A 57,671-nucleotide genomic window follows, 5' to 3' on the forward strand; every position below is an offset into this window, starting at 1 on the left:
AGAACGCCTTCACGCCGGACATGATGCGGCAGTTGGCGGGTCACCTCACCACCTTCGACGACGACGATTCGCTGTGGGGGGCGGTCCTGTGCGCGGCGGGGGAGCACACCACCGCGGGCCTGGACATGCCCAAGTTCTTCGGTCCCGGCGCCGACGCCGACCTCGACCCGGCACTGGTCGATCCCTTCGGCCTCGGCCGCCGGACCACCAAACCGGTCGTCTCGGTGGTGCAGGGCCTGACCTTCACCGTCGGGGTCGAGATGATGCTCGCCGCCGATATCGCGGTAGCCGCCGACACGGCGGTCTTCCAGCAGCTCGAGGTCGCGCGCGGCATCGCTCCGCTGGGCGGAGCCCATTTCCGGTACCTGACCCGCACCGGCTGGGGGAATGCCATGTATCACCTGCTTCGCGCCGACAGATTCGACGCCCAACGAGCTCTCGCGCTCGGGTTCGTCCAGGAAGTCGTACCGTTCGGCGAACACATCGACCGCGGAATCGAACTGGCACGCGAGATCTGCGCCAACGCACCGCTCGGCACGCGCGCGACCAAAATCGCCGCGCTGGCGTATCTGCGCGATGGCGAACAAGCGGCGATCGACGCCGTCGACGAGGTCAAAGCCACGGTGTTCGGCAGCGCCGATGCGATGGAAGGCATCGCATCCTTCGTCGAACGGCGTCCCGCGGTGTTCCAGGGCCGCTGACGGCTCAGTCACCACCGGGCGGTAGACCTTGGTGGATCCACGTACTCAACAACTCCAAGTCAGGACAATCGATATGACGGATCTCGATCTCTTCTCGGTGGCGGGCAAGACGGCTCTGGTAACCGGCGGCACCCGGGGGATCGGCTACATGATCGCCGAGGGGCTGCTCAAAGCCGGTGCGCGGGTGTTCATCGCATCCCGTAAACCCGAGGCGTGTGCGGCGGCCGAGCAAACGCTGTCGGAGTTCGGTGCGGTGACGGCATTTCCCGCCGATCTGAGCAGTCCCGACGAATCCGCCGACCTGGCCCGACGCGTCGCCGCGCAGACCTCCGAGCTCCACGTACTCGTCAACAACGCCGGCGCCACCTGGGGCGCATCGTTCGACGAATTCCCGGTGTCGGGGTGGGACAAAGTTCTGAACCTGAACCTGCGCGCGCCGTTCGTGCTGACTCAGCAGCTGCGACCATTGCTCGACGCCGCGAGCCGACACGATGACCCTGCGCGCGTACTCAACGTCGGGTCGATCGACGGGCTCGCCGTGCCCAACTTCGACAACTTCTCCTACGGGGCGGCCAAGGCCGGACTGCATCACCTGACCAGGCACATGGCCTCAACGCTGGCGCCGAAGATCCTCGTCAATGCGATCGCTCCCGGTCCCTTCCCGACGAAGATGCTCACCGGCGCACTCGACGACGACGGCGAACAACTCCGAGCGTCGAATCCGCTGGGCCGCATCGGTGTCCCCGACGACGCCGCAGCACTGGCGATCTTCCTATCGGCCCGCGGATCGTCGTTCATCACCGGAGCAACGATTCCGCTCGACGGTGGGCTGGCCGCGACCGCGAAGGTCGGCTGAGCCGCCGGCGTCCCGGAGCAGGCGGCGAACGCGGGCTCTCCGCCGCCGCGGCAAGCGGCACAATCTGGCCGCAACCTGCGGGTTTCTTACCTTGATCAGTCAATGTAATAGCGATCAGTCTACCTTGATTGACCAAGGTAAGCTACACCCGTGGCTACGACCCGAGTACGACGAAGTCCAGACGAAGCGAGAGCGTTGATCCTGGCCGCCGCCGAAGAACTCCTCATCGAAGGCGGCCCCGCCGCGGTTCAGGTGCGGGCCGTGGCCAGCCGGGTCGGCATGACCGATGCAGGTGTCACCCATCACTTCACCAGCAGGGACGGACTGCTCGTCGCACTGCTGCGCCATGGTGGCGGCAAGATCCGGACTGCAGTCATCGACGCCACGTCCGGGTGGATCAACGACGGTGCGCGGGTCGCCGACCTGGTTGAAAGGATCGCTGCGGTGTACAGCAGCGGTTACGGGCAGCTCGTGGTCGCGTTGAGTGCAGCAGGTTGGAGCGACGACGACGTCGGGCTGCTCAACCCCGTCGTCGACGCCCTCCACGCGGCCCGGAGGCGTCGCGCGGGGCGGCGGATCTCGCAGACGGACACACGTCTCGCGGTCGCCGCGCTGCACCAGGCACTGGCCACCGAATCCGCCTACGGGGCGGCCTTTCGTCGCAGTGCCGGCCTCTACGAGAACGCACGTCAGACCGAACAGCAGCGACGATGGTGGGTGCATACCTTGGTCACAACACTCGACATCGACGAATCACCGAGGAGCGACGCGCGGTGACCAGGCAGGTCACGGGTTGGCGGCCACGATCGCGTTGACGTTCGCCACTGAGTTAGCAGGGTTAGCTGAATTCGACGTCGGTGTTAGCGCGCGGTTAGCTACGAGATCTGTTCGTGAACGCCGCGGCGCGCGTCCGAGAATCCTCCGAGGTCACCGCGTCGCACATCGCGGCAGCCTCGGCGTCGAGCTGTGTTTGCAGGAGCGACGGATCCGTGCGCATCAACCGTTTGGTCGCGGCGATCGCCGCGGTGGGACCTGCTTCGACGCGTCGTCCGTAAGCGGCCACCGCGTCGACGAACCCGTCGTCGGGAAAGACGTGCGCGACGATCCCCAGTTCACGAGCCTGTTCGGCGGAGAGCGGAGTGTTCTCCAGATAGAGCCGAAATGCGGTGGACGAGCCGAGCAGCCGCGGGACGACACTCGTGAAACCGGTGTCGGGTGTGACGCCGATCGCGGCGAAGGTCGGTATGAATCGCGCCGACTCGGCGGCAAGCACCACGTCTGCGGTCAACGCGAGGCTCATCGCGCCGCCCGCCGCCACACCGTTGACTGCCGCGATGACCGGCTTGGCCATCGTCGTCATAGTCATCACCGCGCGATGCAGCGGCGTGATGATCGCCCGCACCGAAGCCGCGGGATCCCCGTCGCCGATCGAGGTCAGGTCGCCGCCGAGGCTGAACGTCGAGCCGCTGCCGGTGAGCACGACGCATCGGATCGTCGGGTCGGCAGCGTACCGCTCGAGCGTGGTTTGCAGGCTCTGTGCGGTGTCGGCGTCGATCGCTCGCCTGGTCATCGTCAGTGTCGCAGTCGCGCCGATCGTCGACGCGTGAACGGCGTCGAGGTCAGGCATCGATGTTGTTGAGCAGTGTGGTTCGGAGGTCCTTCTTGAGGAGTTTGCCGCTGGAGTTGCGCGGGAGGTGGGTGGTGAAGGTGACGGTGCGGGGGCATTTGTAGGGGGCGAGGTGGCGGCGGCAGTGGGTGATGATGTCGGTTTCGGTGGTGGGGTGGGCGAGGACAACGATGGCGGCGACGGTTTCGACCCAGTGGGGGTGGGGGATGCCGATGACGGCGGCGTCGGTGATGGCGGGGTGGTCGAGGAGGACGCGTTCGACTTCGGGGCTGTAGACGTTTTCTCCGCCGGTGATGATCATGTCTTTGAGGCGGTCGTCGCAGTAGAGGTAGCCGTCGTGGTCGAGGTGGCCGATGTCGCCGGTGTGAATCCAGCCGTCGGTGAGGGTGTCGGCGGTGTCGTGGGGGCGGTTGAGGTAGCCGGTCATGGTTTGGGGGCTGCGGAAGCAGAGTTCGCCTTGGGTGCCGGTGGGGACTTCGGCGCCGGTGGTGATGTCGATGATTTTGACCTCGGCGTCGGGGACGGGGGTGCCGGCGGCGGTGAGGAGGTGGGGGCGGTGCGGGTCGCGGTGGTCGTCGGGGTTGAGGGTGGCGATGACGCCGGAGAGTTCGGTTTGTCCGTAGACCTGGACGAATCCGACGGTGGGCCAGGCGGCGAGGGCGTCGCGGAGCAGGCCGAGGGGTGTGGGTGAGGCGCCGTAACCCAGGATTTTCAGGTTGCCGACGGCTGCGCGGGTGGTGGGTTCGGCGGTGAGGAGTCCTTTGATGACTGGAGGCACGAGGAAGGCGTGGGTGGCGCCGGTGGTCAGGGCGTGGGTGAGGGCGGTGGCGTCGCGGGTGCGGAGCAGGATGCTGCGGACGCCGGCGCGGATGCCGAAGAAGGCGTAGCAGACGCCGCCGACGTGGAAGAAGGGCATGGCGACGAGGTTGGCGTCGCCGGGGGTGAAGGGGAAGCGGGTGCCGACGTTGCGGGTGTGGGCGACGAGTGCGCGCTGACTCAACACGACGCCTTTGGGACGGCCGGTGGTGCCGGAGCTGTAGATGATCAAGGCCGCGGCCTCCGGATCCACCACCGGCGTCGCCGTTGCCGGGGCGGTGGCGTGCAGGAGTGTGTCGTAGTCGCCGGTGGGGTCGTCGTCGATGCTGATCAGGTGCCGCACACTTGACCGTTCGATGGCGGCGGGGTGGAATTCTGCGCCGACGAACAGGACGGTGGCGCCGCTGTCGGTGAGGGCGTAATCGAGTTCGTCGGGGGCCAGTCGCCAATTGAGCACGACGGTCGCGGCGCCGAGTGCGGCGGTGGCGAAGACGAGGTCGAGGCAGGCGGGATGGTTTTTGTCGAGGACGGCGACCCGGTCACCGGCGGTGACGCCGATACCGGTGAGGTACCCGGCGAGGCGGTCGATCCGCTCACGCCACTGCCGCCACGACCAGACCCGATCCTGGTAGTCGATCGCGGTGGCGTCGGGGGTCTCCGCGACCCAGCGGTCGATGAAATCGTTCAGCAACTCCGCCGACGTATCCCGCCGGTCATCGCACAGTGTCATCTCAACTCTCCATCTCATCGGTTGGTGTGACCACTATCTCACTGACCGTACGTACAGTCAATAGTCACACCTCACCGTCGCCGATCCGGCACGCGACATCCACCTTGCCAATGGCAGGCAACTCTGCCATTCTCGGATCGTGGCCAACCTGCCACTGGCAAGGAATGAGGTAGACATGACATTTTCCATGGCGTTCTCCGAGGAGCAGCGCGACCTGATCGACTGGTCCCACCGATTCGCCACCGAGGTCATGCGGCCCGCGGCGGTCGACGCCGATGAACGTGAGGCGTTGCCGTGGGATGTGGTCGAAGAGGCCGCGAAGATCGGCATGTACAGCTGGGAGACGATGGCAAGTCTGCTCGGCGATCCGTCGGGGCTGTCGTTGTCGTTGCTGGCCGAAGAGTTGTTCTGGGGCGATGCCGGCACAGCGATGGTGATGTTCGGCACCAATCTCGCCGTCGGTGGGCTGGTATCGGCGGGCACGGGCGAACAGATCGCGGAATGGGCGCCGCAGATGTACGGCGACGTCGCGCAGCCGCAGGTGGCGGCCTTCTGTGTCTCCGAACCCGACGCCGGATCGGATGTATCGAATCTGCGGACCCGCGCCCGGTACGACGAGGCTACCGACGAGTGGGTGATCAACGGCCAGAAGGCGTGGATCACCAACGGCGGAATCGCGGCGACGCACGTCGTCGTCGCTTCGGTGGAGCCAGAGTTGAAGGCACGCGGCCAGGCCACATTCGTCGTTCCGGAGGGCACCACCGGAGTTCAGGCCACTCGCAAGATCAAGAAGCTCGGCCTCAAGGCTTCGCATACCGCCGATGTCTTCTTCGACGACGTTCGGGTGCCCGCCCGATGCCTCCTCGGTGGTCGCGACAAGCTCGACGAGCGGCTCGCGCGGGCCCGCGAAGGCGGCCGGACCAGCACACAGAACGCGATGCAGACTTTCGAGTTGACCCGGCCCGTCGTCGGCGCGCAGGCCCTGGGTATCGCGCGAGCGTCGTACGAATACGCGCTCGACTACGCCAAAGACCGCGTCGCATTCGGCAGGCCGATCATCGAGAACCAGGCGATCGCCTTCACTCTGGCCGACATGGCCACCGAGATCGACGCCGCGCGATTGCTCGTGCACCGGGCGGCGTGGATGGGCCGTACCGGCCAGACCTTCGGCACGGGCGAGGGGTCGATGTCCAAGCTCAAGGCCAGCGAGGTCGCGGTGTGGGCTGCCGAACGCGCGGTCCAGATCCTCGGCGGCGCGGGCTACAGCCGTGACCATCCGGTCGAGCGCTTCTACCGCGACGCGAAGATCTACACGATCTTCGAAGGCACGTCCGAGATTCAGCGGCTGGTCATCGCACGAGCGCTGTCCGGAAAGCACATCCGATGATCGCCGCAGAGTTGTCGCTGCCCGACTGTCCGCAGCGCGCGACGCCGTTCACCGTCACGCGGCGAGTTCGGATCGGCGATTGCGGTGTGGATCGCAAGCTCCGTCTCGACGGGGTCGCCTGCTACCTGCAGGACGTCGGATTCGACCACCTCGACGTCATGCCCGACGGGCACGCCCATCAGGCCTGGATCGTTCGCCGGATGGTGATCGACGTCGTCCGGCCGATCTCGTTCGGCGAGTACGTCACGGTGCGACGGTGGGCCTCGTCGACGTCGACCCGCTGGTGCAATATGCGCGTGCAGATCGACGGCGCCGACGGCGGGCTCGTCGAAACCGAGAGTTTCCTCATCCACTTCGCCGCGGACAAGGGCATACCGGCCCGCATGAGCGAGGCCTTCCTGGAACCCATCCTCGCCGCGACCGACGAGCATCGGCTTCGTTGGCGACCGACTCTGACGGAGCCGGTATCACCCGCGGACGCAGCCGTCGAAAGCACCGAGTTCGAGGTGCGCGTCGCAGACCTGGACTTCCTCGAACACGTGAACAACGCCGCATACCTGCAGATCGTCGAGAACGTACTCGACAGGTATACCCGGCTGATCACGTCTGCGCATCGGACGACCGTCGAATACGTGAAGCCGATCGTCGCGGGCGACGTCGTCACCGTCTGTTGGCGTTACCGCGATGAGGTCCTCGACATCGGGGTGGCGGTGGCCGGCGAGAATCGGGCGGCGATGAGGGTCGAGCCTGCACCGACCGCATGACGATCCGGGCGGCCCACCATAATGCGGTTATGGCAGACGACGACGTCCAGCAGCAGGCAGAGGCACCTCGATCAAGCGCGCGTGATCGCGTCCTGCTGGCCACCATCGAGGAGTTGACCGAGGTCGGGGCCGAGCGAGCGAGTCTGCGGTCGATCGCCCGGCGGGTTGGAATCACGCATCAAGCCGTCGGGCACTATTTCCCCGACCGGACCGCCCTGTTCACTCATGTCGCGGTGGCTGGATTCGCCGAACTCGTGCGCCGTTCCCGCGTGGCCTTGGAGTCGACGGATCCGCAAGCGTCGGCGGGCGCCCCCGTCGCCGCACTCGGCCAGACTTATGTGCAATTCGCCCGGGCCAATCCCGCGCAGTTCAGGCTCATGTTCGCGTCCAGCCTCGTCGACCGGCGAGCCGACGACCTCGCCGTCGCGCGCCGCTCGATGTGGACGCTGCTGCTCGACGTCGTATCTACGGCATGCGAGCACGGTTGGGGCAGCGGCAACGAACCGCGGGTTCTCGCCGTCGCGTGTTGGTCCGCCGCGCACGGCCTGGCGGCGTTGGAACAGGTGGAAGGGGAGGCGCTGCCCGCGTGGACGTCGTCGGAGGACGTCCTGCAGATGATCACGCGCGCGGTGGGGTCACACCAATGAGCGTGACTCACGCCGCGCGCACGAGCTGGATCAGTTCGTGCCGCGAGGCGGTGTTCGTCTTCGCGTACGCGTTGGACAGGTGAAAGGCGACCGTACTTCGGGTGACGTACAACTCCTTGGCGATCTGGGCGTAGGAGAGACCTTCCAGCAGCAGTGCGACCACCTCGCGCTCGCGCTCGGACAGCGCTGCCAGTGGATCGTCGGATTCGTGCGGTGCGTCGCCGTCGTCGTGGATCATCGTCGACGCGTAGCCCTCCGCGCCCAACGCCGTCAACGCGTCGTAGGCGTGCTGCCGCACGACCATTCGGTCTCGATGATGTTCGGCCGCAGCCGCATTCGCGGCATCCGCCCAGAGGATCGCACCGACCGACGCGATCTCCGACATTCCCTTCTCAGCACAGTGGATCAACCGATCAGCGACCGGAATGCCGCGGCACCGGTCTGCCAACACCCGCAGCCAGGCGACGCCCGCGACTCGCCAGGGACCACCGTCGAGGGGCTCCAGGCGATCCGCCCAATTCTCGACGGCGTCGGGGTCGCCCGCCCAGGCCGATGCGATGCCCATGGCGAGCAACCACAGATACGGCACGACGGTCGCCGGTTGGGTGCGCGGATCGCCGAAGTCCCCGGTCCGCAGACCCAACCATGCCCGCCGCTGATCGTAGGTCCCCGCATAGGCGAGAGCGATGACGTCGGTGATATCGCCCGCGTGTACCGACGACCGCAGCGGCGCTGCGATACGTGCGCGTCGACTCGTTTCGAGGGCGCCCGCAACCTCATCGCCCGACGTCAGGGCGCTCAGCGGCCCGATGGCTGCGACCAGCGGGTGCGGACTGCGTCGGACCGCCGAGTCTTGCTGCGCAACATTGATGTTCGACGCCCCGCGCCGCCAGTGGCCGCCGATCCACTGGGCGTAGCCGAGAAGCGCGTGAAAGACACCGTCGGTGAAGTCCACCGTCGCGTCGTTGACCGCATCGACGACGACCGAGAGGTCAGCCACCGCCTTCGACGGTGTGCCGCTCAGCGAATGGATGGCGCCGCGCCAGGCGAGCCGCATCAGACCGTCCTTGGACGCCGCGAGTTCGGCCCGGTCGACGTCGAGGGTGGACTCGAATCCCCAGATGTCCTCGTTGCCGACGGTTTTGGCCTGGACGGCCTGGCCGTAGGCGAAGATGAACTGGGCCCGCAGGGCCGGATCGACCGAATCGGTCGCGAGCGCCGCGTCGAGATACGGCAGCGCGTCGAGCGGATCGCGCCCGGCCGCGATGATCGTCCAGCCGCGCAACACCAGCGCTCGGCCGCGATGTTTCGCATCCCACGTCTCGAGGCGATCGGGTGACACGGGGTCGAGGATCTCGGCCGCACGCGCCCAGCGCTTTTCCGCTACCGCCTGCACGGCGTGCACGACGCGGAGCAGATCGCTCGAGTCGTCGGCGAGGTCGTCGAGCCGGACCTCCTCGAGGTCGTGGGCGATGATCGAATCGAAGGCCGCATCAAGCGTGCGGCGTTCACGATCTGTGTCCGAACCCGAGGTCGCGGCGGCCAACCGGTAGAACCGCGCCGCATCACGAAACCGCTCGTGCGCGTGGCGATCGTCCGCATGGCGTTCCAGGTCGAGCGCGAGCGCGTCGTCGACGCCGAATGTCGCCGCGTACCGGTGCGTGAGGCGCCGGGCGGTATCGGTCAATCGCGTGGCGGCCGCGGTGTGCAGCCGACGTCGGACCTCCGGCGGGATGGTCGCGTACGCGGCCGCTCGAACCACCGCGTGCGAGATCCGGACATGGGTCGCGACATTGCCCACCCGCACCGACACCAGCCCGCCGTCGCGCAGAATGCGCACCGCCGTGCTCGGTTCGGTGAGGTTCCCGATCGCCGACACCGAAGCGACGTCGTGCCAGTCGTCGCCGAGGACGGCGAGCACCCGCATCATCGTGGCCGCCTGAGGGTCGAGTGCGGAAATCCGCGCGTCGATGACCATCGCGAGTTCGGACGGAGCCGGCAAGTCACCGCGCGCGGCCAAGACCGCCAACTCGGCGGCCGGATACTCCCGCAACAGAGCCCGCATGTGCAGCGGACTCCCGCCGGTGTGCGCGATCAGGTGCGCCGCGAGTTCGGGCGGGGCCTCCGGGGCGATCGACGACACCAGCGCGGTGGCCGCCTCCAGGTCGAGCCCGGCCAATTCGACGGCTCGGACCATGCCCGACGGTGCGTCGTCGACCATGCGTCGCCATGCTCGGTGTCGCGTGCCCAGCGGGCGATAGGCGGCCACGTCCAGGATGCGGTCGCCCGCCGCTCGCTCGACGAGCGCGGCCACCGACGACATCGACTCGGGGTCGATCCATTGCGCGTCGTCGATGACGAGCGCTACCGGCCCCGTCAGGGCGAGGCGGTCCACCAGGTCCGCGAGTCGGCGATATCCCTGCACCAGGTGCGTCGGCGCAGCGTCGTCGGGCACGGCCGCCCACTCGTCGAGGAGTTGCCACGACACCGTCTGCGAGCTCTCCTCGCCGAAGGCCCGCCGCACGTGAAACCCGGCCAATCGGCCGACGACGAACGACAGCAGGGTGCTCTTGCCGTAGCCGGCGACTCCCTCGACGGTGAGGACAGTCGGGGTTCCGTCTCGCGCGGCGGCGACGGCATCGTCGACCGTCGAGGTCACGCCAGGGCTCCAGTACATCGCGACCCGCCTTCTCCGCCTGTCCGCGAACCTGTTCGTTTCGACCAGTCGTCTGGCCTCGGTTGCCGCGCAGACTCAGTGTATGAGCGGCCGACCGGCCGCGGAGAGCCTGGAGAGGTGCGACATGAACCCCGTCAAGATTGTCCTCGGATTCGTCCCGTTCGTGCTGTTCGGAGTGTCCGCCCACTGGCTGGGCGTCGGATGGTCGGCGGTCGTCGCCCTAGTCGCCGCGCTGGTGCTGGTTGCCGCCACGTCGCGCGGTGGCATCAAGACTCTGCCGGTGGTCCAGGCGGCGATCATGGGTGCGATCGCGCTGGTCGCGTTCGTCGGCGGTTCGGGTGTCGACGAGTTCCTCGATCTCAACGCGCGGGGCGGTGCGTCGGTGCTGCTCGGCGCGTTCATCGTCGCCACCGCGTCGGTCGCTCCATTCACCGCCGACTTCGCCAAGCAGGAAGTGCCCCGCGAGTACTGGAACAGCCCCGCGTTCCGTTCGATCAATCGGAAGCTGAGCACCGTCTGGGGCGTCACCGTGCTCGTTATCGGCGTGTGCCATATCGCGTCGGAACACCTCACTGGCGCCGGTGCCGGACCGATCGTCGTCCTCGCCCTCGACTGGGGCCTTCCGATCCTGGCACTGCTCCAGGCGATCAAGACGACCCGTGACGTCGCCGCGCGACGTCCCGCCACCGTCTCCTGACACCAGAGTCCCATCAACCCCCAGAGGAGAATTTCATGTCGATTCCCACCGTGAGCAGAGCACTGACCCCCGAGCAACTCGACCGACGAGGTGTTGCGTCGCACGAGGTCTACACCGCCGGGTTCTACGCCGACCCGGACCGTGACTTCCAGGTCCGCACCATCCTCGGGAAGTCGACCCGCTGCGGGTCCGATGTCGGCGAAGTCCTCGCGCTCATCGCCGGTATCGGCGTCGACGACGGCGAGGGCTGGTTCACCGCATGGCGCGACCTCGGCCGTCGAATCACGCAAATCGGCGATGCCGCGTCCGCCGCAGGGCATCGGGTCAGCGCCGCACGCGCCTATCTGCGGGCCGCGAACTATTTGGGTGTTGCCTACAACTCGATCGACGGGCGCGCCGACACCGACGCTCTGCTGCCGACCTTCCGTGAGCACCGTGTCGCCTGGGACGGCTTCGTCGCCGATACGAGGTGGCCCGTCGAGCGCGTCGACATTCCCTACGAGGGCGGCAGCATGCCCGGCTGGTTCTTCCGCCCGGACGCCTCCGACGCGCCGCGCCGGACCCTCGTGGTCAACGGCGGCAGCGACGGCTCGATCAGCGGAGTGTGGTGCGAGGCCGGTGAGGCGGCGCTCGAACGCGGTTACAACGCGTTGCTGTTCGACGGACCCGGGCAGCAGTCGATGCTCTTCGAGCGCGACATCCCGTTCCGCGCCGACTGGGAGAAGGTCATCACGCCGGTGGTGGATTTCCTGACGCGACGCGGTGATGTCGACGTCGCCAAGCTCGGGCTGTACGGCGTGAGCCAGGGCGGGTACTGGGTGTCGCGGGCCATCTGCTTCGAGCATCGATTCGCCGGCGCCATCGCCGACGGCGGCGTGGTCGACGTCGGGCGCACGTGGTCGGCGAAGATTCCCGCTGAGCTGATGGCGCTGTACAACAGCGGCGACAAGAAGCAGTTCGACGAGATCATGTCGGCGGCGATGGCGGCTCCGACGGCTGGTGCCGCGCGAGGGACCTGGGCGTTCCGCTCCCGCCCCTATGGCGCACAAGGCTACTCAGCGGTGCTCGACGAGGTGATGAAGTTCGACTTGACGTCGTACGCGCACCGGATCAGCACACCGCTGTACGTCATCGACCCCGACGGTGAGCAGTTCTTCACCGACCAGCCTGCCGACCTAGCGGCGATGGCAGCGGGCGCCACACGCGTCCGGTTCACCCAAGAAGAGGGCGCGAGTTGGCACTGTCAGCCACTTGCCCGGGAACTCACCGAGCAACGGATGTTCGACTGGCTTGACGAGCGGATGGGGGAGTAGTCGAGTGAGTGCCTACTGGCGTGCTATCGGCCATCGAGGGCAGATTAGTTAGTCGAGTTCACTGTGCTTGACTGCGGTTTCGTGCAGGTGAACACTCTGAGTGTCAGCTTTGTCCACTTTGCGACGTCATCCCCGGATCCCGCTGTAGCCACCACGTTGCTGTGCGCCGCAGGTGTTTTCGTCATCCTTGTCGTCCGGTCTACCCAGGATTTAGGCAAGAAAGGGTAACGCTATGAACCGAATGAATCTGATGGTCAGGCGGTTCGTTGTCGGCGTCCTGGTTATCGTCGGTCTCGCGGCCGGGTCAGTGGTGGCGACTTCACCGGCACAGGCAGCAGCGAACGGATGGGTAACGGCGTGCTTCAAGTTTGCGCCTGCCTATGGAGGAAAAGTGTGGACTGGGGCGCAGACTGCGATGACCTACCACGGCAACCTCCCGCATTACTCTCAGCCTCAATACAGTGCCAACGGCTGCACAATGTGGACGGTGCCCGGCAACCTGTGGACTGCGGTCAATGCCGCTTACACACCGGGCAATGGGTATCGGAAGTGGTATGCGCAGACTGCACCGACGTACATCCCTGCCGGTCGGCACTATCATCTCGGCTGGACTTTGGTGTATCCCAAGTACCCATAACCATTGCGGCCGATTATCGGTGGCCGAACCTCAGCGGGTTGGTCTCGGTACGTGAATGTCTTTCCTCTACATCGAGGGTGGTGATCCGGTTGACAGTGCGGACAATGGTTTCGTGCCCGCATCGCCGTGCCGGTGAACAACCCGCCACTGGCCGTCCTCGCGCCGATATACCTGGGTCGCGCGCAGCGTGTACGTGCGCGGTGTGCCGTCGACGATGACCGATGTGTGCTCCAGGCCGACGGTGTAGGCCATGTCGCCCACCACGTCGCATACCTGCAGATCGAACTCGTAGGAGGTGCAGTCGGAGAGGGTGAGCGCTAGATCGGCGAACAACTCTTCGACTTCTCGGCGGCCGATGGCGTTGCGCCACGCCCCGAGCACACTTACCGGCTCGCTCTGAGACCAGACCGCCTGGCGTGGGCCGGCATCCCCGTTGTGTAACGCGACCTCTGCGTCGCGCAGCGTCGTGCGAATCCAGGTCAGGAATTCGTCGCGGTCGGACACGTGTCAAGAATGCGCCGGCGCGGGAAGCGAGGTCAAGAGGTGGTCGGGCTGTTCGGGACATGGCTGGGTGGTTCTGTCGGACCGCGATCTCGAATGATGTGAGTGTCGGATAGACGCGTTGCTGTCGGCCGTGCCTATCATGTCCGAATGGTGAACTTGCCGGCGCAGGTGAGCGCGGTCGTCTTTGACTGCGATGGCCTTCTGCTGGACACCGAGACGTGTTGGTCGCGAGCTGAAGCGTCGTTGTTCGCTGACTACGGTTTCAGCTTCGGCCCTACCGAGAAGGACTTGCTGATCGGACGCACTCTCGAAGCGGCGTGCGCCAACATGGCCGAATACATCGGACGGCCTGGGACCGGCCCCGAACTCGAAGCGACTCTGTTGCCGCGGGTGCACGCCGAGCTCGCCGCCGGCGCAGAGCCAATGCAAGGGGCAGTTGAGTTGCTGAAAATGCTGGCCGGACGCATCCCGATGGGGGTCGCAACCAATAGCCAACGGGGCATGCTCGACACCGCGCTCGGTTCGGCGTCCATCGCGGAGTTCTTCGACGCGTCGGTAGCCGCGGATGAGGTCATCGAGCCCAAGCCGAGCCCGGAGTTGTACCTACGCGCATTCGAGCTGCTATCAGCCTCGCCGCTAACCGGCGTCGCGCTGGAGGATTCGTCCACTGGCGTCGCCGCCGCCCGAAGCGCGGGCGCTTACCTAATCACCGTCCCGTCACAGGTCGGAAAGGCCCTCGACGGCGACCTTGTCGCTGGGTCACTCAACGACCCCCGGATCGTTGAGTGGGCTCAGACCGTCGCTGTAATCTGACCGTGCAGATACAGTCCACAGATTGAGTTCTGATCGGGTCACTGCCTGCGGTATCGCCGGAGCAGAGTCCGTAGTGGCGACTGCCTGGGAGACGCCTCCACGCTGCACGGCCCGCCTTGCGGACTTCGAACGTACCCGACACCCGTGGCAGCCAACTCGTTGTATGTGCGGTGGCAATCATCGGCGTCGCGCCTAGGCCTCGTCTTTCGCCCAGCGTTCTAGTGCGACAATCGCCTCCCGCAAAGCGAGTCCGCGGTCGGTCAGCGCATAGGCCCGTGTGTTGTGTCGGAGCGGCAGCCGGGCCAGCACGCCCGCCGCCTCGAGCTCGCGCAGTCGGGTCGCGAGTATGTTCGTCGGCACTCCGAGGTCGCGCTGTAGATCGCCGTATCGCTGCGGTCCGTCGAGCAGCCTTCCCACGATGAGCAACGCCCACCGCGCTCCGACGATGTTCAATGCTGCGGCGAGGTCGCTCACGCTGTCGGGTCGGTCTCCGGCTTCATCCAAAACGGCGAGTAATGGTAGCCGTCAGGATCGTCAAACTGGCGCTGATACATGAACGGGTAATCGTCAACATCGCCAATCCGTCCACCTGCGGCGCCAGCGCGCTCGACGAGATCGTCGACTGCCTCTCGGCTGTCGAGATCGAACGAGACGGTGACCTTTGACGGGGTATCGGGACCTCCGACCAGTTCTTCCACGCCGCCGACGCTGGCGTACATCTCGCGACTGCCGAGCATCACGTACTGGTTGGGCGCGATCACGAAGCATGACACGTTGTGGTCAGACATATCAGTGTTGAGGGTCCAGCCGAGGGCCGAGTAAAAGGCGGTTGAACGCTCGACGTTCTCGACCGGGCAGGTTATGAAGAGGCTCATGAGATCCATACTTGCAAAAAGCAAGTGCGCCGTCAAGGTGGGTGTGGTTGGTTTGACGTGTTCGAGCCAGTCGACCACGTTGCGGTCGACCACGATGTCGTCGAATCCGCCTGCGACAGATCGTGATCCAGTCTGGGTTCCGGGCGACTGGGGCAGGGGACATAGACCGCCGTCCACATCCAGGACGAGTGCTCCTCTTGGGCGCCGCGCCGGGGTTGTTGACGGCGTTTGGAAATCAGGGACGGCGGGGCGTCGGGGTCAGAGCCGGTCCGTACGATCAACGTCAGCCGCCCACCTTGGACCGACACTCCCATCCAATGCCGCGGTGCGAAAAATCTCGGCATTGCGGTCAAGTCGATCGCTTCGGACGTAAGGCGGCGGCCCATGGCATTCGGAATGCTCAACGGTGCAGAACTCGCGGGACGAGCAGGAGCAGCCTTCCCCATCCGGCTCGCACGGGCCAGCCCGACAAACGGCGCGCGATCGGTACATCTAGACGGCTGGACCACCACAATTAGCGACGCCGGCGACCTGGTGACAACGTGCACAGAGGCGCTGGTCGCGGTTGATCGCGTGGAAGCGGTTGCCCGCCGCCGCGCGAATGAGGGGTTGGACTATCTCTGTGCCGTTGAGTTCATCGACGTGGTCCTGTCCAAGGCACTCGACGACTTCGTAACCTGGGGTACGGACCCGGACACAGAATCGGAGGCACTGCGCGTGACTGCGATTCTGAGCATGAAATTCGAGTTGACGTTCAATACAAAAGTCATTAATGCGAACGGCGTAGAGGTTCCGCCGCCGCCTCGCGACCCCAAGCCGCACGAGGCTATGCGATTCATGCGTATGGCGCGCACCGCAACCTCGCGCCACGACGCCTACGTCAACCTGAGTCTCACACTGGAGTCACTGCTACACGAACTGCACCCTCATGTCCGAAAGGGCAAGGGCCGCAAGGGGGAGAGTGAGTGGTTCAAAGAAGCACTCGCGGTAGCTGATCAGAAGGTGCCGATCGCTCAGCTTGCGCCCCCAAGTACACCCAATCCAATTCAATGGATATACGACCACATATATGGCGAATTCCGGTCCGGTCTGATGCACGCGAAGGACGATTTCCAGCTCCCAGGCGACGAACACCGCGCTGCTGAATTCGAAGCTCTGTTCGCGCAGCTTTGGCGATACGTCGCCGCGCTCATGCAGGCCACGCTCGATACGCCAGGACGCGGGTCAACGACATCCGATGCGATGTGGACTGGACTCGGCAAGCACCACTTTTCGGGGATGTATGCGGCAGTCACCAACGATGCGAACGCTACAGGGATCACGGAATCATTCGCTCCAAGCGGTGGAGGAATCCAGCAACTGCCACTTGGCGAGGTCGCATATCCGAGCCACGGCCTCCTCCTATGCTTGGCGACGTGCTCTGCCGGCGCAGTTCGCCCGCTGGGTCCCCTCACCCGTATCGGAAGCGTCAGTACAGATGGGAGAGCTTGGACTGCGTCCGAACTTCCGATGCCTCTGATCGTGGGTGACGCCGTTGACGAGTTCCAAGTCCTCGTTGGCGTCCGACACGCCAACGAGGGTGGAATTGTGACTCAATTCGACAATTGATTGGCAGCAGCCGAACGTGATTCGGTGCCCGCGGCCGATCGCCAGAGCCGCCGGCGAATGAGAGATCGACTTCGGACTAATCGCTTGTTTGGGACGTACGTGCGATCCTCTCGGAACTTCCTGGATGTCGAGGGGAATGTTTGAAGCCGGACTGTCCAGCAGCGATCGAGCCTGAAACGTCGTGGCACCTACCATTTGTCCGAAACCTCTGCGACAGGCGACGTCCTCGGGCTAGGTTCAGGCTGTCATTACCACTGGGGGGGAGACAACCATGAAATCTGCACAGCTGGAACAGATCCGCACGGACCTGTCGGCGGGATACGGCAGGATCCAACACACCTTATGCGGTGCGCGCACCGAGGGGGAGCGCCAGATGCGTTCGATCGTCGGACATGTGAAACGCGCCGTCGACACCTCATCACCGACTTGGCTGCCGCGTGACATTGCTGACGGCGTGCGCGAACAGTTGCAGATCCCGGCGTGTGCGTCGGATCTATTAGCGGCGGGCGCCCACGGGATGGTGGTGTTCGAGGGGCCTGCGACGCGCACGTCGCTGGGCGCGGCGAGGTCGACCGCCGGGGCACCGGTCAACGGGCTGGCCTGGTGGCCCGCCAGGCTCGAGGAGTCCAGTCTGGACTACGACGGCGACGAGCCCGAACTGATCGTGGTCCATGTCCTGTCGACCGAGATCGGCGACGGCTCGCCGTGGCTGGCATCGTTGTGGGGATCGGCGACGCTGAAGGACATCGGCATGTTCGCCCTGCCGCTGAACCAGGAGATCATCCCGCCGTCGGCCGAGGAAGACGACCTGGCACCGGCGATCGCGACGCTGCTCGGCTTCGGTTCGGCAGTCCGCGAAGCACGCCTTATCTTCGACGTCGTGGGAGGTGACGCGTCGGCGTCGCGCACGGTCGGTTGCCGACCACGGACCGCCGCGGTGCTCGCCGCCTGAGGCGTCGCTGCGGCCGCGCTCTCGGTGCGGTGATCCGAGATTGCCACTGCATCTGTGGTGAAACGCCCACTGGTCGCGATCACAAGAGTCCGAACGACAGGAGGCTCCCAAAGGTGCAGAGCCGCAAGGGTGTTTGTGACATCGGAAGGGGCGACAGAGTTCGACGTCCAGTGCTTGGCCTGCGCGATTACTCGTTCGATTCGCGTGGTCCCGCCGTCATCGCTGATGGCGCGCTCGGCAGACAGATCACGCCCCCGATCGGGTGCGCGGGTCTTCATCAACCACTCGACGTTCTCGTAGCTTGGAACCGGTCAGTCACAACGACTTTCGACGATCGGTGCTTGCGTCGGCGATGTCACCCGGCGGGTGTCGCTTGCGCACCCAACAGGTGCACAAGCCTCGATGTTCGATTCCATCGCAATTCGAATTGTGCCGCCCTCAAATGCATTGTGGTACAGAGGTTTCGACACACTCGCCAGCGCTCCTCGCGTCTCGACCAGCAGATGAGTACACGACCGGTGGATCCAGGTCGAGTAGGGACCAACCGCGCAGCGGTGGTCCCGTATCGAGACGGAGTAGTTTCATGAAACCCCTTGCGGCACTGTCAATCTCATCCCGCCCGGTCGCGTGACGTGGCTACTTCGGCAGCGCCGCTGAAAGACTCGCGAAGATGGCTTGCGCGGCAGGCGTCGGCTTACCGTCGATGGTAGTGCTGTTGTCGGTGTTGGTCAGCACGATCACCGTAGTGTCGGTGGGATAGTTGTGGAACAGCACGCTGTTGTAGCCGGGGATGTCGCCGTCGTGGCCCCACCAGCCGCCGCGGTCACCGATGCCGATGCCGTAGCCTGCGGTGGGGCTGTTCGGCGGCGGGCTGTGCAGAATCGAATCTCGGCGCAGCTGTTGGGTTTTGGCGTCGAGCACGCCGGTGCCGGTGAACAATGCGGCAGCCCATTTCTGGAGGTCGTCGAGCGTGGAGATCACCGCGCCCGCGGTGAACGCCATCGATGGATTCCAGTGTGTGGAGTCGGCATTGCGGCCCGCCGGCTGGCCCTGGTTGGTCAGCCCGGACAAGTACGGCGATGCGATCTGGGTCGACTCGCCGGGAAAGCTGGTGTCGGCCATACCCAGTGGGCCGAAAAGCCGTTCGCTGAGGACTTTGTCGATCGGCTGGTCGAGGACCTTCTCGATGACCATGCCCAACAGCACGTAGTTGGTGTTGGAGTACTGCCATCCCTTGCCGGGCGCGAAGACCGGGGGCATGGACTTGGCGACGTCGACGAGTTGTTGGGGCTGCCAGGCTTGCTCGGGATGTGCGAAGTACTTGTCGGTGAAGGCGTTCGATGCGGTGTAGGACGGGATGCCGCTGGTCATGTCCGCGACTTGGCGCAGTGTGGCGGTCGCGTTCGGCGCACTCGGCAGGTACTTTCCGAGAGGGTCGTCGAGGGCGACTTTGCCCTCCTGGACCAGTTGTAAGAGCACGGTTGCCGTCATCGTCTTGGTGAGCGATCCGACGCGGGTGTGATCGGTCGGTTGCGGTTTCGTCGTGCCGCCCGCGGCGGTTGTTCCGGAAACGCCGGTCCAGGTGCCGTGCGGCGAGATGATCCGGGCCAGTGCGCCGGGCGCCCCCGAGCGGGCCCGCGCATCGTCGAGCACCGTTTGCAGTGCCGCGGTGGTCGTGGCGTTCATGGTCGTCGAGGTGGCTACGGTTGCCGAGGACGTCGGCGTCGGCGTGCTCGACGACGAGGAACAACCCGCGATGGCGACTGCACTGACAAGGACACTGACCGCCAGTCGCGATCGCGATACAACACTCATGTCGGCAGCCTGTCTGTACGGACGATGTGTCGGTCGATCTGATAGTGCCGGACCGGCGCCGCGCAGGGGTGCGGAACGCGCTAACCGGCGGCCTGTCCGTGGACGATAGATCTGGTTGCCGGACCGACGGCACGACGCAGTGCGGTACCCGCGAAGTCAGTCGTTCGGGGAGATCGGGACCAGGCAGGTCGGTCCGCATGCAGACGGGTTGCAACCCCTTGCAACTCTGTGGCCCCAACAGGTGTCTTCGTAGATTGGCGAGGGAATTGAATCGACGAAGGAGACACCATGACCGTCGCCCATGTGACCGGAGCCGCCCGCGGAATCGGCAAAGCGATAGCTCTGCGACTCGCGCGTGACGGTCACGACGTGGCCGTGTCGGACTTGCCGTCGATGGCCGGCGAACTGGCCCAAACCAAGACAGAAGTCGAGGCCGCAGGTGTGCGCGGCCTAGACCTGATCGGCGATGTCTCAGATCCAGACTCGGTTCGGCGTCTCGTCGAGGACACCGCATCCGCGCTGGGATCGCTCGATGTCATGGTCGCCAACGCCGGCATCCAGCACACCAAGCCACTGCTCGACGTCGCGCCGGAAGAGTATGACAAGATCCACGCCGTGAACGGCAGGGGAGCGTTCCTTTGCTACACCGAGGCAGCACGCCAGATGATCAAGCAGGGCAACGGCGGAAAGATCATCGGCGCGGGATCGATTGCCGCACATAAGGGTTTTGCGCTCCTGGGTGTTTACTGCTCAACCAAATTCGCTGTCCGAGCACTCACCCAGGCGGCCGCGCAGGAATGGGCCGAGCACGGCATCACCGTCAATGCGTACTGTCCGGGCATCGTCGACACCGTGATGTGGGAAGAGATCGACCACGAGTTGGGTGAGATCAACAAGGTCGGCAAGGGTGAGTCGATGAAGGCGATGGCTGCCGGCATCACCCTGGGACGCGTGTCAACCGGCGACGACGTCGCCAAACTGGTGTCATTTCTTTCCGGGCCGGATTCGGATTACATTACGGGACAGGCGATCTTGGTTGACGGCGGCATCCTATTCGTGTAGTCGACAGCTCAGAGAGGCAGTGGATCGATCGCCGAGATCGCCGAATCTACGAGATCTGCACGACACTTACCGATGCCGCTGACTTGCTCGTACCATTCTGCACTCAGAACGTGGCGATGGGGTTGAGGGGTGAGCCTGTTCCGCAGGTGAGCGCGAGAGGAGCCGCCGTCAACAGAAACGCGCTGCGATCGAGTCGCTCGACAGTCCTGAGCACATCGTCGAGGCGCAGCCACTCCAGGAACGTGAGACCCATTCGGGCGAGCCCGAGTTGGTGGAGCGGGAGTGCGAGGTCGGGGTCGGCGGATGGGAGTCGCTCTATGCAGTCCCCGCCGAAGATGGCGACGTCTCGTTCGCTCAGCCACAGAACTGCCGAAATATCAAGGCCGGCCCTAACGTTCGGGTCTGCGTCGGTATTCGCCGCCAGCCGCGCATCGAGTCCGACATGGACGATGACGGCGTCCCCTGATTCGACGGTCAACCCAGTGGCTGCCTCCGCACGGTCGAGATCAGCGGCGGTCACATACTCGTCGGGAGCCAGCCAGGAGACACCGCGTGCGCGCGCTACGTCGAGTAACACACCTCTGGTGAAGATGCCGTCGCGCATGGCGGTCACCGCATTTCGCGTGAGGCCCTGTGGTGCGAGGATGTCGTCGACCTTGCGATTGTTATAGGTCGTACCGTTCAGATGGAAATGCCCGAGCGCGTCGATATGGGTTCCCCATCCGTGAACGTTCAATATGACCTTGTCGACGATCGCGTCCGGCACCGCCGGTTCTGAATCGATGGAATGCGACACGAGGAGGTCGCTGTATTGCGTCGCCGGAAGTTGGAGGTTCGACGCGAGCGATACCGAAATGCCTTCAGAAACCAGACTCGCGGCGCGGATGCGCACTGCAGGAGTAATCAGGTTCAGCGTGCCCAGATCGTCGTGGGCACCCCAGCGTCCAGCGTTGCTGCAGCGGGATTCCAGGGTGCGGAGCCGTTCGGAGGGTACTTGGCTGTCCATCGACAACTCCCGTCGCACTGCGAAACTTCATCCGCCCGCCAGGGTAACGATACGGGGTCCCGGCAGACAGCATTTCAAAGTACGCCGGTGACCCCGCATCGGCGTTCGGGAGCTGGCGGGCGGCGTCCGGTGCGGCGAGGCAGACATCGACTTCGCCGGCCACCGACCCGACGCACCGCAGTGCCAGATCTCGCGCCCGGGTAGATTTGGCTCGACGACGGGAGCGCGCATGACCGAAACCAGTAGGCCCGCACCTCGCAAGGTATCGGTGGTGCTGTTCGCCGGCTTCGAGCTTCTCGACGTCTTCGGACCAGTCGAGATCCTGGGTGTTCTCCCAGACCAGTTCCACATCTCGATGGTTGCCCCCGAGGCCGGTCTGGTGGCCAGCTCACAGGGAACCAGGGTAGAGGCGACCGAAAGTCTGTCCGATTCCGCCGACGTCGATATCGTCCTCGTGCCCGGAGGCATCGGCTGGCTGAAGATGGTGCACGACAACGACTTCCTCCGACAGTTACGGTCCTACGTCGGGAACGCCAACCTGGTCACCTCAGTCTGCACCGGCTCGGCCATCCTCGCCGCGGCCGGACTCTTGGAGGGGTACCGCGCGACGTCGAACAAGCGCTCCTTCGATCGTGTGATCGTTCACGGTGATTCGGTGCGTTGGGAACGTCGCGCCCGATGGGTGCAGGACCGCGACAGGTGGACATCGTCGGGTGTTGCCGCGGGCATTGACATGACCTCGGCACTCATCGCCGACCTGTTTGGGCCCGACGTCGCTCGCCACGCGGGCGACGTCATCGAGTATGACCCCCAGACCGATTCCGATTACGACATCTTCGCCGATCGATAGGGGAGGTACGGCCCTGGGCCGTCGACTCCGCAAGGAATGTCACGAGGCGGGTTGGTCGTTCTCGCGCCGGTATACCTGGGTCGCGCGCAGCGTGTACGTGCGCGGTGTGCCCTCGACGATGACCGATGTGTGCTCCAGGCCGACGGTGTAGGCCATGTCGCCCACCACGTCGCATACCTGCAGATCGAACTCGTAGGAGGTGCAGTCGGAGAGGGTGAGTGCCAGATCGGCGAACAACTCTTCGACTTCTCGGCGGCCGATGGCGTTGCGCCACGCCCCGAGCACACTTACCGGCTCGCTCTGAAACCAGACCGCCTGGCGTGGGCCGGCATCCCCGTTGTGCAACGCGACCTCTGCATCGCACCGCTGACACGTCTTGCCGGATTGCCGTCAACAAGTTCCGAATCGGACACAATGATGTGAACGCGCAGGGGAGTGGCGAATGTCAGGTGATCTGACCAGAGGCTCGCCATTGATGCTGACGGGTTCACGGAGCGGTCGGAACTTCATGCGTCGTCAAGGCCTCTTTTGGAAGGTCACCTTCAGATAGGCATGTGACTCGGGTGAGGGATCGATAGGCATCCGCGTAACAGTGCACGGATCGATCCACATCCTAACTTCCGATCTGGACGCGTCGCTTGATGCTGAGGCTGCTCGTGACTCGACCCCGTACTCACCGTGGACGGCGGAAAATGGATGGAGGACGTAGTAGTCGCGGACGAGTCTCGGCCACAACGAGGTACCTACAGGTCGTTTATGGTCGAAGTCCCAGGTGCCGCACCCGAGGACCATGGTGCCGCGTTCTCGGGCCATGGCTCGGATGCTCCGTAGTTCGCGGTACTGGGGACCGCTGACACGCGAGATGTTGGATAGCATCTCGAGGGCGTCAATGCTGTCCAAGATCACAAACCCTTCGCTCGTGCGTTCCACAACCTCAGCGAGGTCCCGAAAGCCGTGGTCGATAGTGGACCAACGAACGTCCGGGTCACTGCCGAATTGATCTCGGAGTTCGGCGTCATCGTAGTCGCTCGCGGCCACATGTACATCTGACTGCCAGGTGACGGCGCGGGCGAGCTGTCGAGCGATGTGGAACCCGACTTTGGCAGAGATCCCTCTAGGCGCGTAGAGCGCGGCAAGTCCGGCGATTTTGCCTCCGAAAATTAGATCGATTGCTTCAACGTTTGTCTGGGTAGAGGACATCTAAATCTCCCTGGGGCGGACGGTACTCTCGGTGACTCCGGTAGACCGACGTTGTCGAACGTGACCAATAGCCAGCTTCATCGACGCAGTACGGCTGCGGCGTGTGGTGTCGCGGAAGCGAAAGGGCTCTATTCGTTTGCCTCGGCGTAGTGTCTCGGCGACGGCCAGCAGAACTCACGGGGCAGACGCACTAGCTTCAGCGTACGACTCGGAATCGTCCCAGGACAGAGCGGGAGGATCGACCTCCACCGCGGGAGTGCGGTGACAGTCGCAAGCCACGCCAGGACCACTCGGTACGTTTGAATTAGATCGACTTCCAATCGGTGTGCGGACGGGGTTGCTTTGACTGACGAACACGATGCGGACGCCGGAACCGCTGACGGTCCGGGACCAGACCTATTGGGCGACGTCTTCGCTCGACGTCCAGAGCCGGAAGCGATGCCGACACCGACTCCGGGGGCTCCGTTGCTGCCGTTCACAGCGATGGACCCGCTTGTGTTCGAACGGCTCGTAGCTGATGTTGCTCAGTCGGTTTATCAACTGGACGAGGTCCACGCATACGGCCGGTCAGGTCAGTGGCAGGGCGGTCTGGACATAGTCGGGTGGAAAGGCGCTCGGCAGATCGTGTACCAAGTCCGGCGGATCGACGAATTGACTGCTGAAGCGCTAGAGACCGCCGTTCGAGAATATGCAAGTCCCACACGAGGCAAGGCCGGCAAACGGATTCCGGTTGCTCGACCGTTCCCGGATGCCGAAGAGTTCGTCCTCGTCACGTCCTGGCCCAACGACGACACCGCAATCGCCAATAAGCTCGAAGCGCTCAAGGGCGAGTTCGACGGCACTCTACAGGTCCGCCTTATCGATTCTCACGCATTATCGCGCGACCTGCGCTTCTTCGGCGCCATCGTGGCGGGCTACTTTGGGCCGTACTGGGCCGAAACGTTCTGTCACTATACGCTGGCGCCTCACGCCGGGATCGGGGATGCCGCGGGACTGCTTGATGACCCACTCGCAGTAATCGGCGAACGTGAGGCGTTTGACCGCGCGACACTAATACTGACCTCGGCCCCGGACGACGCCGCTGCTGCTGCAGCAAGCGCCGCAGAGACCTACATTCGCATTGCGAACACGCTACGTGAACGTGCACTACCCCTGGCAGAGGCCATCGCATTCCAGGCCATCAGCGCTTACGAGACTGCTGGCGACTACAGTCACGCGTTCAATCTGGCGCTCGAAGCCGCCGTCGATGAGATTGAATCTTGTTCGCCTGTCGTGGAATCGCTACGCGAAACTGACCGGCTCGCCGGTAAGCTCGACGCCGAGCAAACGGGAGGCGCCCAGTCGGCTGTTTCACTGGTACGCGCGTGCGCCAACTGGTTCGAGCGCGGCTACGAGGTCACGGAAGCTATCGAGACCCTGACCAAGCTCATCGAGCACTCTTCGCCGCATTGCGCTCGCGTCGGGCTCCTCGTCGCTGAGCAAATCCTCACCGATGAAGATGACCGGGACGACCACGCAACCTTGCTCGCGACGCTTCGGAAGCTTCCAGATCAGCTCATCGGTGCCGAACGAGTTCGGCTGCGATGCGCGGTCGCCGACTTAGCGATAATGGTCGGGGCCTCCCCGCGCGATGCGTACGAATCACTGCGCGACGAATCCTTCACCAACGACGGGGTCCGTGCATTGGTTGAACGCCGTTTCGGACGCGCGTGCGCATATGTGGGCGACGACACCTCGGCGATCAACGCCTATCGACGAGCGGTGATGCATGGGTGGCACGCGGGCTATGGGGGAGACGTCCGCAAAGCGCTGCGCAGCATCGCTTCTGTAACTCAAGTGAATCCGCTGTTCGGCCCGAACACTCTCGCCACTCGGGCGATGGCCGGGGCCCGAGCAACAACGAATCGCGACCAACTCATCAGCGGAGCGAGCGAGGCGAACATCAATACTCTCGACAACATCGCCAATAACGACGTACCCAATGCCGTGCGCTGGGCCCACCACTGGTTGCGACTCGAACGTATCAACGGAGCCGAACGCGACGAGGGCTACGCTCGACGCAACTATGCCCGTGCTCTCCAGTCAGCAGATCGCCACGTCTCCGCAGTCCGCCAGTACATCAACCTGGGCAGTCGGAAGCTGGCTGGTCAAGCCGCGGACTCACTGGACGAGTTTCTCGATGTGACTGAGCAGTTCTCATCGCCGTCTGAATCGCGCCGCGCAGCCGCAGCGGAAGTCATTGCCGCGACCACTGATCTACTGCCCGATATAGAGGTTGTCACCGTCGCGACCGCACTCACTGAGCTGTTTCTTAGAGCCACTGACCCAACAAGTTCGATCGATGCCGACGACGCTATCGCGGCGCTCAAGGCGATGAGCTCACTCGGGCAACGACTGCCCGAAACCGCCGCTCTCGACATATTCGACGCCGCGACCAAACTCGTACCCCGAGAAATCAATCACTACCGCTATATCGACGATGAACTACTCAACTACTTCATCGTAGTCACCCAGCATCACCCAACGCTCAGGAATGACGCCATAACGCAACTTCTTGAAATGCTCAGGCAGGACGTAGGACATACAGAGTCCCGCATCACAACATTTCTCGGCGATGTCGCTGACATACGCGAGCGTATCGAACGCATTGCACGCGAAGAAGACAATGCCACCGCAGGACGTATACTCGCACGCTGGCAGGTGGCGACACCTCCTGCCGCGGCCTACGCGCGCGAACGCATCGAGAAGTTGATGGAGGAGCCACTCAACATACCCAAGAACACATACTTCGGTGGACGGCAATGTACTGAAGCAAGTGTCGCGCTCATAGCCAACGTCACCGCGGGAGATGGTGCAGACATAGCCTCGTTCCTGCAACCATGGCTCAATCACTTAATCAGTCGAATCCGGAATACATACATGTCAGCGGAAGAACGCATCGATGCCGCCATCGCGGCCGGATGCTTGATCTCCCATCTCGAATCTCCAGAAAGGGAGCTCATTTTCAACGCGTGCATCGAACAGTTCGACTCCCCACAGTTCAGCGCCTTCGACCTCATCGAACGAGCCAACTATCAAGATCCTCTCGCGCGCTTCAAATTTGGCGATGGTGGCACAACCTTCCAAGCCATGATGTTACTAACGGCCGCTGAAGCAAGCAGCAACGCCAATGAAGCGGCCGCCGTACTTCACCGTCTCCGGGGCCAGATACGGATCACGGCAACAGAGCCGCGGATCGCTGACCTCACCGCCCATACGGCGATGACGGCCGAGGCATACGACCTCGTCAATGAACTCGCGCTTAACGCTCAACCATCTGTCCGCATGGCCGCCGCAAGGCTGTGGGCGCAATCGCCCTCGCGTAACGATGCCATCGGTGAATTCCTCAGCTCAGATCCCATCACCGCTGTACGACGCGAACTCGCCGCCGCGGTCACAGCCCAACAATCAAATCCAGTATTTGAGCCAATCATCGCCACACTCAAGGCGGACCGATACGCCTCGGTACGCAATGCTGTCACCCGAGGTGAGTAGCGGGACAAGCTATGTTCGGAGGACAACGATCCTGCACCTAAAGAGACACCAAGGACGCCGCGACGGATACCGTCGCCGACGACCAGACACTCGGGACCAACTCATCGGACTGGCGAGCAACGAACGAGAAGTCGACAACGAACATAGTCGCCTCGTCCACCGGTCTGACTTAGACTTGCTGTTGGGGTGGAGGCCCACTCACGTTGAGGAGCTTTGAAATTCCGCAGACGATATGGCGCCCTCCGCGGAAGGCTTTGGCGATCACAATACATCAATGCGACATAATTGGAGGTCGGCCGCCAGCGAGAGGTAACCGCTAATAGCTCGATCGACTGAACGCAATATCGGCCAAAGCCCTCATAGACAATGACTTAAAATTCCTGTAGCTCAATTCTGGGAAGTGTTGCGCCTCCACCACGTATGCCAATGAGAAGCTTCATGTTGTCAAGCCTCGCCACGTTAGCAGCGGACTTCGCCAGAAAGATGTAGACTCGCCAATCTCGGTGATCATTCACAACAATTCCTGACCATCTGTTTGGACTTGTCCTTGCAAGACTGGTAACGAGACGAGTTGAAATGAGCCGAGTAGCGGGAGACCCGTTCTAGACAGAGTCGATTCCCGAGTGAGGTTTGAGGAGGACTACTCCAATGCCGCGTTGTACGCGGATCGCGCTTCGGTCAATTCCGCCCAGTGGGCTTCGAGTCCGACGAGTGTGGGGCTGACCCCGAGGCTAGGCAAGGGCTGTGAGTGGCCGTCAATGTACCGACATGCTTCCTCGAAGATGCGGTTCACACTGTTGATTGCGGATGGGAGTGCTTTGGACCTGATCTTGGGCAAGTTGGTCATGCGCACGTTGGGTTGGTAGCGCTGGGTGACGCCCTGAAGCAACTCAGTCTCAGTGAAGACCTCGCACCACGCACGCACCCAGTCGTAGCCTGTGCGGACCAGGGCCGCCCGGGCATCGCCGTCCTGTGACTTCGCCGCCTGGATGGTCTCGTTGATGTTCTTCTTAATGTTGTTCAAGCTATCCCAGCGGGGACCCGTCGCTCGGGCGACCTTCCCTTTGCCGTCTTCATCGGTGATCTGGAAGTAGGAGCAGCGCTTGCTCGCCTCCATGAGCAATAGCAGCGTGCTCGCGAAAAAGATGTCGTGGGTGAAGACGATGACCTGTGTCGTGTCGGCGAGCGACGCGACGCGCTGCGCGACTTCGTTGATGCGGCGATGATCGAGGCTTGAGACAGGATCATCGAAAATGACCGGCGCGGAGATTCCGGCGAGGCGCGCTTCAGCGAGGAAGTCCGCTATTGCGAGGACCTTCTGCTCTCCTTCAGATAGCACCTTGGACGGTTTGTGTTTCCCGCCGAGGATCTTGCGGCGTTGTGCGCGCCCTTGACGGCCGACGAACTCCACGTGCAGCGCGGGCGCGCGGAGTGCCGCGCACTCTTCGTTGAAGAGCGCGTCGAAGCTCTCGTTGATCATCTGGTCACTTGCGGTCTTGGCCAGTCCGGTTACAGCGCGTAGGAGCCCAGGCATAGGTTTGGCGAGCAGCGTGAGCCGGTCAGCTTGCTTGGCGTCGCTGACGTGTGACTCGATGAGGGTCCACGACTTCGTCAGTTCCGCCGCTGCTTCTAGCTCGACAAGCTCCTTCTTCTTCTCGGCCAATGTGTCAGCCCGCGTAGCTGCCTGTGCCCTCAGTTCGCCGAGGGTTCTCTTGGTGGTCTCCAATGCCGAACCGAGCGCTATCGCATCTGTACCGGCGTGTTCGGTCAGCGTTGTGTTCACAGCGGAAGCGGAGAGAAGCTGCTTGGTCAGCTCTGCGATGACCCTCAGGGTCCGGTCGAGTTCAACATGGAAATGGGGCTTGTCCTCGCTGTCTGCGTACTCGTCGGCGAAGGTAGAAACGTCGTTGACCTGGATCGACGTGACCGATTCTATAATTGCGAGAAGCCGCGCCTTTGAAGCCGCGATGTCAGTGGTGATCTTGTCTTCGAGGTATTCGGAGTACTTGCCGATCAGGGATCGCGCCGCTTCATTCAGTGGCTGCCGGCAATACAGACACCGATCGGCGTCGTGTGCTCCGACCGCGATGAGATGTGCTTGGTATGCCTCGCCGGCCTCGATGAACGTGCTCCAGGTGTCATCTTGCGCGGCCGGTAGGTCGGCTGCCTCGAACAGGGCGGTTCGGAAGGCGCGGTAGTCCCCATGAAGTCCGTGAAGGATGTCGCGTTCGTGGCCGTATGCCTCCACGTTGAAGTCAGCCATCACGGTGGCCGCATTGGAAGCTTGCGTGAAGACGCGTTCGACTCGCTGTTGCAGTTTGATCTCAGCGCTGATGGTGTCAGCCTCCAGCGCGGCGACTGTGCGGCGCAAGTCGCCGATACGCGTGTCGACGTCTGGATCGGAGTCGGCGAGCGACCTCAGGTATTCCAGATCAGTGGATGCCCCCAGCGTCTCGATGAGCGGGTAAACCACGGCGGTGCGCGGGAAGTGAGACAGAAGCCCTGTGGACCCAGATCGTAGGCTTTCGACGGCCTGGTCGATGTGGGCTTGTACCGACTTGATGCCTGCGATGACGTGATTGAACAGTGCCAGGGCTGCTGGCACGTAGACGTACTCAAGGTCGTCATCGACGTGGAAGCTGACAGAAGGGCTGTCGAAGATGGACATCCTGGTGAAGGGCGCGACGCCCTGTTGTCCGGTCCAGGTGTAGGTCTTCGGCGCAGTGCCGAGCGTGTAGCCGACAAGCGCTGATTGGGACTGCGGCGATGCCGCTTCGATGTCTCCGAGGATCACATCGGCAGTGCGGCTCGCCGCGAGGGCTTTGAAGATGCGGGAGTACCCCGTCTTGCCTGTGCCGTTCTCTCCGAACAGAATCGTCAGGCCAGCATGTGGCTCGATGACTCCGCCCTCTACCAAGGCGTTAACACCAACGACATCGGAGAGCGAGGTAAGGGTCAGCGGCTCGATCACCTCATCCTCTCGTTCGAGGGTGACGAGCGGCTCCTCCGTGGGGAGTTCGCGAGTATCGAAGGCCTTCTCCTGACGAAACAGGGCGTACGCTCCGGATTGGTCCTCACTTCCGAGCGGCCCGCCGCCATTGAGGACGTACCTTACGATGTAGCGCACCCACTCGTCGGATGTGTTCGCCCACTCGCTGAGCAGACCGCGCGGGTCCACCCGTTTAGGCGGCGCCATGCGATCTGTCATAGTCGTCCTCTCGCCATGAGTGCGAGATCCGCTACTCCCGTTGATAGTAGGTCGAACTGTTCCGACCAGCGTCTGGCGGTCTTCGTTCTATGCCGATAACATACATTATGTTAAGTAAACCACTGCATATTGCAATAGATGAATCATGGCTCGACTGCGACACGTCCCTACCATCAATCCCTCAAAACCCCTGTCCATCAACGGGTTCCCGTCGCGATCAGCTGTCTCGCGGCCCACGCGCGACGCCCGAAACGCCGCTGGCGGGCGCTGCGCGCGACTCGCTGACCTGGAGCCTTGACTTGATGATGCATCCGATGAATCATTGGCGTACGCTTCGAAGATTGGCAATCCACCATTCGTGGTGATCAGGAAGTGCGCGAGGCGCTGCGAAAGACACTTTACGTACAGTTCAAGATCCGCGATAACGATGTCTTCGAGAAGGCACTCGGATATGTGCGTGAGTACTACTGACATCACGGCCGCGTTTTACATTCGACGGAAACACTGAGGAGGACAATATGAAGCTTACTCGGGTTGATATCCGGTTCTTTCGTTCGTTCAACTTTGATTTCGAAAGAAGTGCTCGCGACTCGTGCAAGCCCGAGAGTTGGGAAGAAGAAGACCCCTGGTATCCGTTCGTACGGATCCCCCTTGAGCCGGATATCACTGCGGTCGTCGGTGCTAATGAATCAGGAAAGAGTCAGTTATTAGCCGCAATTAAGGCAGGACTGACAGGAAACAATATTCATCGCGAGGACTTCTGTAGATACAGTAGTGAATACTCGGTGCAGGCGGATCAGATTCGCCTTCCTGAGTTTGGAGTAACGTTCAAACTCGATGAATCGGAACAGATCGCTGGCGTATCACCACTTGCCGATGCACGCGAGTTTACACTGTACCGCCCTGGATCTGGGGACGCTTTTGTTGTTGTTGATGGTACGCGCATGAAGTTGTCGACCAGCCAGATTAATAAGCTGGCAGCGACACTCCCAGATACCTTCTCCCTACAGACGGGAGTCGCAATCCCGGACAGTGTGTCGATCGCAGAACTCATCGGCAAGAAACGAACGCGCCTGCACGATCGTCGACAGCGCGTGGGTATCCTCGACAAGCTCTTTGGCTTGAATGACCCAACCGAAGCGGAAGTTGCGGAGCTAATCGCGCCGAGCCTCGCAACTGTGCAGGACGAGGCCACAGAAGAAGCTGAACGTCGTCGCCGCGCGGAGTTTGAACTGGCTCGGATGCTTCTGATCGACGCGGCGCGCATCGATCCGCGTGCATTCACCGAGCTAAATGAAGCACTGGCATCGGGTCGCGAGGGTCAAGTCGAGGCAGTTGTTGGTGCCATGAACACTGCGATCCGCGACAATCTCAATGTTCAACGGTGGTGGACTCAAGACCGTGAGTTCGACCTAATTCTTGAGGCACGAGAGCACGAACTGGCCTTCACGATTAGAGATCGGACCGGATCGACTTATTCCTTCGGTGAGCGGAGCCAGGGACTGCGCTATTTTCTAAGCTATTTCGTCCAACTCGCGGCACACCGATTGACCCAGACTAGCCCAGACATTCTGCTGCTTGATGAACCCGACGCGTTCCTATCCAGCGTTGGCCAGCAAGATCTCCTCCGAGTTCTGCAAGAATATGCAGAACCGGAGGACGGAAAACCCGGTAGCCAGGTTGTCTACGTCACTCACTCACCATTCCTAATCGACAAGAATTCTCCTCAAAGAATTCGCGTTCTCGACAAAGGAGCGGAGGACGAAGGGACGCGAGTTGTGAACGACGCCGCGAACAACAGGTACGAGCCACTACGTTCCTCGCTCGGTACGCATGTAGCCGAGACGGCATTCATCGGAGGACAGAACCTATTTGTCGAAGGGCTCGCGGATCAGGTTCTGATAGCCGGTCTCTCTTCCCACTTGTCGGAACGAAGCGGTACCGGAGTTGGCGTTCTCAACCTAAACGAAGTAACCATCGTGGCCGCTGGCGGGGCCGACGGAATTCCGTACTTGGTGTATTTGGCACGCGGACGAGACACAATCAAGCCCCCATGCGTTGCACTCCTCGATGGAGATGAATCAGGTAGGGATGCCGAAAAGGTTCTTAAGCGAGGAGAAGCACGAAAGAAGCGAGTCCTACGGGAAGAGTACATCGTGCGACTGGACCAATGGGCAACGGCCTCTGGCCTTGAATTTGATCCGGGTGTCAATGTATTGGAGATCGAGGATCTGATTCCTTTGGAGCTCGCGCATAGAGCAGCTCTCTCGCATCTCACCCGCTTCGTTGGGATCGCCGATATAGATCGGACTGCATTTCCCCTATCATCGATCGAAACCGCTGTATCAGAAGGCAAATCAGTATGGGATGCGCTCGACTCAGCGTACCGAGAGTCGTTTCCGGGTGAACATATCGAGAAGGTCGGATTGGCTCGAGAGCTACTTCTTCTACTCGACACCGCACCGACTGTTCCTGGAGCTGATGCCCTCCGTCACCGGTTCGAGAAACTGCTTTCGCATCTCTCCTCGGTGCTGGATCGCGCTGCAGTTGAAGAGAATCAAAGCCGCAGCGACGACAAGGTCAAACGTGCCGTCAAAAACTTTCTAAGAAATCACAAGAAGGGTATTTCCAAACGCGAAGCGACCCGCTTGTTACGTGAACTCACAGATGCTTTCGCCTCCAGTGACTGGATTGATGAGGCTACACGTCAAATTGGTGAGATCAGAAGAGTTTACGAGCTGAACGACTCTTCCTCGCCAGCAGTACATGACTTCTCGGAATTTCGCAAAGCGATTCAAGCCCTAGGCGAAAAGGAACGCCTCGAGTATCAAGACGACGCATCCAAGGACCCAGCTGCTCAGATCCTGGAGGCTGCGCACGAGGACGAGGACGGTTGACGTGGGAGCCGAACACCCGCTACCTGAACGTAGCTTGCATTCCACTCCACGAGACTCTGACGGTCGATCCCGAAACTGTGATAACGAGCGAGTGTGCCGCATCGCCGTGACCGCCAAGTGCGAGCTGGGCTCAGCCTGACGCTGCGATCGTGGCTGCGACGCCGGTAAGTACCGACGAGAGCACGCGCGCAGTCGAGGTGGACACCTTCCCAGCCACATTACGAGCCATACTGATCACCGTCCTTCCTGTGTTGCAGACCCACCCAAAGGCAGAGCCTTCCGTACAGAGTTCAAACAGCGTCGCTAGCACGATCAGCGCTAAGAGCGTCAGACCCTCGGGCACATGGGGCGCCGTCGGGCTCAACCCAGCCCACTGGACATTACCGGACTGCATGCGAACCGCAAGACGATTCGGACGTATTGGCCGGGACAGACAGCTGCGCCTACAGGCGTCTCGCTGGCGCAGTCCATGGCGGAACTACACATGCCACCCCAAGCCCCCCGGACGGGATGTGCACTGGTTGTGAATATGCAGCAATCGAATATGCAGGGTTACCAGTAAACCACTGCATATTGCGTTGCGCAGCAACGAAATTTGTCTGTCGGATGACGCCCCCACCACTCCAACCCATGCCGTACGCGACTGCGCATCACGTCATCGCGCGAGTCCTAGAAACGCCATCAAGGAGCGTTCGACTTCAATGAGCTGTTCAGATGTCAGACGGCCGACACGTGTCTGAACGTTCGACCGTCGTACCGCGGTTAGCTTGTCAACCATCACGTCACTGTCGATGTCGGCACGTCCGTGCCCGATGTCGCGCAGCCACAATCCGATCTGGCCGAGGTCCCTCGGTCGGCGATCGCGAATGAATAGCCCTCGCCCGCAAGAACTCTGCGACGCTGCCTGGCGATGAACGCGAGCGCGTCATCGTGGCGGCCCGTGCTCGGGACCGTCGTTATCAGCGGAATCAGCTGATCCGAAGCCACCGACTGCACCAGTGACGTGTCGTTCCTAACGGTATTGATATTTTACGCGCACCCTGCTTCGCCGCATCCTGGTGGTTGAGCCAGGCGAAGCCGAGTCGAAACCACTGTGAAGCTGCGGGTTTCGTCATCGCCCGGCCGGCAGGGTTTCGACTCGCTCCGCTCGCTCAACCGGCAGAAGAACGCAACATCATACAACTCTTTAAAGCGCGACACCGGACCAGCAGCACGTCGCCGGCGTCCAGTAGCGGAAGGTGGGTCCGCAGCATCGGCCCAGTTCAACGCGTACGGCGAACGTCAATCGGTTTTCGTCGTCACATGAAGGCGGCTGACTACACGCCAGCGGGAACTTCCTTGCCATTGACCATGACGGTGACCTTGCCGGTGTTGGTATTGAAAGTCACCTTGCCGTGCGTAAACGTGGTCACTTTCCTATCGCCGACCGTCATTTCGTCACTGGTCGGAATACCGAGTGGCCCGGCGGAACCATTCTTACCGGTACCGTCCGATATCGGCTTTCCGTCCGCAGCGCGCTCGACATTCCATGCGTCGCGAATCTTGCCCCAGGTGATGTAGGCCGGGGTACCCGCCTTGTTGTTCTCAGCGACGATGACCCCGCCTTTGAATTGTTGAAACACCACGCCGCTATCGCGCGTACCGGCGTTGTGATCGCCGTCGAGCGGCTTGCCCAGATCCTTCTTCTGTGCGGCAGTCGCTGCGGAATACTTCACCGCAATCGGCCCGGTCAATGTCACTTGATGACCGTTGACGCCGGTGAGCGTCACGCTGTCGGCCGCAGCGACGTTCGACGATGGCGAAGCCGTCGCCGACGTCGACATCGAGGAGGTCTCCGTGACGACGCTGCTCGTGACCGACTGGGCCGACGTCGCGGCCGAAGACGTTGCAGCTGACGACGTCGCATCGCCGGTCTTGTCGCTGCTACAACCGGCTGCGACGACGGTGATGGCGGCCAATCCGACGACGACGCCGGCAGCGCGACTCCGATAGCTCTCACTCATGCAATTCCTTTGTGGGACGTGACAGTGGGACGTGACAGTGGGACGTGACAGTGGTTACACCGTAGCGGCCGGACCGTCGCAAGCCGGTGATTTGCGCCCGATCGCGCTCGAACCGGTCGCAGTGTCGACGCCGGGCAGAGCCTTATTCAACAGGTCGACTTCAATCGGCGTCGGACATCGATCACCGATGCGGCGTCAACTTGATCGACCCGATCACCACGCCGTTCAAATACGCCGGGCCCGCATAGCCGCCGTGTCCGTCGCTGATCATGAAGACGCGGTGGCCCGGAAAGAGATCCACCCATCCCCCATTCGGCGTCGAATGAATCGGATATCGCCCGATCAGGACGAGATCGTGCCCCTCGACATGCCCGTCACGCTGCAACAAGACGGTCCCGCCCACCAGCGTCGTCGACGTGTACGTGCCTGGTTTGACGTCGGCCGAGGCGTGGCCAGCCGCTCCGAACAGAACTCCGGCTCCGACCGCGATTGCGACGGCTGCGGCTCGAACCGTGGCCGGACTGGTGCACAACGGCATCGTCGCTTCCTCTCACTCGGGACTGCCAATCTACCGTGCTCGACTGCGACGTCGACGGATATCCGCGAGCAAGCCGTGACCTAAGTTGATAGTTAGTAACTAGTAACTTAAGCTCGATGCATGGCGGTACGCATGAGCGGCGTCGAGCGACGCGCGCAAGTCTTGAAGTTCGCCGCGGACGAGTTCGCCGCGCACGGACTGCATGGGGCGTCGACGGAGACGATCGCTCGCTCGGCAGGGATCACCCAGGCGTACATCTTTCGGATGTTCGGCACCAAGAAGGCACTGTTCCTCGAACTGGTGGGCGCCGCGTTCGCACGCCTCACCGACGCGATGGTGACCGCCGCCGACGATCAGACGGGTCTGCACGCGCTCGCACTGATGGGCGGCCAATACTACGACCTGCTCACCGACCGAACGCAGCTTCTCCTTCAGCTGCAGGGGCTCGCCGCATGCGGCGACGTCGAGGTTCGCGATGCCGTGCGAGCCAGTTTCGCCGCGATGTGGGACGCCGTCGCCCAGGCCACCGGGCTCGACCCGGTGACCGTCAAGTCATTCCTCGCATTCGGCATGTTGCTCAACGCGGGAGCCGCGCTCGACGTCGAAGACCTCGCCGACGACTGGGCCCGCGGGGTTCGCACCCGAATCAACACCGGGTTGTTCGAACACATCACCACCGACACGAACCGATGAGGACGAACCGATGAGGACCGGCCCGACGGTCGGCTCCCCTACCCGGCACCTCGGCCCAGCGCTCGTGACAGTGGCGTTTCTGGGTGCGGTGATCGGCGGTGTCGGCGCGCCGCTCATCACATCGGTAGCGCTCGACCTGCACATACGGCTCGACGCCGCGCAATGGACGCTCACCGCGACGCTGTTCGCGGGCGCCGTCTCCGCGCCCGTTCTGGGCCGACTCGGGAGCGGCTCACACCGGCGTTCGACGGTCCTGGTCACCCTGGCACTCGTCGCGCTCGGCGGACTCCTCACCGCGATCCCACTGCCGTTCGGGGTGCTGCTGTTCGGCCGGGCGCTCCAAGGGCTGGGACTCGGCGTCATTGCGCTGCTGATGAGCATCGCGCGCGACTATCTGCCGACTGAACGCGCACAGTCGGTCATCGCCACGATTTCGGTGGCCGGCACCGTTGGAATCGGCGTGGCCTATCCGCTGATGGGGTTGCTCGACCAGGTCGCCGGACTCCGCGTCGCCTATTCCGTCGGATTTCTGCTGTCGCTGACCGCCGTTGCGATCGCATGGCGGACCGTGCCCGCCGACACTCCCCGACCGACGCCCAGACTCGACGTCCCCGGAGCGCTTCTGCTCGGGCTCGGCATACTGGGCATCCTGCTCGCCGTCGCCCAGCCGGCGGTCTGGCAGACGCCCTACCTGGGAATTTCGGTGGTCGTTCTCACAGCTGCGACATTGACGTTCTGGGTCATCGTCGAGCGTCGCGCCACGGCTCCCCTCGTTGATCTCCGTCTGTTCATGCGTGGCGGTGTGCTTCGCGCGAACGCCGCGATGCTCACCGCCGGCGCGGGAATGTACCTGCTGTTCTCGCTTCTTACCCGTTATGTGCAGACCCCGGTCGACGCGGGCTACGGATTCGGGCTCTCGGGAGTGGTCGCAGGTGCGGCACTCATCCCCTTCTCCGTGCTGGGCTTCGTCGGCGGGCGACTCACTCCGCAGCTCGCCGCCCGGACCACCGCGCAAGCGACGTTCACCGTCTACGCCGGCTTCGTCATCGTCGCCGCTACCGTCTTCGCCATCGCACCCGTATCACTCGCCGCGACGCTGGCCGCCATGGCAGTCCTCGGGTTCGGGGTCGGCGGTGCGTCGGCGATCATGCCCAGACTGGTGCTCGACGCCGTGCCTCGCGCGGAGACCGCCAGCGTCTTAGCCATCAACCAGATCGTCCGAACCGTCGGTTTCAGCATCGGCAGCGCACTGGCCGGGCAACTGCTCGCCGCCGCCACTCCGACCGCGGCGATCTTTCCCGGCCAGCACGGCTACACGATCGCCGCATGGTGCGTCCTGCCCCTGCTCGCGCTGAGTGCGGCGATCATTCTCACCGGCACGTCGATAAGCGAATCGGTGCCCTAGCCCGACCGCACCATTCCGCGACTGAGCCAATGCCCGTGTGGCACAGTCGAAGTCGACGCCAACGCCGCCGAGAACAGGATCACACCATGACCGAGCTCCCCATCAGCCGCTTCTCCATCCCCGACCTCGCCGACGTTCCCGACGATGTCCGCGCCCGCATCCTGGAAGTGCAGGAGAAGTCCGGCTTCATTCCGAATGTCTTCCTGGTGCTGGCTCGACGCCCGGATGAATTCCGGGCATTCCTCGCCTACCACGACGCTTTGATGGACAAGCCGGGCAACTTGACCAAAGCCGAGCGCGAGATGATCGTCGTAGCTACTTCGAGTCCCAATCAATGCCAGTATTGCGTGGTGGCGCACGGCGCCATCCTGCGAATTCGTGCCAAGAATCCACTCATCGCCGACCAGATATCGTCCAATTACCGCAAAGCCGACATAACCCCACGACAACGCGCAATGCTCGACTTCGCCGTGAAAGTCTCCCAAGCCGCCTACGACGTCAACGACGCCGATTACGCCATTCTTCAACAGCACGGCTTCACCGAGGAGGATGCCTGGGACATCGCGTCGATATCCGGATTCTTCGGATTCTCCAATCGCATCGCCAATGCCGCCGACATCCGGCCGAATGCCGAGTTCTATGGGATGGGCCGCGGCTGAAACGCAGTCCCGACAGCGTCGGAAACACTCCCACCGACACCGCACCCGACGGACAGCGAATGCCAAGGTCGGCGCCGGAGACTGTCTATATCACCGACACCGGCAGCGAGGACAGCCCATGATCGAAGTCGACCATCTCTGCAAACGTTACGGAAAGTCGCTCGCCGTCGACGACGTCACCTTCACCGTGCGACCAGGCATGATCACCGGATTCCTCGGCCCCAACGGCGCCGGAAAATCGACGACGATGCGGATGATCCTCGGCCTCGACCAGCCGACGTCGGGCACGGTCCTCATCAACGGCCGCCGCCTTCGTGACTCGCCCGCGCCCATGGCCGAAATCGGCGCACTGCTCGACGCCAGGGCCGTCGACAAGGGCCGCAGCGCGCGAAATCATCTGCGGCAATTGGGCGCACTCATCGGCGTCGACGACCGACGGGTCGACGACGTGCTAGCGACGGTGGGACTGTCCGATGTCGCCGACCAAGCCGCCGGCTCCTTCTCACTCGGCATGGGTCAGCGACTCGGCATCGCGGCGGCGCTGCTCGCCGACCCCGCCGTGGTCCTCCTCGACGAACCCGTCAACGGCCTCGACCCCGACGGAATCCGTTGGCTCCGAACATTTCTGCGGACACTTGCCGACGACGGGCGGGCGGTGTTCCTGTCGTCGCATCTGATGAGCGAGATGGAACTCACCGCAGACCACCTGATCATCATCGGCCGCGGCCGTCTCCTCGCCGACGTCGCCATGACCGACTTCATCGATCAGGCCTCCACCGGTCACGTCGAGGTGAGCACACCGCGTGCGAACCTGCTCGCCGAGGTCCTCGCCGCCGACGACGTCACGATCACGAAGATCGACGACGTGACGCTCGGCGTCGTGGGGCGTCCCGCCGCGGCCATCGGCGCGATCTCGTTGGCGCACAACATCGTTCTGCACAGTCTGACCGCCAGACAACCGTCGCTGGAGGAGGCGTACATGGCGCTCACCGGCGACGCCGCCGAGCATCGGGCCCGCCCAACTGTCTTGGAGAACGCGGCATGACCACGATTACCCGACGCAGGCCGACGACCGTGCACGAGACCACACCCACACCCGCTCCGACGAATCGCTCGACGACGTTCCGCCGCGTCCTGCGCTCCGAGCGACTCAAACTGACCACGCTGACCTCGACCTGGGTCACGCTCGCGTCGGTGTTCGCCTCGCTGGTCGGCATCGCGGTAATCAGTGCCGCCGCCACATCAACCAGTGCCCAGTCGACGGACACCGTGGCCGTCGTCCTGAACGGGTCGATGCTGGCCATGCTGATCGTCGGGGTGTTCGGTGTCGTGACGGGGTCGCGTGAGTTCAGCACGTCGATGATCCGCACGACGCTGGCCGCGGTGCCGACGCGTCTGCCGGTGCTGTGGGCGAAGTTCGCCGCGTTCATCGCCTTCGTCCTGCCGACGTCGGCCGCCGCCACGGTGATCGCCTACCTCGCGGGCAGTGTCGTGCTGCAGTCCAAAGCCGTCGACATCGCCTCGCTCACCGACCCGTCGGCCATCCGCGCAGTCCTCGGCACCGCCCTCTACATCACGGGAGTCGGCGTCATCGGCATCGCACTCGGCGTTCTTCTGCGCTCGTTGGGCGCCGCGATCGGCATGCTGACCGCAACGCTGATCGTGGTACCGGTCATCGCGAAAGTCCTTCTGCCGCATAGCTGGTCGTCGGCGCTGAACTACCTGCCGTCCAACGCGGCAGCGTCGTTCACGACATTCGCGCCGACGTCGAGCCAACTCTCGCCCACCACCGGCGCGGTTGTGTTCGCCTCCTGGACCGCGATCGGCGTCATCGGTGCGGCCGTGGCGTTGCGGGTGCGCGACGTCTGAGATCGGGCCAACTATGCTTCAACCGTGCCGACCGTCGCCGAGCGTATGGAACGACGTCAAGTCCCCCTCTACCTCGTCGCGATCGGTGCGGGCGGCATCGTCGGAATCACATTGCCCGACGCCGCGCCGACGCTGGCCCACGCGATCAATCCGACTCTCGCCGCGCTGCTGTATGTCACCTTCCTGCAGGTGCCGGCCGCGGCGCTGCTGACGGCGATCAAGAACGGGCGCTTCATCGCGATTCTGCTCGCGCTCAACTTCCTCATCGTTCCCCTCGTCGTAGCGGTACTGGCCGAATTCCTCCCCAGCGACCAGTCTGTGCGCATCGGCGCCCTCCTCGTTCTCCTGTGTCCCTGCATCGACTACGTGGTCGTGTTCAGTGGACTGGCCGGCGCCGACAGTCGCCGCCTCCTGGCGGCCACACCGGTTCTGCTCATCGCGCAGACGGCGCTGCTCCCCCTATACCTGTACTTCTTCCTCGGCTCCGACCTCGCCGCCATCGTCGACGTCGGGCCGTTCGTCGAGGCCTTCGCGGTTCTGATCGTCCTTCCACTCGTACTCGCCTGGGCGACGCAGTGGTGGTCGGCGGCGCACCGCAGCGGCACGCATTTCGTCGGCGCGGCGGGCACGTCGATGGTTCCGCTGATGATGGTGGTGCTCGCGGTGGTCGTCGCCTGCCAACTGCCCCGCATCGGCTCGTCGTGGTCGACGGTCCTTGCGGTCGCCCCGGTGTACGTCTGCTTCCTCGTCGTCATGCCGGTGCTGGGCGATCTGATCTCGCGGCGCGCGGGCTTCGACGCCGCCGCTCGCCGCGCCGTCGTCTTCTCCGGCGCGACTCGCAACTCGCTCGTCGTCCTCCCCCTTGCGCTGTCCCTTCCACCGGGCTTCGATCTAGCCGGTGCGGTCGTCGTGACGCAGACTCTGGTCGAGGTGATCGGGATGGTCGTGTACGTACGTGTCATTCCCAAAGTCATAGTGTGATAACGCGAATAGATTCGTGCGACGAAGCAATTAGCCGTTCTATTCAAGAGTCGGAATAGCAGATCGCAGATAGCCAATTCAGGCTGCGAATAGAACACGAAAACGGGAGACGATTGGTCACGTCTTGGTGACATCGTCACTCCCGTCACAGTGGTTTCGCTACTGTTGCACCACCCAAATCGGGAAAACTACGTCCGAAAGGCGCGGGTATGAACCGTCGCTCGGTCCTTGTCCTGTTCTCCGTCGTGGTCGCATTCTTCGGCGGCAGTTCGATAGCTTCAGCCGCACCACCGTCACTCGACTTCGGCAGCCTCGGTGGAATCATCAGTCCCCTGCAACATGGCTGCTCGACGGACTTGTACAAGGCCGGTGACTGGCGAATGGGTGCGAAGATACTGGCCACCGCAGCTCCGGTCGGCCCGCAGGTCGCCGGCTACGACCGACTCGGCGGGTCCAAAGATGCCGACACCTTTCTCGAAACCTGGTGGAATCCGAACGAGAAACCAGAGACGTGGAAATGGCCCGCTCAGGACGGATTCAAGATCGTCAACGGTCACGCGGTAAAGCGGATTTCGACTCTGAAAGTCGGCACTCGAATCGACCGATACGGCGGCGAAACGGGCAATTTCTTCGCGCCCGAAGGTGCAAGTTACACTTCGCGCGCATTGCCGCCCGCCAATCTCAGCAATGTCGAATCGTGCAACTATCACATCTATGAAGTCATCAAACCGATGAAGGTGTACCGCGGTCCCATCGCCCCGTGGTTCGGCCAACGGGGCGGCGCCACACAATTCCAGGCATCGCCGGTGCTCATCGATCCGGCTTCGGCGGACTGCGGCACGAAACTGAACGTAGAGTGGCTGAGTTGCGCCAAGTATCTGAAGGCCGTGTATCCGTAGGAGGTCACTTATGGGTGAAGACGTGTTCGACGCCGCGCTGCGAGCCGCCATCGACGACGTCGCCGCTCGCCTGGGCGCCACGCCGGACGACGTTCCGACGCTGGGGTTTTCACGCGACGACGGCTCAGCGGCCTGTTGGCACGCGGCGGACGGGTGGCACGTCGGAACCCGCGAACGGGGGGCGGTGCTCGACGATCGACACACCACCGACCGGGATGTGTTCACGTCCTGGGTCGCGGCGTCGATCGCCGAGCGCGTCGCCGCTCGTCATCACTCGCCCGAGGACGACGACTATCGCCGCGCCGCATGGCGCGAGCAATACCGACTGCTCGCCGGACTGAATCACCAGTGGGCCGAGACGTGGCTCGCCGACACCCGCGCGACACTCATCGAATCCGGTGCGACACAATCGACCTTGGACAAGCTCCCGCACTCCGCCAGTTGAGCCGGGCCTCCCCGGTGGTTGAGCCGGGCCGCCTCTGCTGGTTGAGCCGGGCCCGACGAGCCTCCCCCCATCCGCTGGTTGAGCCGGGCCCGACGCGCCGTGCTGAGCGAGCGCAGCGAGCCGCTCCTCCGCTGGTTGAGCCGGGCCCGACGAGCGCAGCGAGACGCGCCCGTGTCGAAACCATCGTGAGACGAGATGCCAACTGCTGCAAGGTGTTTGGTGCGCTGACATCGTCGGCGTGCGTGGTTTCGACACGGGCCTTCGCTAACGCTCCGGCCCGGCTCAACCAGCGGAGCCGCCCGGCTCAACGAGCGGGAGTCGCCAGGCTCAATCAGCGCAGTGGCCCAGGCCCACCCAGCGGTGTAGGCGCCCGAAGAGTATTCGGCGAGCCTAGACTGACGGTGCCCGCGCTCATTCATCGTCGAGGAAGATTAGTGCACTTTTCGCTCACGCAGCTGTTGGAAGCGTTTCCCGAGGACATGCTCGATCACACCCGCGCCTACTACGACACCAAGCAACCCGGCGCCGGACCGGCATCGCTGGACGAACTGCGCGAAGTCCGCGCAGCTAGGCAAGCATACAAGCGTGATGCGCGGGCGGTCACCGAGACCGCCGAGTACGACGGCCGAACTGTTCCGGTACGGATCTTCACTCCGGACCTCCCGCCACTGGGCGTGGTCCTCGACATCCCCGGCGGCGGTTTCTATCTGAGTTCCGACGGCCGACATGACTCGGTGAATCGGGAACTGGCAGGCACCGCGGGTGTCGCAGTCGTGAGCGTTGACTACCGGCTCGCACCCGAATCACCGTGGCCCGCGGCACCCGAGGACTGTGAGACAGCGGCGCTCTGGCTGATCGACTCGGCCGCCGAACGGTTCGGCACCGATCGACTCGTCGTCGGCGGCACCTCGGCAGGGGCCACACTCGCGCTGACGACCCTTCTTCGCCTGCGCGATCGCGGCCTCGTCGACGAATTCGCCGGTGCCGTCCTGCGATTCGGCACCTACGACCTCAGCGGCAGCACTCCCGCGGGCCGGCGCATCGCCGACGAGTACTTCCTCAGCGCGTACCTAGCCGACGCCGAAGACCGGACACTTCCTGACATCTCTCCCGTCTTCGCCGACCTGACCGGCCTGCCGCCGACGCTGCTCGTCGTCGGTGCCGACGACGTCCTCCTCGAGGACAATATGGCGATGGCGTCGCGCCTGTCCGCGGCGCACAACGACGTGGACCTGCGCATCTATCCGCTGGCGCCGCATGGGTTCACCAGCCATCCCACATCGGTGGCCTACCAAGCGCGCGAGGATGTGGCGCAGTGGATCTCCGCCGCCGTCGCCGAGCCCGCGGGCGAGCCCTGGGACGACGAGTCGTTCACCGAAATGCGCGTCGCGGCCCGCACCGATCCGGCGAGACTCGTCGAATTGCTGTCCGACCGGTCACTTCATGACATCGCCCAACTCATCGGCGAGGCGGTGCTTCGCGCGCTGGACGCGAATATCCCGGCGGCGCATGAGTTGGCGACCCGCCTGGTGAAGACTCTCAACGCCCGACGCTGGGCAGGTGACGACGAGTTGTCCACCGCAGTCAACTCGGCGCTCGGCGTCGGACCGGCCCCGACGTTGCCGACAGCCAGGGTTGATCTCGAAGAATTGTCCGCCGCGCTTGAAGACGGGCGCGGTGAGGGCGGGCGCCTCAATGTGACCAACGGACTGCTGTGGCACGGCGACCCGAGCTACTACTCCGACGACGAGCTGCCAGATTTCGAGAGCGATGACTGGCTGTTCGTCGGCTCACTCGGATCCCGGGAGAGCTACCGCGACATGGAGATCTTCATCTCGTCGCTCACCGACGCCGACCTCGCCGCACAACTCGATCGCGCGATAACCGGCAGGGGCGCATTCCGCCGCTTCAAGGACGTGCTCTTCGATCGCCCGGACGAACGCTTCGCCTATTACCTGCTGACCAACGAGCGCAAACGCGGCCGGGCACGCGAATGGCTCGCGTTCGTAGGTTACCGCGTCGCCCTCGAGCCCCCTGAGTGAGCCGAGACGTGCCTCACCCGCTGGTTGAGCCGGGCCCGACGCGACCTAATCCGCTGGTTGAGCCGGGCTCGACGAGCCTCCCCCGCTGGTTGAGCCGGGTTTCACCGGTCGGGGCCACTCCATCTGCTGGTTGAGCCGGGCCAGGGCGCTAGCGACGAGCGTGTCGAAACCCCTGTACCACAATGCATTTGATGGTAGCGCACGTGTCGAGCTGTGATGGAATCGAACATTGAGGCGCGTGCATCCGAAGGGTGCACACGCCTCACTTGCCGGGTGTCATCGCCGACATTGGCGCGACCGTCGAAAGTCGTTGTGGCTGAGAGGTTTCGACACGGGCCTTCGCTAACGCTCTGGCCCGGCTCAACCAGCGGGTGGGGCTGCTCCGGCCCGCCTCAACCAGCAGACTGCGAAACCCGACTATGCCCGACGCAGCGCGAGCACGGGAATCACCCGGATGCCTTCGGTCTTCGTCTCGTATTCGGCGAAACCGGGGTAGCGACTCGCCTGAATCGCATAGATGCGGTCCCGGTCGGCACCGGTCACCTCGGTGACCGTGACGTCGTAGGTCTCGGTGCCGACCTCCACCGTTGCCTTGCCCGCGGCGGTGAGGTTGTAGTACCAGGCGGGGTTGGTCGGCGCGCCGGCCTTCGATGCGAACACGTAGATGAGGGCCGGATCGTCGGCATCGAGCAGGTACATCATCGGCGAAACCGTCTGCTTGCCCGACTTTCGCCCGACATGGTGTACCAGCACCATCGGGGCACCTTCGAAGGGGCCGCCGACCCGCCCCTCATGCTCCCGAAACTCGTTGATTATCTGGGCATTCCAGTCATTCGGTGCGCTCATGTGCGATCAACTCCCTGGGGTCGTCGACGCCGCGGCGTCGAGCTTCGGTTCTACACGTGAAGACGTGTGCACCGACCATCCAAGCACGATCGGCCCTTGCGTTGTCCCCGTTCGCGTGCCATCCTCGTTCACTATGTTCACCGTTTTCAATGATCGAAAGGCGGACTCCGCCTCCCGCGCATGAGCGCCCGTCGCGTGCCTGCTCGCAGGACCACGCCGTCACCGAATTTCGAACTCACCCCTTCTCTCGTCGCAATCCGCGACGATTGGTTGGCGCACGGGCTACGCGTTGAACCCTCAGATCGCCACGCCGCCGAGTCGGCCGTGGCCGAACTGTTCACGCTCGCCGATCTGCCAACGCCCCGGTTCCACTGGGTACCGTCCCCTGCAGCTGGAGCAAAATACCTTGCCGCAGAAGGGCTTTCCTTCGACGCGACGCACGACTACCAGAACGCGGCGTCGACGATCGCGGCGCTCATCACCGGATCCCGGCGGGAAATCATCGAGCGGACCAAGCAACGCCGGGTCGCCGCTCCGTCGGTGCAGTCACGGCTCGACTCGGCGGCTGCCACCATTGCACAACCGCTGCGCACCAGCCTCGTCGACGGGGTGGCCGTCGCCATTCGGCAGCTCGTCGGACCCATGCCCGGACTCGTCACCTGGTACGGCCAGCAGGAAGCTCACCACCTAGCGTATTTCGCTGCGCTGCAACAGCTTCGGCTTGTCACCTGCACCGAGCGGGAGAATCGAATCCTGGATCTACAAGGTGAGCTCGCGCGTTCCACCGGTTGGTGGTGGGTGACCGACGACGTCTGCGTCATGTCCGAACGCCCGACCACACTGCACACCGAGCCGACTCCGAACGCTGCCAACGGCGAACTCCGGATGCACCACTCAACCGAACCCGCAGTCCAATTCTCCGACGGCACAGGCACTTTCGTTCTCCACGGCACGGCTGTCCCAGACTGGGTCATCTGTGATCCTTCGGTCGGCCGCATCAGCACCGAACGCAACGCGGAGATCCGGCGCTGCGCCATCGAACGGATCGGCTGGGACACCTTCGTCCGCTCAGCCCGACTGCGTCTCGTCGATCGCGCCGACGATCCCGGCAACGTCGGACAGTCCCTGGAGCTCTATGCGACGCCTCGCGGCTGGACCGGTCGCGGACGAATCCTGCTGACCGCCAACGGATCACTCGAACGCGACGGCACTCGACGCCGCTACGGGCTGGCGGTGCCGAGTCACTTCACGTCGGCACTCGACGCCGCCGGCTGGACCTACGGCGTGGCCGGCCGGGACTATACGCGACTCGCGCGGCGCACGTAACTCGTTACTCACCAAGGAGATTCACATGAATGCCAACGCTCTCACCCTCGACGCACTGATCACCCGAACCGGCATCGAGATATTCGACTACCTCGAACGCAGCATCACCATCCCGGTCACCGACCAACCGCAGGCCCAAGGCGACCTGATCGTCGTGCCGAGCGAGATGCTCGCGCGCGAGGTGACCGAACGGCACCCCGAACCAGGCTCGATGGGCTACGCCCCTCCCGGGTGGTTTTCGACCACCCGCGATGTCGGCCCGACCGGTATCGAAGTCCTGCGCAGCGCTGCCGGCGGCAACCCGCACACGCTCGTCGCCGATCCAGGTACCTGCACCTGGACGACCGGGGTCGTCGACCTACGCGGCCTCGCCCTGGGCATTGTGGCGAACAGCGCCGCGGCCTATCTGATCCATCCCGAACACGGTGCAAGCGGGATCGCCCCGGGGCGCTACGTGATTCGACGCCAACGCGAGTTGGGATTCGCGGGAGGCGGAGTCATGCTCGTCGCAGACTGACCGACGCCTGGAGTCACCGATGTCGGCCATCTCGCTGATTGAGCCTGGATTCATCGCTCGATACGGCGTCGGCAGCGGTTCGGCGGTCAAACACACATTTTCCTGCCTTCGGCTCGGCCCCGTCAGCCTGCGTCGTCCCTACGCCACGCGTCGTCGCCGCACCTGGGGCCGGTAGATGATTCCGCCGAACAGCAACGTCTGCACGATCTCGTCGGCGAGATAGCTGTCGATGTCCAGCGGCGACGGTGTCGCGCCCGCGCCGAAGTGGGTGGCCGCCGCCGACGCGACATCGTCGAGAGACAGGGTGAACTGTTCACCGCCGAGATCGGTGATCGTCGTCGACGACGATCCGTCCCAAGATTCGACGGTGCACCAATGCGTGATGCCGCAGCCCTCGACGGCCTCGATCAGAATTCGCTCCGCGTGGTGAACGAATCGGGCTGCGACGGCCCGTTCAGCGCCGAGCGCGGCGAGCGCCTGTCGATACGAAAGGTGGTGCTCGCGCGCGTATCGGCGTGCGGCACGCTTCGCGGCGAAGTTCTCAGTCATGGCGCCATCCCAATCACTATGCGGTGCAACATGTCCCGCGTTCACGTCGCCCGACTTGGTGACCGGCCGGTAGGTGTCGCAGATCCAGTGGACCTTGCCCTCGGATGCCATTCGGGGACCTCGCGGGTGTCCGTACGGCTCGGGTGGCTATGCGAGTAGCGCTCCCGACAGACTAACTCACTGACGGCTGGGAGACACCCAGCAGCGCGATACACGCCGCCACCGCGGGCTCTTCGATCGTTCGCAGCGGCCGCCCGTGTTCGAGCGCCGACGCCGCGAGTTCGCGGATACCGGCCCACACGATCAATGCGATCTCGGCGGACATGGGCGAGATTCCGGCGTCGCGCATCTGCTGTGAACTCGTGAGTCGCGCGAGCAGTTCGGTGAACGATTCGATCGAGGCCACCTGCACCGCGCGCGCGGACTGACCGAGTGCGGGCAGCTCACGGATCCAGCTTCGCGTCGTCTCGGGATGACGTTCACACGAGTCGATGTAGGCGCGGACCGCCTGCCGCACCTGGGTCTGCCACCCGACGTCCGGGTCGACGCCGGCACCGATCGACGCGATCAACTCGTCGTTGGCATGCCTGAGCAACTCGACGAAGCATTCCTGCTTATCCGCGAATTCCTGGTAGAAGGATCGTCGCGAGGTTCGTGCGGTCCGCACCACGTCGGCGACCGTCGTCGCCGCGTAGCCGCGCTCGGTCAGACATTGCCCCATGGCGTCGAGCAGTCGCTCGCGCACGCCGACGGCGAGCGCCGGGGCGGAGGGGGCGTCGTCGGGCACACGGATACTGTACGGCCACGCCTCTTGGCAAACGTGGTACATCGTCGTACCGTCAGGTGGTACATACCCGTACCAGATCGCTGAAGGTGGCACCGAATGACCGCGACCAGCCTCGACGTCCCCGCTCCCATCGCACTCGGCGACTCCGGCGCCCTGTTGCCTCCCGCCACCCGGCTACCGACCGTCGTGCAGGGAATCGGATTCGTCGCCGATCGGCGACGCACACTCCAGTGGTTGTCGCACCGATACGGATCCGCGACCACGCTGCGCATCCCCGTCTTCGGCGACACGGTACTGATCAGCGATCCGGTCCTGGCCAAACAGCTCTGCCAGACCACGACCGACGTCGCGGCGAACGTCAAACCCAACCTGGGTCGCATCCTGGGTCGCGGGTCGATCTTCGCTCTGGAGGGCACCGACCACCGTCGACGCCGCAAACTACTCACTCCCCCGTTGCACGGCAAACGAATCAAGGGTTACGAGGCGATCGTCGAAGAAGAGTTCGCCGCCGAATCGGCCACCTGGCCGATGGGACGTGGATTCGCGACCCTCGACCCGATGATGCGGATCACGCTCAACGTGATCTTGCGTGTCGCCTTCGGCGTCGATGATCAGCAACTCGACGATCTGCGCCGGATTATGCCCGCGTTGGTCGAGAACGGTTCGCGCGCAACCAAATTCCCCGACCTGCCGAACCTCGGCGGGCGATTTAACCCTCACCTCCGGTTCAGTGCGAAGCGCGCCGAATACGACGCCGTGATCGGCCGGATCATCACTCACGCGCGCTCGGACTCCCACCTCGCCGAACGCGACGACATCCTCGCACTGATGCTGCAGAGCCGCTACGACGACGGAACGGCGATGACCGACTCCGAGATCGCCGACGAGCTGCTGACTCTGCTCGCCGCGGGGCACGAGACCACCGCGACCACACTGGCGTGGGCCGTCGAGCGGTTGAGCCGCCACCCGAAGATTCTCGCCGATCTGGTCGCCGAGGCGGACACCGACGAGAACACCCTGCGTACCGCGACCATTCAAGAGGTGCAGCGCAGCCGCCCGGTGATCGACCTGTTCGGCAGGCATGTCGTGGCCACCGAACTGGAACTCGGACCGTACCGAATTCCCAAGGGCTACAACGTCGTCGTGGCGATCTCGCTACTGCACGACGACTCCCGTCAGTTCACGCGACCCGAGCGCTTCGATCCGCAGCGGTTCGTCGGGTCGCCGCCGAGCCAAGCGTGGCTGCCGTTCGGCGGCGGAACCCGGCGGTGCATCGGCGCGGCGTTCGCACACATGGAGATGGACATCGTGCTGCGAGAGCTGTTCCGGCACTACACGATTCGCACCACTTCCGCGCGCGGCGAAGGCTGGCACTCGCGCGGCGTCGCCTATGCACCTCGCGCAGGTGGGCGCGTTGTCCTCTCGCCGCGCCGGCGTACTGTGTGAAGCGTGATCTCTGCCACAGCGTCCCCCCACATCGTCGTGATGGGTGTCAGCGGCTCCGGCAAGACGGTGGTCGGGCAGGCGCTCGCGCACCTGCTCGACGCCGAATTCGTCGACGCCGACGACCTTCACCCGGCGTCGAACATCGCGAAGATGACATCCGGGAAGGCCCTCACCGACGACGACCGGCGCCCGTGGCTGCAGATCGTCGGGGCGCAGTTCGCCTCCCATGACGGACCCGTCGTGATCGCGTGCTCAGCGCTCAAACGCATCTACCGGGACGTCATCCGGGCAGCAGCACCCGATGCAGCGTTCATTCACCTGTCGGTGCCCGCCCAGACGGTGACGACTCGCGTGACGCTGCGCGCCGAGCATTTCATGCCCGCCGCGCTGGTCGAATCGCAGTTCGAGGCCCTCGAAGAACTCCACGCCGATGAACGTGGACTGTCGGTCGAGTCTGTCGGCGGTCCCGACGTCGTCGCCGCGACTGTGCTTGCGGCGCTCAGCGCCGTCGCTGACGCCTGAGCTCGTGGCGGCTCAGCCGCGCAGCCGCTGTCCGTAGACGCGGTCGACCGACAGCTTCAGCAGCACTCGCCGGTCGGCCACCATCACCCGGCGGTAGTCAGCCCAGTCGGGATGCTCGCCCGCGGCCTTGCGGTAGTAGTCGACGAGCTCATCGACCTCGGGACCGTCGGGATCGGTTCCCGGTCCGATCAGGGTCGCCTCCCCCTCGGCGGTCGCCCAGGTGTAGCCGGTCGAGTCGGTGACCTCCAACGCCGCCCGCGGGTCGCGACGCAGATTCGTGGTCTTCGCACGGCCCTCGGCGATGGACACCAAGATCACGTCGGAGTCGCGATCGTAGAAGGGTGTCACCGGCGACAACTGGGGCATCCCCGAGGATTTGATCGTCGCCAGAATTCCGATGCGTGCCTGTGCGAGGAGGTCGCGAGGATCGAACGTCGAGGAAGTCATGTCAACACCAACCAGTGCCATCGCCCCGGTATTCCGACGCAACACACCCAATGAATCATCGACTTTCACTCACCGTGAATAAGTCTGTTTGCATCGCAAATATTTTCGGATAACCGCATGTCAATCGTGATTTCGAGGTTCAGACAGCGATCGCCGACAAACGCCGTCGAACTCATTTCGCGCACAATGTCGCGCCGAATCCCATTAGACTCCCTCCTGTCCGACAACTCACGTGAATCGCGGCGGTCCCAGATCTCGATTGCCCGGTCGGCTGCAGAGAGGGGCGCGAGTGCAACTGTTGACCTATGTCCAGGGGCATGCCGGCAACCTGACATTCTTGACGTATCAACACGCCTCGCTGGCATTTCAAACCGTACTCGTCGGCACGGTGGTCGCCGTCATCATCGCGGTCGCGGTCTATCGGCTTCCGCTGTTTTCCGCACTCACTCTGACCACGAGTCGGGTTGCCCTCACGATCCCGTCGCTAGCGCTTCTTGCGCTGCTCATCGTACCTTTCGGGCTCGGTGTGGTGCCGTCATTCCTGATGCTGGCGTTCTTCGCGGCGATGCCCGTCATCGGTAATGCGATCGTCGGATTGCGATCGGTTCCGGCGTCGACGATTGAAGCCGCACAGGGCATCGGACTGCCGCGCTGGCGCATTCTGCTGTCGGTGGAACTGCCGATCGCGTGGCCGGTCATTCTCACTGGAATCCGGGTGTCGACACAGATGATCGTGGGTGTTGCGGCAATTGTCGCCTACGTTCTGGGACCTGGTCTGGGGTCGCTGATATTCAACGGTCTATCCCGCCTCGGTGGCGCGAATGCACTGGAAATGGCGCTCACCGGAACGATTCTCATCGTGATCATCGCCCTCGTCTTCGACGGCCTGCTCGTCCTGCTCGGCCGCTTCACTATTTCCAAAGGACTCTCATGACAGATCGCACCAGCCTCGCCTCACCGGAATCGCAGGGTCGGACCGTCACCGGTGCGTCGATCCGGCTCGACGGCGTCGTCAAGCAGTATCGGGGTCAGTCCAAACCCGCGGTCGAACGGCTGGATCTGCAGATCGAAGCGGGGGACATCGTCGCTTTCGTCGGGCCGTCCGGGTGCGGCAAGACCACCACGCTGAAGATGATCAACCGGCTCATCGAGCCGAGCCAGGGACGGATCTACATCGGCGATCGCGACGTCACCAGCGAGAATCCCGACAATCTGCGGCAATCGATCGGCTATGTGATCCAGTCCGGCGGACTCTTTCCGCACTGGTCGGTGGCGAAGAACATCGGGGCCATCCCCCGGGTTCTGCGATGGGACAAGCGGCGTATCGCCGAGCGCACCGAGTATCTCCTCGACCTCGTCGGACTGGACCCGGGGACGTTCGCGGATCGGTTGCCCAAAGACATGTCCGGCGGACAGCAGCAGCGGGTCGGTGTGGCGCGGGCGCTGGCCGCCGACCCGCCGGTCCTGCTCATGGACGAGCCGTTCGGCGCGGTCGACCCGATCACGCGAGTTCGATTGCAAGACAGTCTCATCGCCATCCAACACGAACTCGGCAAGACGATCGTCATCGTGACCCACGACTTCGAGGAGGCGACCAAGCTCGGCGACAAGGTGCTCATCCTGTCCGAAGGCGGGCACGTCGAGCAGTACGCGAGCCCGGAGGAGATCCTCGCGAATCCGGCGACGCCGTTCGTCGAAGAGTTCGTCGGATCCGGAGCGACGCTCGCTCATCTGTCGCTGTCGCGGGTGCGCGACGTCGAGCACGACACCGTCACGACCGCACAGGTCGGCGAGGATTCAGCGGAAGTCGTTGCGCGAGCCCGCAGGGCGGGTCATCGATGGATCGTGGTCGTCGACGATCTCGGGCGTCCGCGCGCCTGGCCGACGCTCGAAGAGGCGGCGTCGAAACCGCAGATCTCCGATTTCGTCGATCGTCGGCTGCCGGTCGTCGCACGGTCGTCGACGCTCAACGACGCCCTCGACGCGATGCTCGCGACCAGCCAGGGAGGTGCCCTGATCTCCGACGGCCGCGGTGCTGTCGTGGGGGCGCTGACCATCAGATCGGTCATGGAGGTGATCCGCGGCCAGCTCGCCGAGGTCCGCGACGACGAGACCGATTCCTACATCGAGCATTCCGAGGGCACCTCGACCGACGAGATGCCGGTCATCGTGCTCGCCGACGACGAGGCGGAGCGCCCCGATGACTAGGCTGCGCCGACTGCCGATCGATGTGTGGTTCGAACCGCTGATCATCGTCGTACTGGGCGTCGGATACGTGATCTGGTATCAGTCGACGACGTTTACCGCCACCGAAGAGGCATCGCTGGCGTGGTCGACGTTGCGGACGACGATCTGGGCGCACATCGAGTTGACGCTGGTCGCGACGATCATCGTGGTGGTGATCGCGATTCCGCTCGGCATCCTCCTCACCCGACCGTCGATGAAGTGGCTCAACCCGATCGCGGTCAACATCGCCAACGTCGGGCAGGCGGCGCCGGCGGTCGGCTTGCTCGTGTTGTTCACGTTCTGGCTCGGCACCGGCTTCAACACCGCGGTCATCGGGCTGGTGGTGTACGCGATTCTGCCGATCCTGCAGAACACCATCGTCGGGCTCGCCCAGGTGGATCAGCGGGTCATCGAAGCCTCCCGCGGGATCGGCTTCTCCGGCGCGAGAACGCTTGTGCAAGTGGAACTTCCGCTCGCCGTGCCGGTGATCCTGAACGGGGTTCGCACAGCGTTGGTGATCCTGGTCGGAACAGCGACGCTGAGTACCTTCATCGGCGCGACCAGTCTCGGCACGCTGATCACCACCGGGGTGACCCTGTTCCTCCCCAAGCTGCTCGTCTCCGGCGCCATCTTGGTCGGATTGCTCGCGCTGACCATCGATTGGCTCGGCCGGCTCGTCGAACTCGCCGCTACCCCGCGAGGTCTGCTATGAAGCGTCTGAAGATTCTGGTCACCGTGTGCGCGGCCCTCACCGCCCTCGCCGGCTGCGGTCTGGTGAGTTCGTCGGGCACGTTCCACAGCGCCGAGCTGCCCGACGGGTCGCGTCCGCTCGACGGCGCGAAACTGGTTGTGACGTCGAAGAGTTTCACCGAGAGCGTGCTGCTCGGCAAGATCACCGCGACCTACCTCGCCGCGGCGGGCGCCGACGTCACCGACCTCACCGGGGCACCGGGGTCGGCTTCGTCACGCCAAGCACAACTCAACGGCGACGCCGACATTCTGTGGGAGTACACCGGCACCGCCTGGGTGACCTACCACAATGAGTCCGAGACGATCGCCGACCCGCATGACCTGTGGCAGCGAGTGCACGACATCGAGAAACAGCAGTATGACCTCGAGTGGCTCCCACCCGCGCGATTCAACGACACCTACGCGTTTGCCGCCGCGTCGGGGACGGCGAAACGCCTTGGCGTGCACACACTTTCCGACGTGGCCAGGTTGCCGGTCGCCGATCGGACCTTCTGCGTCGACGACGAGTTCTTCTCCCGTTCCGACGGCTTCCTGCCGATGCTCGACAAATACGGCATCCCCTACAACAAGCCCGACGGCGTGCCGAGCGGCAATGTGACCCGAATGGATTCCGGCGTGGTCTATACGTCGACCGCGAAGAGCTCACCGTGCAACTTCGGCATGGTCTACACGACCGACGGCCGCATCAAGAATCTTCACCTGGCCCTGCTCACCGACGACAAGAAGTACTTCCTGCCCTACAGCGGCACCACGGTCGTCCGGGGCAAGATCATCCGCAAGTATCCGCAACTGCGCGAGCTGATGGGCAACATCGCCAGCCGATTGACCGACGACCTGATGCAGAATCTCAACGGCCGCGTCGACATCAAGGGCGAGGACCCGTCGGACGTGGCGTATGACTGGCTGGTCAGCGCCGGACTGGTGAAGTAGTACCGCGCACATCCGACCGAAAGGCCCAGATCCGCCCCCCTCTCTCGGGGGTGGGATCTGGGCCTCTGTGTCGGAACTGCGGGTTGCAGCGTTCAGCGGTTAGTCGACGAACGACGCCAGCGCCTCGTTGAACGTCGCACTCGGACGCATCACGGCGTCGGTCTTGGCGGCGTCGGCCGCGTAATAGCCGCCGATGTCGACCGACTCGCCCTGCACGGCGTTGAGCTCGGCGACGATTTTCTCTTCCTGTTCGCCGAGGGTCTCGGCGAGCGGAGCGAATTTCGCGGCGAGCTCGGCGTCGTCGGTCTGCGCGGCGAGTTCCTGCGCCCAGTACAGGGCGAGATAGAACTGGCTGCCGCGGTTGTCGAGTTCACCGGTGCTGCGCGACGGGCTCTTGCGGTTGTCGAGCAGCTTGCCGGTGGCCGCGTCGAGCGTCTTGGCGAGGATCTTCGCCCGCTCGTTGTCGGCCTTGATGCCCAGGTCTTCCAAACTCACTGCGAGAGCGAGGAATTCGCCGAGCGAGTCCCACCGAAGGTGGTTCTCTTCGACGAGCTGCTTGACGTGCTTGGGCGCCGAGCCGCCCGCACCGGTCTCGTACAGACCGCCGCCCGCCATCAGCGGCACGATGGACAGCATCTTGGCGCTGGTGCCCAGCTCGAGGATCGGGAACAGGTCGGTGAGGTAGTCGCGTAGGATGTTGCCGGTGGCCGCGATGGTATCCAGGCCACGCATCGCACGCTCGAGCGTGTAGCGCATCGCACGCACCTGCGACATGATCTGGATGTCGAGGCCCTCGGTGTCGTGCTCGGGCAGGTACTCGCGCACCTTCTTGATGAGTTCGTTCTCATGGGGGCGGTACGGGTCGAGCCAGAACAGCACCGGCATCCCCGAGTTGCGGGCGCGGGTGACGGCCAGTTTCACCCAGTCGCGGATGGGAGCATCCTTGACGGTGCACATGCGCCAGATGTCGCCCTCTTCGACGTTCTGGGTGAGGATGATCTCGCCGGTCTCGTTGTCGACGAAGTTCGCCTCGCCGGCTTCGGGAATCTCGAAGGTCTTGTCGTGCGACCCGTACTCCTCGGCCTTCTGCGCCATCAGTCCGACGTTGGGCACCGTGCCCATGGTGCGCGGGTCGAAGGCGCCGTTGGTCTTACAGAAGTTGATGATCTCCTGGTAGATACGCGCGAAGGTCGACTCCGGCATGACCGCCTTGGTGTCCTTCTGGCGGCCGTCGGCGCCGTACATCGTGCCGCCGGCCCGGATCATGGCGGGCATCGATGCGTCGACGATGACGTCGGACGGCGAATGGAAGTTGGAGATGCCGCGAGCCGAATCGACCATCGCCAACTCGGGGCGGTACTCGTGACACTTGTGCAGGTCTTCGATGATCTCGTCGTGCTTCGACGCAGGGAGGGTCTCGATCTTGTCGTACAGGTCGACGAGGCCGTTGTTGACGTTGACACCCAGCTCGTCGAAGAGCTCCTGGTGCTTCTCGAACGCTTCCTTGTAGAACGTCCGCACCGCGTGGCCGAAGACGATCGGGTGCGAGACCTTCATCATCGTCGCCTTGACGTGCAGGGAGAACAGCACTCCGGTCTTGTGCGCGTCCTCGATCTGCTCTTCATAGAACTCGAGAAGAGCCTTGCGCGACATGAACATCGAATCCACGACGTCGCCCTTGCCGAGTTTCACACTGTCCTTGAGGACGATGGTCTTGCCGGAGGCCGTGACCAGTTCCATCCGCAGGTCGCGGGCCTGGTCGAGGGTCACCGACTTCTCGCCGTGATAGAAGTCGCCGTGGCGCATATGCGCGACGTGGCTGCGCGAGGCCATCGACCACTCGCCCATGCTGTGCGGGTTCTTGCGGGCGTACTCCTTGACCGCCTTCGGCGCGCGGCGATCCGAATTACCCTCGCGCAGAACGGGGTTGACGGCGCTGCCCAGACAGGTGGAGTACCGCTTGGCGATGTCACGCTCTTCGTCGGTCTTGGGATCGGACGGATAGTCGGGAAGCGCGTAGCCCTTGCTCTGCAGTTCCTTGATGGCGGCCACCAGTTGCGGCACCGATGCGGAGATGTTGGGAAGCTTGATGATGTTGGTCGACGGGTCCTGCGTGAGGCGGCCCAGTTCGGCGAGGTTGTCGGGGACCTGCTGGTCTTCGGTGAGGAAGTCCGGGAAAGTCGCCAGGATGCGCGCGGCGACCGAGATGTCGCTGGTCTTGACGTCGATGCCGGCGGGCCCGGTAAATGCTCGGATGACCGGCAAGAATGCATGCGTCGCCAGCAGCGGCGCCTCATCGGTCAGGGTATAGATAATGCTTTGCTGCTCATTGGTCATGAGTTCTCCCGGCCTCAAGTGTGTGTACTCGGACGTATCGGTACCGCGTGTCACGGCGTGAACCTAGTATGCGTCGGCAGCAGTGTGGTGAGTCACACACCCCTGCCGAATGTGATGTAGCACCCGGTGGGGTGGCCACGCCCGACGGCATTAGATCCACGCCAACCTTATCCCTTGCGGCCACCGAGCGATCGGTCGGAGGGATGTGACGACGTCGCGGCCCGCTGCGCGATTCGGCGTTGCCCGACGCCGCGGCTCGGTAACGTCGAAGACGCACT

51 protein-coding genes and 2 pseudogenes (1 of these 53 only partly in view) are annotated in these 57,671 nt (G+C 63.7%); 33 read left to right on the forward strand and 20 right to left on the reverse strand.

Annotated features, from left to right (window positions below; genetic code table 11):
- The 3 genes from HH308_RS18770 to HH308_RS18780 form a co-directional block, all read left to right on the forward strand.
- A protein-coding gene (locus HH308_RS18770) for a crotonase/enoyl-CoA hydratase family protein (protein WP_170195769.1) crosses the window boundary here: on the forward strand, positions 1-701 show its 3' portion. It extends 82 nt beyond the left edge of the window; only the last 701 of its 783 coding nucleotides appear in the window; its start codon lies off the left edge, out of view; it ends in the stop codon at positions 699-701.
- A gap of 73 nt (positions 702-774) precedes the next feature.
- Complete coding sequence (locus HH308_RS18775; RefSeq protein ID WP_170195770.1) at positions 775-1,557, forward strand: SDR family oxidoreductase; 783 nt, start codon at positions 775-777, stop codon at positions 1,555-1,557.
- A 150-nt stretch (positions 1,558-1,707) separates the two neighbouring features.
- Entirely contained in the window at positions 1,708-2,334 is a 627-nt protein-coding gene (locus HH308_RS18780; RefSeq protein WP_170195771.1) for a TetR/AcrR family transcriptional regulator, read from the forward strand.
- Positions 2,335-2,428: 94 nt separating this feature from the next.
- On the opposite strand, the gene HH308_RS18785 is transcribed toward HH308_RS18780, so the two are convergent.
- Positions 2,429-3,184 carry an enoyl-CoA hydratase/isomerase family protein gene (locus HH308_RS18785; RefSeq protein ID WP_170195772.1) on the reverse strand — a complete coding sequence of 252 codons (756 nt, stop codon included), beginning with the start codon at positions 3,182-3,184 and terminating at the stop codon, positions 2,429-2,431.
- On the reverse strand, positions 3,177-4,730 hold the full coding sequence (locus HH308_RS18790) for an AMP-binding protein (RefSeq protein WP_170195773.1): 1,554 nt from the start codon (positions 4,728-4,730) through the stop codon (positions 3,177-3,179). The genes HH308_RS18785 and HH308_RS18790 overlap by 8 nt, the downstream gene beginning before the upstream one ends.
- Before the next feature lie 175 nt (positions 4,731-4,905).
- On the opposite strand from HH308_RS18790, the gene HH308_RS18795 reads away from it, so the two are divergent.
- Genes HH308_RS18795 through HH308_RS18805 form a run of 3 tightly spaced genes read left to right on the forward strand, consistent with a single transcriptional unit; the run spans position 4,906 to position 7,528 of the window.
- The gene (locus HH308_RS18795; protein ID WP_170195774.1) at positions 4,906-6,117 is read left to right on the forward strand and encodes an acyl-CoA dehydrogenase family protein; all 1,212 of its coding nucleotides are present in this window, start codon (positions 4,906-4,908) and stop codon (positions 6,115-6,117) included.
- Positions 6,114-6,881 carry an acyl-[acyl-carrier-protein] thioesterase gene (locus tag HH308_RS18800; protein WP_170195775.1) on the forward strand — a complete coding sequence of 256 codons (768 nt, stop codon included), beginning with the start codon at positions 6,114-6,116 and terminating at the stop codon, positions 6,879-6,881. The genes HH308_RS18795 and HH308_RS18800 overlap by 4 nt, the downstream gene beginning before the upstream one ends.
- A gap of 29 nt (positions 6,882-6,910) precedes the next feature.
- Positions 6,911-7,528, forward strand: coding sequence for a TetR/AcrR family transcriptional regulator (locus HH308_RS18805; RefSeq protein ID WP_170195776.1), 618 nt, complete (start codon positions 6,911-6,913; stop codon positions 7,526-7,528).
- Between the two features lie 7 nt (positions 7,529-7,535).
- Here the strand turns inward: HH308_RS18805 and HH308_RS18810 are convergent, their stop codons facing one another.
- Entirely contained in the window at positions 7,536-10,205 is a 2,670-nt protein-coding gene (locus HH308_RS18810; protein ID WP_170195777.1) for a LuxR C-terminal-related transcriptional regulator, read from the reverse strand.
- Between the two features lie 82 nt (positions 10,206-10,287).
- Here HH308_RS18810 and HH308_RS18815 point away from each other — a divergent pair, with 82 nt between their 5' ends.
- Together HH308_RS18815 and HH308_RS18820 are read left to right on the forward strand one after the other, a co-directional pair.
- Positions 10,288-10,902, forward strand: coding sequence for a hypothetical protein (locus tag HH308_RS18815; RefSeq protein WP_170195778.1), 615 nt, complete (start codon positions 10,288-10,290; stop codon positions 10,900-10,902).
- A 35-nt stretch (positions 10,903-10,937) separates the two neighbouring features.
- Positions 10,938-12,215, forward strand: a complete 1,278-nt coding sequence (locus HH308_RS18820) for an alpha/beta hydrolase family protein (RefSeq protein WP_170195779.1) — start codon at positions 10,938-10,940, stop codon at positions 12,213-12,215.
- 703 nt (positions 12,216-12,918) lie between these two features.
- On the opposite strand, the gene HH308_RS18825 is transcribed toward HH308_RS18820, so the two are convergent.
- A complete protein-coding gene (locus HH308_RS18825) occupies positions 12,919-13,356 on the reverse strand; it encodes a YybH family protein (RefSeq protein WP_170195780.1) in 438 nt (145 codons plus the stop codon).
- A gap of 147 nt (positions 13,357-13,503) precedes the next feature.
- On the opposite strand from HH308_RS18825, the gene HH308_RS18830 reads away from it, so the two are divergent.
- Positions 13,504-14,169 (forward strand): HAD family hydrolase, encoded by a 666-nt coding sequence (locus HH308_RS18830; RefSeq protein WP_170195781.1) that lies wholly within the window; start codon positions 13,504-13,506, stop codon positions 14,167-14,169.
- A gap of 192 nt (positions 14,170-14,361) precedes the next feature.
- On the opposite strand, the gene HH308_RS18835 is transcribed toward HH308_RS18830, so the two are convergent.
- Together HH308_RS18835 and HH308_RS18840 are read right to left on the reverse strand one after the other, a co-directional pair.
- The gene (locus tag HH308_RS18835; RefSeq protein ID WP_170195782.1) at positions 14,362-14,643 is read right to left on the reverse strand and encodes a winged helix-turn-helix transcriptional regulator; all 282 of its coding nucleotides are present in this window, start codon (positions 14,641-14,643) and stop codon (positions 14,362-14,364) included.
- A complete protein-coding gene (locus tag HH308_RS18840; RefSeq protein WP_312870702.1) occupies positions 14,640-15,137 on the reverse strand; it encodes a VOC family protein in 498 nt (165 codons plus the stop codon). The genes HH308_RS18835 and HH308_RS18840 overlap by 4 nt, the downstream gene beginning before the upstream one ends.
- 291 nt (positions 15,138-15,428) lie before the next feature.
- On the opposite strand from HH308_RS18840, the gene HH308_RS18845 reads away from it, so the two are divergent.
- Together HH308_RS18845 and HH308_RS29895 are read left to right on the forward strand one after the other, a co-directional pair.
- On the forward strand, positions 15,429-16,652 hold the full coding sequence (locus HH308_RS18845; RefSeq protein WP_170195783.1) for a hypothetical protein: 1,224 nt from the start codon (positions 15,429-15,431) through the stop codon (positions 16,650-16,652).
- Between the two features lie 271 nt (positions 16,653-16,923).
- Complete coding sequence (locus HH308_RS29895; protein WP_170195784.1) at positions 16,924-17,604, forward strand: hypothetical protein; 681 nt, start codon at positions 16,924-16,926, stop codon at positions 17,602-17,604.
- Between the two features lie 47 nt (positions 17,605-17,651).
- On the opposite strand, the pseudogene HH308_RS29900 reads toward HH308_RS29895, so the two are convergent.
- Positions 17,652-17,882: pseudogene (locus tag HH308_RS29900) on the reverse strand (restriction endonuclease); the annotation flags it as partial.
- 358 nt (positions 17,883-18,240) lie between these two features.
- Positions 18,241-19,419: a serine hydrolase domain-containing protein gene (locus tag HH308_RS18860; protein ID WP_170195785.1), complete on the reverse strand. Its 1,179-nt coding sequence runs from the start codon at positions 19,417-19,419 to the stop codon at positions 18,241-18,243.
- 288 nt (positions 19,420-19,707) lie between these two features.
- On the opposite strand from HH308_RS18860, the gene HH308_RS18865 reads away from it, so the two are divergent.
- The gene (locus tag HH308_RS18865) at positions 19,708-20,481 is read left to right on the forward strand and encodes an SDR family oxidoreductase (RefSeq protein ID WP_170195786.1); all 774 of its coding nucleotides are present in this window, start codon (positions 19,708-19,710) and stop codon (positions 20,479-20,481) included.
- A gap of 103 nt (positions 20,482-20,584) precedes the next feature.
- Here the strand turns inward: HH308_RS18865 and HH308_RS18870 are convergent, their stop codons facing one another.
- Complete coding sequence (locus tag HH308_RS18870) at positions 20,585-21,487, reverse strand: cyclase family protein (RefSeq protein WP_170195787.1); 903 nt, start codon at positions 21,485-21,487, stop codon at positions 20,585-20,587.
- Between the two features lie 229 nt (positions 21,488-21,716).
- On the opposite strand from HH308_RS18870, the gene HH308_RS18875 reads away from it, so the two are divergent.
- Entirely contained in the window at positions 21,717-22,337 is a 621-nt protein-coding gene (locus HH308_RS18875; RefSeq protein WP_170195788.1) for a DJ-1/PfpI family protein, read from the forward strand.
- Between the two features lie 39 nt (positions 22,338-22,376).
- On the opposite strand, the gene HH308_RS18880 is transcribed toward HH308_RS18875, so the two are convergent.
- Together HH308_RS18880 and HH308_RS18885 are read right to left on the reverse strand one after the other, a co-directional pair.
- The gene (locus HH308_RS18880; RefSeq protein WP_170195789.1) at positions 22,377-22,682 is read right to left on the reverse strand and encodes a nuclear transport factor 2 family protein; all 306 of its coding nucleotides are present in this window, start codon (positions 22,680-22,682) and stop codon (positions 22,377-22,379) included.
- 171 nt (positions 22,683-22,853) lie between these two features.
- Entirely contained in the window at positions 22,854-23,537 is a 684-nt protein-coding gene (locus HH308_RS18885) for a hypothetical protein (protein ID WP_170195790.1), read from the reverse strand.
- Between the two features lie 483 nt (positions 23,538-24,020).
- On the opposite strand from HH308_RS18885, the gene HH308_RS18890 reads away from it, so the two are divergent.
- Complete coding sequence (locus tag HH308_RS18890; RefSeq protein WP_170195791.1) at positions 24,021-27,071, forward strand: hypothetical protein; 3,051 nt, start codon at positions 24,021-24,023, stop codon at positions 27,069-27,071.
- Between the two features lie 640 nt (positions 27,072-27,711).
- Here the strand turns inward: HH308_RS18890 and HH308_RS18895 are convergent.
- Complete coding sequence (locus HH308_RS18895; protein WP_170195792.1) at positions 27,712-30,279, reverse strand: AAA family ATPase; 2,568 nt, start codon at positions 30,277-30,279, stop codon at positions 27,712-27,714.
- 518 nt (positions 30,280-30,797) lie between these two features.
- On the opposite strand from HH308_RS18895, the gene HH308_RS18900 reads away from it, so the two are divergent.
- Positions 30,798-33,176 (forward strand): AAA family ATPase, encoded by a 2,379-nt coding sequence (locus HH308_RS18900; protein ID WP_170195793.1) that lies wholly within the window; start codon positions 30,798-30,800, stop codon positions 33,174-33,176.
- A gap of 655 nt (positions 33,177-33,831) precedes the next feature.
- On the opposite strand, the gene HH308_RS30730 is transcribed toward HH308_RS18900, so the two are convergent.
- The 3 genes from HH308_RS30730 to HH308_RS18915 all read right to left on the reverse strand — a co-directional run bounded on the left by HH308_RS30730 (position 33,832) and on the right by HH308_RS18915 (position 35,717).
- On the reverse strand, positions 33,832-34,005 hold the full coding sequence (locus HH308_RS30730) for a type II toxin-antitoxin system PemK/MazF family toxin (RefSeq protein ID WP_376767235.1): 174 nt from the start codon (positions 34,003-34,005) through the stop codon (positions 33,832-33,834).
- A gap of 487 nt (positions 34,006-34,492) precedes the next feature.
- Complete coding sequence (locus HH308_RS18910) at positions 34,493-35,179, reverse strand: LGFP repeat-containing protein (RefSeq protein ID WP_170195794.1); 687 nt, start codon at positions 35,177-35,179, stop codon at positions 34,493-34,495.
- 181 nt (positions 35,180-35,360) lie between these two features.
- Positions 35,361-35,717, reverse strand: coding sequence for a hypothetical protein (locus HH308_RS18915; RefSeq protein WP_170195795.1), 357 nt, complete (start codon positions 35,715-35,717; stop codon positions 35,361-35,363).
- Positions 35,718-35,837: 120 nt separating this feature from the next.
- On the opposite strand from HH308_RS18915, the gene HH308_RS18920 reads away from it, so the two are divergent.
- From HH308_RS18920 to HH308_RS30250, 10 genes and pseudogenes are all read left to right on the forward strand, one after another.
- On the forward strand, positions 35,838-36,410 hold the full coding sequence (locus tag HH308_RS18920; RefSeq protein WP_246284699.1) for a TetR/AcrR family transcriptional regulator: 573 nt from the start codon (positions 35,838-35,840) through the stop codon (positions 36,408-36,410).
- Between the two features lie 10 nt (positions 36,411-36,420).
- Positions 36,421-37,815, forward strand: coding sequence for an MFS transporter (locus HH308_RS18925; RefSeq protein WP_170195796.1), 1,395 nt, complete (start codon positions 36,421-36,423; stop codon positions 37,813-37,815).
- A gap of 86 nt (positions 37,816-37,901) precedes the next feature.
- Positions 37,902-38,474, forward strand: a complete 573-nt coding sequence (locus HH308_RS18930; protein WP_170195797.1) for a peroxidase-related enzyme — start codon at positions 37,902-37,904, stop codon at positions 38,472-38,474.
- A 118-nt stretch (positions 38,475-38,592) separates the two neighbouring features.
- Positions 38,593-39,519, forward strand: coding sequence for an ABC transporter ATP-binding protein (locus HH308_RS18935; RefSeq protein ID WP_170195798.1), 927 nt, complete (start codon positions 38,593-38,595; stop codon positions 39,517-39,519).
- Entirely contained in the window at positions 39,516-40,343 is an 828-nt protein-coding gene (locus HH308_RS18940) for an ABC transporter permease (protein WP_170195799.1), read from the forward strand. The genes HH308_RS18935 and HH308_RS18940 overlap by 4 nt, the downstream gene beginning before the upstream one ends.
- A gap of 24 nt (positions 40,344-40,367) precedes the next feature.
- A complete protein-coding gene (locus HH308_RS18945; RefSeq protein WP_312870708.1) occupies positions 40,368-41,324 on the forward strand; it encodes an arsenic resistance protein in 957 nt (318 codons plus the stop codon).
- A 356-nt stretch (positions 41,325-41,680) separates the two neighbouring features.
- Positions 41,681-42,223 (forward strand): TNT domain-containing protein, encoded by a 543-nt coding sequence (locus tag HH308_RS18950; RefSeq protein ID WP_246284700.1) that lies wholly within the window; start codon positions 41,681-41,683, stop codon positions 42,221-42,223.
- 10 nt (positions 42,224-42,233) lie between these two features.
- Entirely contained in the window at positions 42,234-42,668 is a 435-nt protein-coding gene (locus tag HH308_RS18955; protein ID WP_170195801.1) for an Imm63 family immunity protein, read from the forward strand.
- 434 nt (positions 42,669-43,102) lie between these two features.
- A pseudogene (locus tag HH308_RS29905) lies at positions 43,103-44,011 on the forward strand (alpha/beta hydrolase); the annotation flags it as partial.
- A 36-nt stretch (positions 44,012-44,047) separates the two neighbouring features.
- Entirely contained in the window at positions 44,048-44,710 is a 663-nt protein-coding gene (locus tag HH308_RS30250) for a UPF0158 family protein (protein WP_281362994.1), read from the forward strand.
- A 417-nt stretch (positions 44,711-45,127) separates the two neighbouring features.
- Here the strand turns inward: HH308_RS30250 and HH308_RS18965 are convergent, their stop codons facing one another.
- A complete protein-coding gene (locus HH308_RS18965) occupies positions 45,128-45,556 on the reverse strand; it encodes a nitroreductase family deazaflavin-dependent oxidoreductase (RefSeq protein WP_170195803.1) in 429 nt (142 codons plus the stop codon).
- Between the two features lie 195 nt (positions 45,557-45,751).
- Between HH308_RS18965 and HH308_RS29915 the strand changes: the two genes are divergently transcribed.
- Together HH308_RS29915 and HH308_RS18975 are read left to right on the forward strand one after the other, a co-directional pair.
- A complete protein-coding gene (locus HH308_RS29915; RefSeq protein WP_312870709.1) occupies positions 45,752-46,882 on the forward strand; it encodes a DUF6745 domain-containing protein in 1,131 nt (376 codons plus the stop codon).
- A gap of 25 nt (positions 46,883-46,907) precedes the next feature.
- The gene (locus HH308_RS18975) at positions 46,908-47,399 is read left to right on the forward strand and encodes a DUF8820 family protein (RefSeq protein WP_170195804.1); all 492 of its coding nucleotides are present in this window, start codon (positions 46,908-46,910) and stop codon (positions 47,397-47,399) included.
- Positions 47,400-47,537: 138 nt separating this feature from the next.
- On the opposite strand, the gene HH308_RS18980 is transcribed toward HH308_RS18975, so the two are convergent.
- Positions 47,538-48,059: a hypothetical protein gene (locus HH308_RS18980; protein WP_246284702.1), complete on the reverse strand. Its 522-nt coding sequence runs from the start codon at positions 48,057-48,059 to the stop codon at positions 47,538-47,540.
- Positions 48,060-48,120: 61 nt separating this feature from the next.
- Positions 48,121-48,735 (reverse strand): TetR/AcrR family transcriptional regulator, encoded by a 615-nt coding sequence (locus HH308_RS18985; RefSeq protein WP_312870710.1) that lies wholly within the window; start codon positions 48,733-48,735, stop codon positions 48,121-48,123.
- Between the two features lie 96 nt (positions 48,736-48,831).
- Between HH308_RS18985 and HH308_RS18990 the strand changes: the two genes are divergently transcribed.
- Entirely contained in the window at positions 48,832-50,181 is a 1,350-nt protein-coding gene (locus HH308_RS18990) for a cytochrome P450 (RefSeq protein ID WP_170195806.1), read from the forward strand.
- Between the two features lie 39 nt (positions 50,182-50,220).
- Positions 50,221-50,703 (forward strand): gluconokinase, encoded by a 483-nt coding sequence (locus HH308_RS18995; RefSeq protein ID WP_170195820.1) that lies wholly within the window; start codon positions 50,221-50,223, stop codon positions 50,701-50,703.
- 12 nt (positions 50,704-50,715) lie between these two features.
- Here HH308_RS18995 and HH308_RS19000 read toward each other — a convergent pair whose 3' ends face one another.
- On the reverse strand, positions 50,716-51,150 hold the full coding sequence (locus tag HH308_RS19000; protein WP_170195807.1) for a PPOX class F420-dependent oxidoreductase: 435 nt from the start codon (positions 51,148-51,150) through the stop codon (positions 50,716-50,718).
- A 289-nt stretch (positions 51,151-51,439) separates the two neighbouring features.
- Here HH308_RS19000 and HH308_RS19005 point away from each other — a divergent pair, with 289 nt between their 5' ends.
- From HH308_RS19005 to HH308_RS19020, 4 genes are read left to right on the forward strand one after another with little or no spacing between them, the layout of a single operon-like run.
- A complete protein-coding gene (locus tag HH308_RS19005; protein ID WP_170195808.1) occupies positions 51,440-52,084 on the forward strand; it encodes an ABC transporter permease in 645 nt (214 codons plus the stop codon).
- On the forward strand, positions 52,081-53,358 hold the full coding sequence (locus tag HH308_RS19010) for an ATP-binding cassette domain-containing protein (RefSeq protein ID WP_170195809.1): 1,278 nt from the start codon (positions 52,081-52,083) through the stop codon (positions 53,356-53,358). The genes HH308_RS19005 and HH308_RS19010 overlap by 4 nt, the downstream gene beginning before the upstream one ends.
- Positions 53,351-54,088 (forward strand): ABC transporter permease, encoded by a 738-nt coding sequence (locus tag HH308_RS19015; RefSeq protein ID WP_211188611.1) that lies wholly within the window; start codon positions 53,351-53,353, stop codon positions 54,086-54,088. The genes HH308_RS19010 and HH308_RS19015 overlap by 8 nt, the downstream gene beginning before the upstream one ends.
- Entirely contained in the window at positions 54,085-55,056 is a 972-nt protein-coding gene (locus HH308_RS19020; RefSeq protein ID WP_170195810.1) for a glycine betaine ABC transporter substrate-binding protein, read from the forward strand. The genes HH308_RS19015 and HH308_RS19020 overlap by 4 nt, the downstream gene beginning before the upstream one ends.
- Before the next feature lie 99 nt (positions 55,057-55,155).
- Here the strand turns inward: HH308_RS19020 and HH308_RS19025 are convergent, their stop codons facing one another.
- Positions 55,156-57,393: an NADP-dependent isocitrate dehydrogenase gene (locus tag HH308_RS19025; protein ID WP_170195811.1), complete on the reverse strand. Its 2,238-nt coding sequence runs from the start codon at positions 57,391-57,393 to the stop codon at positions 55,156-55,158.
- Positions 57,394-57,671: the final 278 nt, after the last annotated feature.

It is taken from the genome of Gordonia asplenii, from assembly GCF_012933505.1.
In the GTDB taxonomy this organism is placed as follows: Bacteria; Actinomycetota; Actinomycetes; order Mycobacteriales; family Mycobacteriaceae; genus Gordonia; species Gordonia asplenii.

What these genes read in the sequence shown, in the direction of transcription:
- HH308_RS18885 (WP_170195790.1), bottom strand. Translation starts at nt 23,537, where the DNA reads ATGTCCTCTACCCAGACAAACGTTGAAGCAATCGATCTAATTTTCGGA.
- HH308_RS18935 (WP_170195798.1), top strand. Translation starts at nt 38,593, where the DNA reads ATGATCGAAGTCGACCATCTCTGCAAACGTTACGGAAAGTCGCTCGCC.
- HH308_RS18860 (WP_170195785.1), bottom strand. Translation starts at nt 19,419, where the DNA reads ATGAGTGTTGTATCGCGATCGCGACTGGCGGTCAGTGTCCTTGTCAGT.
- HH308_RS18820 (WP_170195779.1), top strand. Translation starts at nt 10,938, where the DNA reads ATGTCGATTCCCACCGTGAGCAGAGCACTGACCCCCGAGCAACTCGAC.
- HH308_RS18810 (WP_170195777.1), bottom strand. Translation starts at nt 10,205, where the DNA reads ATGTACTGGAGCCCTGGCGTGACCTCGACGGTCGACGATGCCGTCGCC.
- HH308_RS18915 (WP_170195795.1), bottom strand. Translation starts at nt 35,717, where the DNA reads ATGCCGTTGTGCACCAGTCCGGCCACGGTTCGAGCCGCAGCCGTCGCA.
- HH308_RS19010 (WP_170195809.1), top strand. Translation starts at nt 52,081, where the DNA reads ATGACAGATCGCACCAGCCTCGCCTCACCGGAATCGCAGGGTCGGACC.
- HH308_RS18925 (WP_170195796.1), top strand. Translation starts at nt 36,421, where the DNA reads ATGAGGACCGGCCCGACGGTCGGCTCCCCTACCCGGCACCTCGGCCCA.
- HH308_RS18790 (WP_170195773.1), bottom strand. Translation starts at nt 4,730, where the DNA reads ATGACACTGTGCGATGACCGGCGGGATACGTCGGCGGAGTTGCTGAAC.
- HH308_RS19025 (WP_170195811.1), bottom strand. Translation starts at nt 57,393, where the DNA reads ATGACCAATGAGCAGCAAAGCATTATCTATACCCTGACCGATGAGGCG.
- HH308_RS18990 (WP_170195806.1), top strand. Translation starts at nt 48,832, where the DNA reads ATGACCGCGACCAGCCTCGACGTCCCCGCTCCCATCGCACTCGGCGAC.
- HH308_RS18875 (WP_170195788.1), top strand. Translation starts at nt 21,717, where the DNA reads ATGACCGAAACCAGTAGGCCCGCACCTCGCAAGGTATCGGTGGTGCTG.
- HH308_RS18895 (WP_170195792.1), bottom strand. Translation starts at nt 30,279, where the DNA reads ATGACAGATCGCATGGCGCCGCCTAAACGGGTGGACCCGCGCGGTCTG.
- HH308_RS18785 (WP_170195772.1), bottom strand. Translation starts at nt 3,184, where the DNA reads ATGCCTGACCTCGACGCCGTTCACGCGTCGACGATCGGCGCGACTGCG.
- HH308_RS30250 (WP_281362994.1), top strand. Translation starts at nt 44,048, where the DNA reads ATGCGCGTCGCGGCCCGCACCGATCCGGCGAGACTCGTCGAATTGCTG.
- HH308_RS19000 (WP_170195807.1), bottom strand. Translation starts at nt 51,150, where the DNA reads ATGACTTCCTCGACGTTCGATCCTCGCGACCTCCTCGCACAGGCACGC.
- HH308_RS18775 (WP_170195770.1), top strand. Translation starts at nt 775, where the DNA reads ATGACGGATCTCGATCTCTTCTCGGTGGCGGGCAAGACGGCTCTGGTA.
- HH308_RS19020 (WP_170195810.1), top strand. Translation starts at nt 54,085, where the DNA reads ATGAAGCGTCTGAAGATTCTGGTCACCGTGTGCGCGGCCCTCACCGCC.
- HH308_RS18865 (WP_170195786.1), top strand. Translation starts at nt 19,708, where the DNA reads ATGACCGTCGCCCATGTGACCGGAGCCGCCCGCGGAATCGGCAAAGCG.
- HH308_RS18830 (WP_170195781.1), top strand. Translation starts at nt 13,504, where the DNA reads ATGGTGAACTTGCCGGCGCAGGTGAGCGCGGTCGTCTTTGACTGCGAT.
- HH308_RS18940 (WP_170195799.1), top strand. Translation starts at nt 39,516, where the DNA reads ATGACCACGATTACCCGACGCAGGCCGACGACCGTGCACGAGACCACA.
- HH308_RS18965 (WP_170195803.1), bottom strand. Translation starts at nt 45,556, where the DNA reads ATGAGCGCACCGAATGACTGGAATGCCCAGATAATCAACGAGTTTCGG.
- HH308_RS18995 (WP_170195820.1), top strand. Translation starts at nt 50,221, where the DNA reads ATGGGTGTCAGCGGCTCCGGCAAGACGGTGGTCGGGCAGGCGCTCGCG.
- HH308_RS18910 (WP_170195794.1), bottom strand. Translation starts at nt 35,179, where the DNA reads ATGAGTGAGAGCTATCGGAGTCGCGCTGCCGGCGTCGTCGTCGGATTG.
- HH308_RS18805 (WP_170195776.1), top strand. Translation starts at nt 6,911, where the DNA reads ATGGCAGACGACGACGTCCAGCAGCAGGCAGAGGCACCTCGATCAAGC.
- HH308_RS18815 (WP_170195778.1), top strand. Translation starts at nt 10,288, where the DNA reads ATGAGCGGCCGACCGGCCGCGGAGAGCCTGGAGAGGTGCGACATGAAC.
- HH308_RS18900 (WP_170195793.1), top strand. Translation starts at nt 30,798, where the DNA reads ATGAAGCTTACTCGGGTTGATATCCGGTTCTTTCGTTCGTTCAACTTT.
- HH308_RS18845 (WP_170195783.1), top strand. Translation starts at nt 15,429, where the DNA reads ATGGCATTCGGAATGCTCAACGGTGCAGAACTCGCGGGACGAGCAGGA.
- HH308_RS18930 (WP_170195797.1), top strand. Translation starts at nt 37,902, where the DNA reads ATGACCGAGCTCCCCATCAGCCGCTTCTCCATCCCCGACCTCGCCGAC.
- HH308_RS18920 (WP_246284699.1), top strand. Translation starts at nt 35,838, where the DNA reads ATGGCGGTACGCATGAGCGGCGTCGAGCGACGCGCGCAAGTCTTGAAG.
- HH308_RS18800 (WP_170195775.1), top strand. Translation starts at nt 6,114, where the DNA reads ATGATCGCCGCAGAGTTGTCGCTGCCCGACTGTCCGCAGCGCGCGACG.
- HH308_RS18795 (WP_170195774.1), top strand. Translation starts at nt 4,906, where the DNA reads ATGACATTTTCCATGGCGTTCTCCGAGGAGCAGCGCGACCTGATCGAC.
- HH308_RS18890 (WP_170195791.1), top strand. Translation starts at nt 24,021, where the DNA reads ATGGACCCGCTTGTGTTCGAACGGCTCGTAGCTGATGTTGCTCAGTCG.
- HH308_RS18975 (WP_170195804.1), top strand. Translation starts at nt 46,908, where the DNA reads ATGAATGCCAACGCTCTCACCCTCGACGCACTGATCACCCGAACCGGC.
- HH308_RS18870 (WP_170195787.1), bottom strand. Translation starts at nt 21,487, where the DNA reads ATGGACAGCCAAGTACCCTCCGAACGGCTCCGCACCCTGGAATCCCGC.
- HH308_RS19015 (WP_211188611.1), top strand. Translation starts at nt 53,351, where the DNA reads ATGACTAGGCTGCGCCGACTGCCGATCGATGTGTGGTTCGAACCGCTG.
- HH308_RS18955 (WP_170195801.1), top strand. Translation starts at nt 42,234, where the DNA reads ATGGGTGAAGACGTGTTCGACGCCGCGCTGCGAGCCGCCATCGACGAC.
- HH308_RS18980 (WP_246284702.1), bottom strand. Translation starts at nt 48,059, where the DNA reads ATGGCATCCGAGGGCAAGGTCCACTGGATCTGCGACACCTACCGGCCG.
- HH308_RS29895 (WP_170195784.1), top strand. Translation starts at nt 16,924, where the DNA reads ATGAAATCTGCACAGCTGGAACAGATCCGCACGGACCTGTCGGCGGGA.